Raw genomic sequence first — 50000 nt, forward strand, 5'->3', positions numbered from 1 at the left:
AAGTGACAGCCGAAGCCGCCTTTCAATTTCGAACCATGCGGTTCAAAATGTTATCCGGTATTAGCCCCGGTTTCCCGGAGTTATCCCAGTCTTATGGGCAGGTTACCCACGTGTTACTCACCCGTCCGCCGCTAACTTCATAAGAGCAAGCTCTTAATCCATTCGCTCGACTTGCATGTATTAGGCACGCCGCCAGCGTTCATCCTGAGCCAGGATCAAACTCTCCAATAAAGTTAGTTTGTCTAGCATCTAAAATAAAAATTGACGTTTCACGTTGTTTGTTTCGTTCAGTTTTCAAAGAACTACTTTGTCGCTCAGAGGCGACTTTATTAATATAACATTTCGTTATATTTTCGTCAACAACTTTTTTCAATAAGTTGTTTTTCGTTTGTTTTGTTTGTTACCTTTCGTGGCAACGAATATAAATATACCAGTTTGATTATTAAAATGCAATAGTTTTTCTAATAAAATTTTTAACTTAGTAAAAAAGTATAAAAACAGCACATTTCTTCTATATAAATATAATTTCTCGCACTATCAAGATTTACTATACCCACGCAACTCATGCTCAAATAAAAAAAGCTTTGGAGAAATCTCCAAAGCTTAGTCTTGTTTATGGCGCATAGCAGGGAATAATAATACATCACGAATAGATGGTGCATTTGTTAATAACATAACTAGACGATCAATACCGATTCCTAATCCACCCGTAGGAGGCATACCGTACTCAAGAGCTTCAATATAATCGTCATCCATCATGTGAGCTTCGTCATTACCTTGTTCGCGCTCTTTTAATTGCGCTTCAAAACGTTCTTTTTGATCGATTGGATCATTTAACTCAGTGAATGCATTTGCATGTTCACGCGCAACGATAAATAATTCGAAACGATCTGTAAATCTTGGATCTTCATCATTCTTTTTCGCAAGCGGCGAGATTTCTACCGGATGACCGTAAATAAATGTTGGTTGGATTAATTTATCTTCTACTTTTTGTTCGAAGAATTCATTTATAATATGACCAACTTCCATTGTATCTTTAATTTCTACATTATGTTCTTTTGCAAGTTCACGCGCTTCTTCTACACTCATCGGATTCCAGAAATCAGCTCCAGAGTATTGCTTAATCGCATCTACCATATGAAGACGTGTCCATTCTGGTTCTAGATTAATTTCATAATCACCATACTGGATTGTTGTTGTACCCAGTACTTTTTTCGCGATATGAGCAACCATATCTTCTGTTAACTTCATAATATCTTTATAATCAGCGTATGCTTCATATAATTCAATCATCGTAAACTCAGGGTTATGACGAGTTGATACACCCTCATTACGGAATACACGGCCGATCTCATATACTTTTTCTAAACCACCCACAATAAGACGCTTTAAATGTAGCTCAATTGCGATACGCATATATAATTCCATATCTAACGCATTATGGTGTGTAGTGAAAGGACGCGCAGAAGCTCCACCTGCAATTGCATGCATCATAGGTGTTTCCACTTCAAGATAACCGTTGTCATCTAGGTATCTTCTCATCTCACGAATGATTTTACTACGAGTAACGAACGTTTCACGACTTTCCATACTTGTAATTAAGTCTAAGTAACGTTGACGGTAGCGTTGTTCAACATCTTTTAATCCATGGTATTTATCTGGTAATGGACGAAGAGATTTCGTTAATAGCGTAAAGCCTGTTGCTTTTACTGAAAGTTCTCCAACGTTTGTTTTGAACACTTTACCTTCAATACCTACTAAATCACCTAAATCTGCTGTTTTAAATAATTCGTACTCGTCATCTCCAACAGCATCTTTACGAACATAAATTTGAACTTGTCCATGTAAATCTTGAACATGTGCAAATCCAGCTTTCCCTTTTCCGCGTTTTGTCATAATACGACCAGCGATAGAAACAGCGATTTCCTTCTCCTCTAATTCCTCTTTAGAGAACTCTCCATATAGACTCACTAAGTCAGTTGTTGAATTTGTGCGTTCAAATCTTTTACCGAACGGGTCAATTCCTTGTTCACGTAAATTATGTAGCTTTTCACGACGAACAATCAATTGGTCGTTTAATTCTTCGTGGTTCATGTTATCCATGATATTGATATCACTCCAGCTCTATTTAATTTTACAATATATACAGTATAGCATTTTCTACTCAACTAGAAAAACTGCCAGCAACTAACTGGCAGCTCTTCTTTCTTTCACGTAATTATAGGAAGTGTATAGAAGAATGTCAATCTCCTATGTCCATTATTAACCAACGTAAATTGTTTGTTGTTTCGCTTCCACTTCTTCTACAAATGTACCTAACACATTCGCAAGGTCTTCCCGTGTGTTACAAGCATTAATACCATTACGTACACTCGCATTACCACGAACACCTTTTAAATACCAAGCTGCATGTTTTCTCATCTCTCTTACAGCGACACTTTCATTCTTTAAGTCGATAAGACGATCTAGATGCAACATACATACATCAATTTTCTCGCGCACTGTTGGTTCCGGCATTAATTCACCTGTCTCCAAATACTTTACCGTACGATAAATCATCCACGGATCTCCAAGAGCAGCACGACCAATCATAACACCATCTACACCAATTTCATCAAGCATACGCTTTGCATCTTGCGGCGTTGCGACATCACCATTTCCGATAACCGGGATATTTACAGATTGTTTTACTTGTTTAATAATATCCCAATCCGCTTTTCCTTCATACATTTGCACTCGTGTACGTCCGTGAACCGCCACAGCTTGGCCACCAGCACGCTCAACAGCCCTAGCATTTTCTATTGCGAAAATATGTTCTTCATCCCAACCGATACGCATTTTAACTGTAACCGGCTTTTCAACAGCATCTACAACCGCTGCTACCATTTCATATATTTTATTCGGGTCTAAAAGCCACCTTGCTCCAGCATCACATTTAACGATTTTCGGCACTGGACAACCCATATTAATATCAATTATGTCTGCTGTCGTATATTTATCTACATATTTCGCAGCATCTACAAGAGTTTCTTTCTCTCCACCAAAAATTTGTAAACTTAATGGCTTTTCTCTCTCGTCGATATATAACATATCTAATGTTCTTTTATTATTAAGTAATATTGCCTTATCACTTACCATTTCAGCACAAACTAATCCGGCACCAAATTCTTTTACTGTTAAACGGAATGCAGAGTTACACACTCCCGCCATCGGTGCTAGTACAACCGGATTTTTCATCTCGATATTTGCAATCTTTAACAATCAATCTACTCCTTCCTGTACAATCACTTTGGCATTAATTCCTCTATCGAAACATTTAATGCCTTAGCAACTTCTACTACAAAATCTTGAGAAGGCGATCTATTCCCTCTCTCAACCTCACCTAAAACAGATACAGATACCCCTAGTGCTTTAGCAAAACCTTCTTGTGTGTAACCTTTTAGCTTTCGAAAAGCACGAATGCGTCTTCCCCATTTTTCTGCTTCCATACCGTTACTCCCTCTCGCCTTTTCATTTCTTCTACTTGTGAACATGAAATGTTTTGTTTTATGTCTTGATTAATTTCTAACAACGGAACGATAACAAAAGCTCTTTCAAACATCCGCGGATGCGGAACAATAAGATTCTCTGCTTCAATATTCTCTTGATTATAAAGTAAAATGTCAAGGTCGATAGTCCTCGGCCCCCACCTAATTTCCCTTTTTCTTCCTAGGTCATTTTCTACTTTTTGTGTTACTTTCAATAATTCTTGTGGTGATAAATTGGTAGAAATTTTTATAACTAAATTTAAAAAGCAACTTTGGTCAGTATAGCCAACTGGCTCAGTTTCATATACAGATGAAATATCATCAACCTGAATATAAGGATTTTTATTTAAAAACTGAATCGCTTCGGTTAGATACGTATAACGCTCTCCAATATTTGACCCTAATGCAATGTAAGCTATATTGTTCATGGACGTTCTCTCGTAATTTCTACTGCTACAGCACGATAATGACCCGGTATCGGTGGATCCGGCTTAATTACCTTAATTGTACAGCGCGAAATACTTTCATATTGTTTTAATATATCTGCAGCAATATTTTCCGCGATACTCTCCACAAGCTTATACTTTCTATCCTCAACAACTTTTCTACATAATTCGAAAAGCTCTCCATAATTGACCGAATGCTCTAAGTCATCACTTTCCCCTGCACGCTTTAAATCCAACTCCACCGTTAAGTCAACTTTAAATCTCTGACCTAATTTATTCTCCTCTGGGAACACGCCATGATAACCATAAAACTCCATATCATGGATATAAATTTTATCCAATTACCTTACCCCCTTACCAATCATCGCATCCATCATTTTAGCCATACGCGCCATTTCTTTCACATCATGGACACGAACAAACTCACAGCCCTTTTCAATACCAAGACAAACAGTAGCTCCCGTTCCCTCAAGGCGTTCCTCTACTGGCAAATCTAATACGTGCCCAATAAAGGACTTTCTCGAAGTACCTAAGAGAACCGGATAACCTAGCACATTTAACTGTTCTAAATTACGCATCGCCTCTAAGTTCTGCTCAGGTGTTTTAGCAAAACCGATACCTGGATCTAAAATAATATTCTCATCTCGCACACCAGCATTTTTAGCAATTTTAATACTGTCATACAAATCAGCAATCATATCCGCCATTAAATTACGATAATTCATGTTATCGCGGTTATGCATTAAAATGATGGGTACATCGTAATGAGCTGCGACTTCAGCAATTTTCGGCTCCGCCTTCGCTCCCCAAATATCATTAATAATATGAGCACCAGCCTCAATTGCTTGCTTTGCAACTTCAGCTTTATATGTATCGATAGATATAGGCAATTTTACTTCTTTTGAAACTGCTTGAATCATCGGGACAACTCGCTTTATTTCTTCTTCTACTGATACTTTAGCAAAACCCGGGCGAGTAGATTCGCCACCAATATCAATAATATGAGCACCTTCACCTTGCATTTCTTTTGCGTGACGTACCGCAGCATCTACCTCGTTGTAACTCCCACCATCAGAAAACGAATCTGGTGTTACATTTAAAATCCCCATAATTAATGTCTTTTCATTTAAATTCAATGTATATTCGCCGCAGCGTAAATCATAATCCCACTTCAAACTACACATCTCCTCTTCGTAATTCATTTCTGCTCCATAATTTCTCTCTTTGCATTCCATAAAGGTACATTAAACTTTTTGTAACCACTCCTACTTTACCCGGGAAATCCTGCGCTTCTATACGATAAAGCGGAACAATTTCTTGAATGGAGTTTGTTACGAAGACTTCATCCGCTGAAAGTAGCTCATCTTTTGTAAAGAAACCTTCCTTTACTTCTATATTTAATTCTTCAGCACTCTTTATAATAAACGCACGAGTGATACCATTTAAAATCCCTGTCTCTAACGAAGGTGTATATAAAACATCACCTTTCACAAAAAACAGATTGGAAACAATACCCTCTGCAACATAACCTGCTTCAGTAAGAAAAATACCTTCCTTACTCACAACATTTCCAATTTCACGCTTCCCTAAAATATTATTTAAATAATGATGAGACTTCAGACGAAATGTTCCTTCCGGTGTATTTCGCACTTGTTTTAGAATAACACCTTCTTTTTCCACTACATCTCCTGGAGCTGTTAAAGGTTTTATAAAAACAATAACCGAAGGCTCTTCATACATTTCCGTTTGTAATCCTATTTCATCTATACCCGCTGATACATTAAAACGTACATATGCATGCTTCAATTCATTCTTAGCGAGTAAATCTTTCAAAATAAGCATCACGTCATTTTTTGTCATTGTCCATTTAATTTGCAATGTATCCAGCGCTTCTATTAAACGGTCATAATGATCATCCAATAAGAAAGGATGACCATTATAAATACGAAACGTTTCAAAAACTCCAAGACCATATAAATAACCATGATCATAAGGAGAAATTTTCGCTTCACTTGCTTCTACATACTGACCATTTACGTAAATTAACATAACGTTGCACTTGGACTGTATTTACAAATGAAATTCTGTAACAACTCTTTCCCATGAGAAGTCATAATAGATTCCGGATGGAATTGCACACCCTCTATCGGCAATGTCTTATGACGAAGTGCCATAATTTCTCCTTCCTCTGTCCAAGATGTTACCTCTAAGCAATCGGGTAACGTCTCTTTCTTAACAATAAGGGAATGATAGCGCGTCGCAGTAAACGGATTAGGAATATCCGAAAAAATCGTCTTTCCATCATGATGCATAAGCGACGTTTTCCCATGCATTAATCGTTCTGCACGGACAACCTCTCCACCAAACACTTGTGCAATGGATTGATGCCCTAGACAAACTCCAAAAATCGGAATCTTTCCAGCAAAGTATTTAATAACTTCCATACTAATCCCCGCTTCATTAGGACTACATGGACCTGGAGAAATCATTAGAAAATCTGGTTTCATATTCTCAATATCTGAAATGGTCACTTCATCGTTACGTTTAACAACGAGCTCTTGTCCAAGTTCTCCAAGAAACTGCACTAAATTAAATGTAAAAGAATCATAATTATCAATCATTAATATCATTTCTCTCACCTAACCGTTTCTTCGCTACGTTCTTTTGCACGCCATAAAGCAATCGCCTTTTTTAACGACTCTTTATATTCATTTTCTGGATTTGAATCAATTACAATTCCCGCCCCTGCTTGTACATGAGCTTTTCCATCTTTAGCAAGAAGTGTTCTAATTACAATATTCAATTCTGTATCTCCAGAATAACCAATCCAACCGATTGAACCTGTATAAATCCCTCTTCGAACAGGTTCTAATTCCTCAATAATTTCCATCGTACGTATTTTCGGGGCACCAGTAATTGTTCCCCCAGGGAATACAGCCTTCACTAAATCAAAAGCATCTTTATCTTCTTCCACCTCACCACGCACATTAGAAACAATATGCATAACATGTGAGTATTTCTCAATTACCATAAATTCATCTACTTCTACAGTGCCATATTTACAAACACGTCCTAAATCATTTCTTTCTAAATCCACAAGCATTACATGCTCTGCTCTTTCTTTTTCGTTCTCAATTAATTCTCTTGCTAATTCTTCATCCTCTTGCTCATCCGCGCCTCTAGATCTCGTTCCAGCAATTGGTCTTGTACTTACTTCAGTTCCTTGTTTCTTAATTAACAACTCTGGCGATCCACTAACAATTTGAAAATCCCCAAGCTCCAGGTAACCCATATATGGAGATGGATTAATTTCACGAAGACTTGTATAAATTTCTAGTGGGTGTGTCTGTAACGTTCTTTCTTGTCTCGTCGACAAGTTTACTTGGAACACATCACCCGCCCCAATATATTCTTGAATACATTCAACTGCCTTCATAAAGCCGGCTTCAGTAAAAGCAACTGCTTCACTTTTCTTTTCAGGACTTTCAAAGGGCACAGTCACTTCAGTCGCTTCTGTCATCCAAAGACTCTTCCACTCATTTAGCCGTTCTTTTGCCTCTTCATATTTATCTACATAATGCGTAATAACCCATAACACTTGTTCTTTTTGATCATAGACAAATACGTCATCAAATAATAAAAAGAAGATGTCAGGTATATTAATATCATCTTCCGCAAGAGAAGGCAGCTTTTCAATATAACGGATACAGTCATAACTGAAATAGCCAATTGCACCACCTTGAAAAGGCGGATACTCTGGGTTATAGTCCGTCTTCCATTGTTCCATATATTCTTGCATTAAATCTAACGGATTCCCTCGTTTTATTGTTTCCTTACCACTTTCACTTATATGTAACGTTTCATCCTTCCCTCGGATTACCGCTACTGGGTTCAGCCCTACAATGTTATAACGACCGCCACGGCCACTTTCTAACAAAATATGTTGCGATTTACCCTGAGAAAGAAATTTATATTGCTTAAAGAAATCTAACTGATATGGAATAGAAAGCGCTAAAGATTTTCTTCGTTGCATATCAACACCCCGTCTTCTTTTATCCCACCCTCTTAGATTAACCAGCTCAAACTACATAAGTTATTTATATAGAGATTGATTATACTCGAAGGCTAGTGAAAATAATTTAATTATACTACCTCTTATTTTACATGAAGTTTTCTAGTCATTCACTCTTTTCCTATTTCCAATCCCAAAAGAAAAAGCACCCTTTTTCAAGGATGCTTTTTCAATCGCGTTTAATTATGATTCAAATTGATAAAGTGGTGTACTTAAATAACGTTCACCGTTACTCGGGATAATAACAAGTACCTTTTTCCCTTTACCTAACTTTTTCGCAACTTCTGTTGCTGCATAAATAACTGCGCCTGAAGAGATACCAACTAAAATACCTTCCTCTTTAGCCACTCTTCTCGCATATTCAAATGCTTGCTCTGTTTTCACTTGAATAATTTCATCATATACTTCTACATCCAACGTCTCCGGAACAAATCCCGCCCCAATTCCTTGGATTTTATGTGGACCTGGTTTCCCACCAGATAATACTGGTGAATCTGCAGGTTCTACTGCATAAATTTTAATATCTTTATACGCTTCCTTCAGTACTTCACCAGCACCAGTAATCGTTCCACCTGTACCAATACCTGCAATAAACGCATCTAATTGGTCACCCATTTGTTCAATAATTTCTGGACCTGTTGTTAAACGGTGAATTTCTGGATTCGATTGGTTTTTGAACTGTTGTGGTATAAAGTAGCCATGCTCTTTTGCTAATTCAGTCGCTTTACGAATTGCTCCACCCATTCCTTCAGGCCCTGGAGTCAATACTAATTCCGCACCGTAAGCACGTAATAAATTACGACGCTCAATACTCATTGTTTCTGGCATTACTAAGATTGCATTATATCCTTTAGCAGCCGCTACCATCGCTAAACCAATTCCTGTGTTACCACTTGTCGGCTCAATGATTGTATCGCCCTCTTTTAATAATCCATTTTTTTCAGCATCTTCAATCATAGCTAATGCGATACGATCTTTAACGCTACTCCCCGGATTCATAAATTCTAATTTTAAGTATATATCTGCGCTGTCTGATTCTACGATGCGGTTCAACTTAACGATCGGCGTTTTCCCGATTAATTCTGAAACTGATTGTGCCACTCGCATTCCTGTCACTCCTAACACCGAGTATTTTTATTGGTTTTATCTATATTTAGATTTTGTCAGAAAATTCCCTGTTTGTCAATTCATTTGGAGGATTGCTCCTCTTAATTCCCTTATTACAAATTCTCGATTAAATTTGTAATATCTTCTTTAGAGAACTTGTATCGTTCATTACAGAAATGACAGTGAACTTCTGTCTCTTCCTCTTCTTCACGAACTTGCTCTAACTCTGTTTTACCTAAACTAATTAATACACTCTCAATACGCTCGCGTGAGCATGTGCAATTAAATTGAACATCCATTGTTTCTAATACTTTTACTTTATCTTCTCCAAGAACTGCATATAGTAGCTCTTCCGGAGAAAGTCCTTGTTCAATCAACGTTGATACAGGTGGAATCTTTTGTAAACGGTCTTCAATAAATGAAATCGTTTCATCTTGCGCACCCGGCATAATTTGAAGGATGAATCCACCTGCCGCTAATATGCTATCATCTCCATTTACAAGAACACCAACACCTACAGAAGAAGGCGTTTGTTCAGAAACTGCAAAATAATACGTAAAGTCTTCTCCTAATTCTCCTGAAACGATTGGAGATTGACCAATAAACGGCTCACGCATTCCAATATCTTTAATTACAGTTACAAACCCCTCTGTACCTACCGCTTGATATACACGTAACTTCCCTTGTTCTGTTCCTTCAAAATCAACATGCGGATTCGTTACATAACCACGTACATCTCCATTTGCATGAGCATCTACTAAGATAGGACCAATCGGACCGTTACCTTCTACCTTAATCGTTAACTTTTGCTCACCTTTTAACATTGCGCCCATCATTGTACCCGCAGTTAAAGAACGCCCTAGTGCCGCTGAAGCTGTTCTCCATGTATCATGACGTCTTTGCGCCTCACTTACTGTATTTGTTGTACGTACACTATACGCACGCACTTCTCCATCAAACGCTAACGCTTTTACTAAATAATCTTTCATACGTATTTATTCACCTTTCTCATGCTGTAAATTTGCATTACGTTCATATAACATGTATAAACCTTTTAACGTTAAAAATGGATCTACAATATCAATTACATTCGATTCTTCGGAAATTAATTTTGCTAATCCACCTGTTGCAATAACTTTAGGTTCTTGTCTAGCTTCTTCTTTCATACGCTTAACAATACCTTCCACTTGTCCAACATAACCATAAAGAATACCCGATTGCATCGCACTTACTGTATTTTTCCCAACTACACTGCTTGGTTTTGTAATTTCGATACGAGGAAGTTTTGCTGCTCTGCTATATAAAGCCTCTGCTGAAATCATAATTCCTGGCGTAATAACTCCACCCATATAATGCTTTTCTTCGTTAATATAACAATATGTAGTAGCCGTACCAAAATCAACAATAATAAGCGGACTTCCATATAAGTGGATTCCTGCTACTGCATTTACAATTCGGTCTGCGCCTACTTCACGCGGATTTTCATATTTAATATTTAGCCCTGTTTTTATCCCAGGCCCTACTACAAGCGGTTTAATTTTAAAATATTTTTCACACATGCGCTCTAAAGCAAACATAATTGGTGGTACGACTGAAGACACAATAATACCTTTCACATCTTCAAACGAAAGACCTTCATGCTCAAGCAATTGCTTTACAAGCATTCCATATTCATCTTCTGTCTTATGACGATCTGTTTCCATGCGCCAATGCTGACGAAGTTCCCCCTCTTCAAACACACCTAGTACAGCATTTGTGTTCCCTACATCCAATACAAAAATCATATTCTCACCACTTATCTTATTTAATCTATATTTGTGCAGTATGTATAAAACTTATAAAAACATCATATCACACATACTTATATAATCAGCTTTCCTATCCTCATCATTTTACAAAAAGATTGCTCTCTATTTCAATTTTTAATACTAGTTTTACTTAAATTACTTTATCCACTAAGTTCTCAATAGTAATTAACAAAGGTTTTAACAAACAAAAAAGGAGTGACGATAGTCACTCCTTCGTTTCTTACTTATCTTCTTTATCTTCATCGTCTTTCTTCATGTTGATGTTTACTTTCACATCATCTGAAGATGTTGGACGTTCTGGCAATCTGCCGTAATCACATAAATGATTGATTTGCTCAGCATCTAACGTTTCTACTTCAAGTAACGTTTTTGCAATAAGATCTAGCTTATCACGATTTTCAGTAAGAATGTCTTTTGCACGAGCATAACATTCTTTCATAATCGTTTGCATTTCTACATCGATATCGTGTGCAATTGCATCACTGTAGTTTTGCTCTGAATGGAAGTCTCTTCCTAAGAACACTTGACCACCTTGCGAACTACCAAATTGCATTGGTCCAAGCTTATCACTCATACCGAATTCTGTAACCATACGTCTTGCAATGCCCGTCGCACGTTGGAAGTCGTTGTGAGCACCTGTACTCACTTCACCAAATACAATCTCCTCAGCTACTCGACCACCAAGTAAACCAGTGATTTTATCAAGTAACTCTGGCTTTGTCATGAAGTAACGATCTTCTTTCGGAAGCATTACTGCATATCCACCAGCTTGACCACGAGGGACAATTGTTACTTTATGAACGACATCAGCTTCATCAAGAACAACACCAATTACAGTATGACCCGCTTCATGGAAAGCAACGATATTACGTTCTTTTTCAGAGATAACACGACTTTTCTTAGCCGGACCTGCAATAACGCGATCCGTTGCTTCATCAATGTCACTCATATCAATTTTCTTCTTATCTTGACGCGCAGCTACTAAAGCAGCTTCGTTTAATAAGTTTTCAAGATCAGCACCAGAGAATCCTGGCGTACGAGTTGCAATTGCTCTTAAGTTGATATTCTCATCAAGCGGTTTATTACGAGCATGCACCTTCAGTACAGCTTCACGGCCATTTACATCTGGACGATCTACTGTAATTTGACGGTCAAAACGACCTGGACGTAATAATGCTGGATCAAGAATATCAGGACGGTTTGTCGCAGCGATGATAATAATACCTTCGTTTGCACCGAATCCATCCATTTCAACAAGTAATTGGTTCAACGTTTGCTCACGCTCATCATGGCCACCACCAAGACCCGCGCCACGTTGACGCCCTACTGCATCAATTTCATCAATGAAAATGATACAAGGAGCATTTTTCTTTGCATTTTCAAATAAATCACGTACACGTGATGCACCGACACCCACAAACATCTCTACGAAGTCAGAACCACTGATAGAGAAGAATGGAACGCCAGCCTCACCTGCAACAGCACGTGCTAATAAAGTTTTACCTGTACCTGGAGGTCCAACTAATAGGACACCCTTTGGAATACGAGCACCAACTTCAGAGAACTTACGAGGGTCTTTCAAGAATTCAACTACCTCAACAAGTTCTTGTTTCTCTTCATCCGCACCAGCAACATCTCTGAAACGAACTTTTTTCTTTTCATCATTATATAACTTCGCCTTACTTTTCCCGAAGTTCATAACACGGCTACCGCCGCCTTGAGCTTGGTTTAATAAGAAGAAGAATAAAATGAAGATGATGACAAATGGAATGATTGAAGTAAAGAATGTTACCCAGGCACTTGTTTCTTCTGCTGGTTGATACTTAACTTCGGCACCTTTCGCTTTATCATTAATTTTCTTTTGTAATTCCTCAGTATTTGGTGCATAAGTAACAAATTGTTCTCCTTGGCTAGAGTTATTAAATTGTCCTTTTACCTCAAATACACCATTTTTCGGTTGAAGTTGCACATTACGCACTTCACCGCTTTCTAGTTTAGTAATGAATTTGTCGTAGCTAACTGATGTCGTTTTTTGTGTCGAACCATTAAAATAGCTCACGATTCCAATTACTACTAAGAATATCAGTAAATAAAAGATGGTATTACGGAAGATACGATTCATTCCTAACCTCCTCTCACGGCATAAACACTATAGTAAATCGTAACATAGAAAAACTTTCCTATACAATTGTGAAGCCTATATTTAATTAATTTGAGTAAACGCTTGGTTTTAATACGCCTACATAAGGAAGATTACGGTACTGCTCTTTATAATCTAATCCATATCCTACTACAAATTCATGTGGAACAGTAAATCCAACATAATCCGCTTTCAGATCAACCTTACGGCCTGTTGGCTTATCTAATAATGTAACAATTTTTACAGACTTCGCTTTACGATATTTGAATAAGTCTACTAAGTAGCTTAGTGTAAGACCACTATCAATAATATCTTCGACGATTAAAATATCGCGACCTTCTACAGAAGTATCAAGATCTTTTAAAATTTTCACTTCGCCTGTTGAAACTGTAGAGTGACCGTAACTAGATACAGCCATAAAATCCATTTCAAGATATGTATCTGTTCTCTTTAATAAATCTGCCATGAATGGCATTGCGCCTTTTAATACACCAATTGCAAGAGGTACTGTGTTTTTATAATCCTCTGCAACAATTGCACCTAGTTCGCGCACCTTTTCTTGTATTTGCTCTTCAGAAATTAATACTTTTTCGATATCTTGATTCATCATTTCATTATCCTCCCGGAAGACTCCTTGCTTTTGTAGTGAATAATCATATATTTATCCTTCTTTGCCATCTCTTTCGAAATTGCAAATGCAGATCGCTTCAACAAGGGTACCCAAATAATGGTCCCACTTGCATCACAAACGACCGGCCATTCTTCTCTTTTTTCTTTCGGTACTTTTGCTTCGATAAAAATAGCTTTTATCTTTTTCGTGCCATTCATACCTTGTATTGACATGCGATCTCCATTTTCCCTAGAACGAATACGAAGTGGATATGATATATCATTATACTTAGCAACAAATACTGTTTCATTCATGTTACTTGGTATATCTTCGCTCACCTCTGTTACAAATTCATCCCCGTTCAATAGCGTAATGGTCCCGGGTACTGATAAATCTTGTAAAAAAGGAGAAACAATTTCTTGTTTAAATCTAAAGCTACACTCCTCGTATGTACGAACAATTTTCAAATCACCTGGAAAATCAAGTGAACCTGAAGGTTGTGTCCGCTTAAAAAACTCAATCACCTTGTCAATATGTATGGAAGAAAGAGAAGATGGAATCTTATATTCATAAAGATAGTTTAATATTAGTTGAATCCCTCTTCTTTGTAAAGGCATAGACATGGATTCAAAGGCAGGAATTGATAAGCTAATTTGTTTATCACTTTTTTTTGTAATTACTTTATTCATTTTCTCAAAAGCTAATTCCTGCAAATAAGCCTCATCCTCTTGCATCTGCACGCTAAATTTTTGGAATTTCTCATGCACTTGTGGATTTTCTTCTTTCAAATGAGGAAGGACATATTTACGTAATCGATTCCTTGTATATACTTCCTTTTTATTACTCGGATCTATACGTGGCATTAAATTTAGCTTATTACAGTAATCAACAATTTCTTCCTTCGTTACCCCAAGTAACGGCCTAATTAAATACCCATTATGAAAAGGACGCTTCACTGCAATTCCTGCATATCCTTTCGGAGTACTCCCTCTTACAAGACGCATTAAAATTGTCTCGACTTGATCATCTCCATGATGTCCAAGAGCAACATATCTTGCATCATATTTCTTCATTATTCTTTCCAAAAATGCATATCTGCATTCTCTAGCAGCAACCTGTGCATTCATTCCGTATTGCTGTTGATATTGTGATACATTAATCCTTATCGTTTCACAAATAATTCCCAGTTCTTCACAAAGGCCCTGCACAAACCGTAAATCCTCATGAGATTCATCACCTCTAAACATATGATCCACATGAGCTACTACAATTTTCAACTGTTTTTCCGCTCTTTTTTCTAATAAATAATATAAAAGCGCTAACGAGTCAGGACCACCAGAAACTCCCACAACAATTGTTGAATCATTCTTTAATACATCATGCTGCTTTACAAAGTCATCTACTTTTTCAACAAATGTATCTTTCAACTTCGTAATCACCTTTCATTAAACAAGAACAGCAACGTTAGTTGCCTTGTCTACAATGGTACAACTTTTACAAACATTGTGCAAAAAAAAGATATACAAAAATTACATTTTTATCTTACATCCTCCGTGTATATTCACAAAATTAATAACATTACCTTTTTCCACAAAAAAACCTAGGTATTCACCTAGGTTTTTAAAATCAAATTATAGATAAACATTCCACTTACATTTTACTGCGCCTGCATTCCTACAATCGGAATCGTAGCCCACTTCGGCATATTTTTCTTCACTTTTGCCACTACAATAGTCATATCATCATTTATATAACCATCACAAGAGCGAATCACTTCTTCCATAATGATATCAGCAATTTCTTGCGGGTCTTCGGTTTGCAATTCTTTAATTTTTCGTTTCATCCACAATTCATGATTCTCCACATGCTGTGCTCCTTCAAAAATCCCATCGCTCATCATAATAAGAATATCGCCCGTTTTTAATTGTTCACCCACCACATCAACTTCAACATCTTCAATGATTCCCATCGGCAAATTACTTGCTTCAATTTTCAAAATATTATTTGCGCGTTTAACAAAACTCGGCGTCGATCCAATCTTTAAAAACCTTGCACTCGCATCCCGCAAATCTACCATAGCTAAATCTAACGTCGTAAACATCTCTTCTGTCGTTCTCAAAGAAAGAATTGAATTGATAGACTTAATTGCTATTTCTTCATCAATGCCCGATTGGAGTATTTTTTGTAATAATTTCACCGTTTCCTTACTTTCCATATGAGCCCTTTGCCCATTCCCCATACCATCACTAATTGCAAGTGCATATTTACCAACACTTAAATCCATCATCGCATAAGAGTCACCCGAAACAAATCCACCGCCTTTTGCAGCTGTAGCCAATCCTGTATCAAGAGAATACGTCTTCGCCGAACCAAATGATATTAAACTATGGCCATTTGGATAAGAAGACTTTTCTTCATGTTTAACGACAATATTTTCTTTAAGGATATCCGAAAGCATCGGTGCAACTAACTTTTCACATTCACCATGTTCATTAGATGCAACTGGAATTAACATTTCAATATCAATACTTCCTCTATCTAAACAATAAATATCAACATGCTCTACTTCGACACCAAAATCACGGAATGCTTGCATAATCTGTTCTTCCTGCACTTGATGATTTTCACGCTCTCGTTGTATCTCCTTAGCAAAATCCTCCATAACCTTTGATACACCTAATAGTTGCTCCGCTACTATTCTACGATTTTCCTTCATTTGTTTTCGTAATTTTTGTCCCTCATAGAAGTGATCTAATTCACCCGCTACTAAATCCGTCACTTTTTTCCCTCTCACACAATGCTTGTCCCACTCACGAACTAATTTACGATTATGTTGCAGGGTTCCTTCTTCCGTTTCATTCATTATTTGTTTCATATAATCGTACGTTTTATCAAAATTCACTACCCAGCATTGATCCTTTTTAAAGCATGTTTGACATGTTTTCGCAGTAATTGTACTCAAAAACAAATCTGCTTCTGTCTCTTTATCTTCTTCCTCTACATACCCATATACAGAAAAGCTATTAGATAAAGCAGCAAATACATTTGCAAATTGGTTGATTTTATTTGCTGTAACATCACGCATCCTTCTTAAATATTGTTGTTGGTCTTGCGAATGCTCTTGTGTACCTGGCATAAATTTAGCAATACGATCCAAAACAAGCTTCGGTGTTAATAAGAAGATAACAATCGCTACACCTGACTCAATTAAAGTTGTTACAATATTTGTCTGTTTGTCCACATATAATGTAATTAAGCTTGTCCCAATTAATAAACCTAAACTAACACCTAAACGCTTCCCTTCTTTTAACAATCCACCAAGCAATCCAGAGAAAGCAAGAAGGCTAAGCTGAGACAAGCTAGACACATTTGCTAAACTTAATATTAGTCCTGTTACAACCCCTACTGTGGATCCTGTGGCAGCACCTGCAATAAATGCAAATACTAGCACTAAATACCTTGTAAAAATATGTTGAATAGAAGCATCATATACAAACCAATCTGTTGTACCCGTTAAAACAGATGCTAGTAATATAATCAAACAAACAATTTCTTCCGTCTCTAATGCCTGTTGTTTTCCTTTCCTTTCCACTAAAAGCGGGACGCTTTGTAAAAATATCATAGTTAATACGAAACTAAGCCCAGCCTCAATGGTACTAACGAGTAAATCGTACATGGTGACAGTTTGTTGCGCAAAATATACAACAACTAAGTGTGCGGTTAATGCGGAGATAAATACTTGAAATGGAACAAGTCCAACAGTTTTACGTGTAAATCGACTAAAGAAGATATTATAAATGAAGAAGGTAAAGATAGATGCAAAGGTAAAAAACAAATTATCTATCGATACCGAAAGAGCTCCTCCCATTAGAGCTAAAAATGCTAGCGGCATCTTATCCCGCTTCATAACATAAACAGCAGCAAAAAATGGCAGTGCAAACGGTAAAATATTTGTTAATATATATGCTCGTCCCAAAAGAAAACCAATAACAACAATAATAAATCCCCATCTAAAGAAAACTTGCTCAAATTTCATTCGCAACTTACTCGTCCACTTTATTCCTCCAAGCTGACTCTCATTCATTGCCAATGCACTTGTATTCATAGTATTCCTTCCTGCTTTAGGCATATTTTTAACACCACCTGCATAGTTTAATTACTGTCATTATAAAAGATGATTGTTGGTTTTTTTGTCAAAACAACAGTTTTCACTTTTATAATCGTTCGACTTTTTATTCGAAATAACTCTACAGATATACACGGTATGTAAGTTATTTTTGAGATTTTAATTAAATATTCAGAAAATATAGGGTGATTTTGTAGAAGTGTTGTATATCTTAATTTATTTAACAAAAAAAGATCATGCAAATTTGCATGATCTTTTTAGATGACCCGTACGGGATTCGAACCCGTGTTACCGCCGTGAAAGGGCGGTGTCTTAACCACTTGACCAACGGGCCGTTAAATTAAATATAGCGGCGGAGGGGATCGAACCCCCGACCTCACGGGTATGAACCGTACGCTCTAGCCAGCTGAGCTACACCGCCATGTCGTCTTATTTAACGGACAATTAGTATCTTACATCAGATACTAATTAAAGTCAACACATCTCAAAAACTTTTTTAAAAATATTTTTAACATATAAAAAAGCACCCTGAGCCATCACTCTGGGTACCTCTCTATATGTTAAAAACTAAACGTCCTTATTATCCGCGACGCGCGCCACGGCCACCACGTTTAGACTCTGTGTTACGCTTTAAAGAAGTTAAACGATCTTCGCTATCTTTTAAGAAGCGTGCCATCTTTTGCTCAAATGTTTCTTTCGGAGCTCGGTCGTTACCGCCACCGCGATTATCTCTGTTGAAAGAGCGATTATTACGTTGTGGACGTCCAGAACGTTGTTGATCACCACCGCGTTGGTATTCACCGCGTGGACGATCTCCTTCTGTTTTTTCACGTTCTTTCGCTTTTTTGATAGATAAACCAATCTTTCCATCTTTTTCAACATTAATAACTTTTACTTCTACTTGGTCGCCCACTTTTAAGTGATCGTTAATATCTTTTACATAGTTATCAGCAACTTCACTAATATGAACAAGACCCGTTAAGCCCTCTGGCAGCTCCACAAAAGCCCCAAAATTTGTAATACCTGTTACTTTACCCTGTAACTTGCTGCCTACCTCGATTGACATAAAAAAAATGCTCCTCCTTAGTGGTTAAAAAGTCAAATTTTACTTTATTATATATAATCCTAAAATATAGTGTCAATAAGACATACTCTACTTAGAAACAGGAAAAATTATCTCCCCTTTACCAGAGAAGAAATAATCCCTTCTAGCAATCTTTAATACGTACTCTTCATCATTTAACTTTTGAACTTCGTCTTTTAGACTTTTTTCTTTATTCGTTAATGAATCCAGTTCTTTTTTCATGTCCTTAACTTTTGCTTCTTTTGCTTTAATGGAACTGTTTTGTTGATAAAACGTTACACTAATACTCGCAATAATTGTAAAAGTAAAGACAAGAAAAACCGCTAAACGGCGATAAAGTCGCTTCCTGTTCTCATCCGTTTGTATTATATGCTCTTTAACAGGATTTGGACTCTGTTTTTCGATTGTTCTTTGTCTCAGTTCCCTCATTTCCGAGGTCCCCCTAACTTCTTTTTTATATGCTCCCATAATTGGAAGATATGTCCCTTCAATTTTGCTATATATTGCAGGAACCCTATATGTTTCACTATAAAAAGTTTAACACGATTAGGGAGAAGTTTCCATATGAGCGAAGCAATAAATCGAACAGGCCAGAAAAAAACTTTCCATATGAAAAGTAATATCCAAATCACCATTTTCCATAACACATGTCCAATTGAAAGCAGTATACGAAATAAGAATAATATAAATGCAATAAATAGCTGCGCTATAATAATAACAGGTTTTATCATGAGTAGCTGTATAATTCGAACAAAAAAATATGTTGTTTGCATAAAAATATAGATGAGAAAATTTAACAGCTTCATGTATAGTGCCTTCAGTAAGCTTTGATATGCCGCAAAACCACATAATAATGCCAAAAACACATATATACGTAGCTCAGCTTCATTTACGAGAAGCAATACATAAAAGACGGATAATGCTTGGACAATCCAAAATAATATATCATGTATAAATACAAGCCAACGTTTACGTTCTTGGCGCTTTAAAAAACGTTGATATGTATCTAAAGACGCTCCAATCCAAGCACCCATTCCAATCATTGAAAGCATTGTATACAACTGAATTGTTAAGCTCATTTAAACAACTTACTAAAGAAACCTTTAGTTTTTTCCCCTTGATTTTCATCAATATACAGCATCTCATTAACTTTCCCTTTAATCGACACAATACCTTTTTCCACATCTAAATTTTTCATTTGTAAATTTTGACCACGAATTGTTAAAAAACCCATTACGGTCTCTAGTAAAAACTCTTCGCTATCAAAACTCTCTACCTGCTTCACACCGGTAATATCAATTATACGCCTGCCACGCATAATAATGTCATGCTCTACAGAAACATTTTGTTGATTAGAAGACGTAGGTGAGTAACCATTATTCACGTAAATCCCCCCATAGGTTTTTACTAGCTAATAGTAATGTATGAGGGGATAAATGATTTTAGAACAAGCCTTCTTCCGCTTTTACTTTTTCTTCACGAACTAAGCTATACATATTTGCTGCATCTTCTTTTTTAGTTGTTTCTTTTAATTCATTTATTTTCACAGTCACTATTTTTTGACCAAAACGAATTGTTAATTCGTCAGCTACTTTCACATCAGAACTTGCTTTTGCCACTTGACCATTAATAGATATTCTTCCTTGATCAGCTACTTCTTTCGCTAATGTTCTTCTTTTAATTAAACGTGATACTTTTAAAAACTTATCTAGACGCATATCAAATCCCCCTATTAACGCTCTGTCTGTTTCGCTTCTTCCCATAAAACATCTAACTGTTCTAATGATAAATCTTTCATCTCTTTATTCATTTCAGCTACTTTTGCCTCCATGTATAAAAAACGACCAGTAAATTTCTCATTAGTTGAACGTAACGCCTCTTCTGGATCTATTTTGTAATGACGAGCTATATTAACAAATGCAAATAGTAAATCACCAAACTCACCCAGCATCTTTTTCTCATCCATATTTGTAACCTCTTGTTGGAACTCTTGCCATTCTTCCAAAGCTTTCTCTATCATCAGTTGCACATCAACCCAATCAAATCCAACCTTACCAGCTTTCTTCTGAATTTCATAGGCGCGTAGTAACTGCGGCAAACTTTTGGGAACGCCATTTAAAACAGATTCTTTCACGAATCCTTTTTCTTGTTTTTTAATTTCTTCCCAATTTGCAATCACTTCATCAGCGCTGTTTACATCCGTATTTCCAAACACATGCGGATGGCGACGAACCATTTTCTCAGATAGAGTTCGAATGATATCATCTATAGAGAACCAACCTTCATCTTCTCCGATTTGAGCATGAAGCATAACTTGTAATAATATATCACCTAATTCTTCTACTAAGTGATCATCATCCTCTTCATCGATTGCTTCCAACACTTCATAAGCTTCCTCAATTAAATATCTCTTTAATGATTGATGTGTTTGCTTTTTATCCCACGGACAACCATTTGGACCACGAAGTTCCGCAATAATTTCTCTAAGAACATCAAACTGTTGATACAAGGACGCACGCTCCTGAACTGGCGGCACGTACACACTCGTTAAATTATTCAATTCCGTTTCATGATCTAACATGTACAACGGTACCTTCTTTACTTGTTCAAATGAAGTTCCTGCAGCTGTTACGATATACACTTCATAATCATCTGGTAACATCTCCATTAATGTTAATTTCACATCAGATGCAACGAATGCATCATATACTTGGCAAAAGATTAAATGTTGACGCAGTTCTAATTGCCCTCTTTCAAATGATGTAGCATCAAGTAATTGGAATCCTTCAATCGGATCAATCTTTAGACTTGCAAACATAGGATCAAGGAAACTTTGTCCACCCTCAATTCGCACTTCAATATTTGAAACTTCTCCTTTTTCCAACAGTAGCTGAACTGTTCTTTCTGCTACAAGTGGATGCCCGGGAACAGCATAGATAATTTCTGTACCTTCAGCTTGTTCTAGCAATTTATTCGCAATTGTTTCATATACAATTTCAAACGTATCATGTGCTTCATATACAGCATCAAAAGACGTATATTGTACGCCTTCTTTCTCCAATTCTTCTATAACTGGATGTTCTTTCGTTCTAACAAACAGATGGTCTGCTTCTTTTATTTTTCGATATACACCCATCGTTAGCTGATCTAATTCACCAGCTCCTAAACCTAAAATAGTAATGATTCCACTCACAACCAGTCACCTCTATCCACTCTTCTTCAATGAACCTTCTTTTTTCTCTTGTTTCATAACGGTTCCTAATTCTTTTTTTGTAAATACACGTAATTTCAAAATAAAAAACATATATGTCAATCCGCCAATGGCTACACCTAACAACGCTTCAAGTGTCGCGCTTCCTCTATGTTCCGTATCAATTACTAATCCAGACATCTGTAACACACGTGTGAACATCATTAATACAAATCCCATACACATACCACTAATTACTATCCCTAACATATTTCGCTTATTGATAAGTGACCCTGATACAGCTCTCGTAAGCAACAAAGTATTTAGTCCAGAGATTATACTTAACGCACATAAAGTCGCAAAGGCTGCACCTTTCACACCAAAATAAGGCATGAATATATAATTTAACGCTAACTTTAAGCAACCTCCAAATACAACAAATAATGCTGGCTTAAACGTTTGTCCCAATCCTTGTAAAATAGAAGCTGTCGTAATTGACAATGAACTAAATAAAATAGATAACGATAAAATAGATAAAACATCTGATCCATCACTGTTTTCAAACAACATAATATTCGTAGGTTGAATAATACAAGTTAGTCCAATAGCTGCTGCAAGTCCAATAACACATGTTATTTTCACTGCTAACTTTACCTTTTCTTGAATAAAGGAAAGATCTCCTCTTTCCTTCGCCGCTGTAATAATCGGAATAAGTGACAACGAGAAAGAAGTCGTCACAACAGTACCTAATTGCATTAGCGGAATACTTCTATCATAAACACCCTTTAATACCTTTGCATTTTCAGCCTGTTCTCCCGCACCAATAAGTAAGCTGTAAAAGGACACTGAATCAGCCATCTGTATAAAAATAAGCACTAAATTACTAACACAAATCGCTAACCCCTGCCAAAAAAGGATTTTAACTATCTTCCTTTTACCCTTAATTCTCGCTGCACTTTTGAAGAATATAGAACGAAAATCTTGACGCATATACAATATAAGTACAATAATCCCAATAAGACCACCCGCAATTGAGCCTAACATAGCTCCTGCACCAACTGTATATAAATCAAATCCGTGAGCAATTAGGAATAGCGATAAAAATACAATAATAGAAACTCGAATTGTTTGTTCTATTACTTGCGAAACAGCCGTTGGCATCATATTATTAAATCCTTGAAAATACCCTCTTGCTACAGACAAAAATGGCATCAATAAGAATGAAAATGAAATAACACGTAGTAACTTATCTAAGTGTATATCGCCCATAGCTACCGCAATTGTTTCGGCCCCAAAAAACAATGTAAAGAAGCCTATAAAACCAATTCCTAATAAGAACCAAAAAGATACACAAATAATTTCTTCTGCTTCTTTTTGTTTTCCCCGCTCTAATCGTTCTGCAACCATTTTCGAAATGATAACAGGAAATCCATAAGTAGCTAAAATTAAACAAAATCCATAAAACGGGTAAATTTGTTGGTAAATATAAAATCCAATATCCCCCGCTATATTTTGATATGGAATACGGTAAAAAGCGCTTAATACTTTTGTAACGAAACTTGCAATCGTTAATATAATAGCCCCACGCCAAAAGGCTTGATACTTCTTCGCTTCCATACAAGAAAACTCCTTTTTCTATTCTCACCTCTCGTATTATATCATAAAGAAAAGAACAAACTCCCTTCCCAACACGGGTAATAATGAGTTCCTACACGTTAAAAATATTCAACGAAAAAAGGTAGCAAAGTGCTACCTTCATTCAATATACATATATCTCCAAATAATTGATTTCTCAAAAAGAAAGATCATAATTAGGAAAGATTGCTACTTCTAAAATCAATATACCCTTACTGTTCCATTTGTTTCGCTAAGAAACTGGCAGCAGTATTAACCGCTTTATGCTCGATCTCGCTTATAATAGCTTCTTTTGAAAAAATAATGACGGCTCCAATCGGATCTCCGTTTGCAACAATTGGTCCAACTGTATAAGAATGAACCTTTTCTGTTACACCATCAATAATGGAAATATCACTTTCATCCGTCATAATAACAGACTTTCGTTCTTCCATCGTTTTTTCAATTAAATCGCCAACACTTTTATTTAAGTATTCTTTTTTCGATACGCCTGATACTGCGATGATAGAATCTCGATCACACACAAGCACATTATGTCCTAAGCTGTCATATAAAGCATCAGCATATTCTTTTGCAAAATCACCTAGCTCACTAATTGGAGAATACTTCTTTAAAATTACCTCTCCATCGCGATCAACAAATATTTCTAGTGGGTCTCCTTCTCGAATACGTAAAGTTCTACGAATTTCCTTCGGGATTACGACCCTGCCTAAATCATCAATTCGACGTACGATTCCAGTTGCTTTCATTCTAATGCTGCCTCACTTTCTACTGATGATCAAAGTGGTGAATTTACCTGTTCATGTAAAAATCACCAACTGTTAGATATAGTATTTTACACATTAGTTCTTCTATGCACGTCGAATTGTATTTTTTTATCTTATTTTAGGCATTTATTACTTCTTTTTTTACATCTGGTAAGCCTTTTAATAAATTTTCAGCAATCGTTAACCACTTCGATGTCTCTAAGCCATTTGTTTTCATAACAATTTTCAATTGTGATCCTTCCATTCCTAAACCAATCATACGTCCAAAACTATTTCCGAGCATGAATAATTTTCCACCATCAATATTTTGACTTGCTTGTTCAGAAAACAGGAATGTTACTTCAAATTTATTCTGCTTAATTAATTCAATTTGTTCTTTCATTGCCAACACTTTAATATTTGCAATTTGTAATAAATAACCAACTTCTTGTGGATAATCGCCAAATCTATCGATCATTTCTTCCTGCAATTCTTCAATATCCTCAATTGCAGAAACACCTCTAAATTGTTTATACATCATAATTTTTTGCTTACTATCTGAAATATAAGCATCTGGTAAGTATGCATCTACCTCTAAGTCAATTTCAACATTAACTATATTTTCAGCCCCATCTGTTCCTCTACGCTGTTCAATTGCATCTTTTAACATTTGAGAATATAGATCAAATCCGACAGAATCAATAAATCCATGCTGTTCTGCCCCTAACAAATTACCTGCTCCACGAATAGATAAATCTCTCATCGCAATTTTGAAACCAGATCCAAGTTCCGTGAACTCTTTAATTGCTTGTAGACGCTTCTCTGCAACCTCTGACAGCACTTTGTCACGTTTATATGCAAAGTATGCATATGCAACACGATTAGAACGTCCAACACGCCCACGAAGCTGATACAACTGTGATAATCCCATACGATCTGCATCAAATACAATTAACGTATTTACATTCGGAATATCTACACCCGTCTCAATAATTGTTGTACTTACAAGAACATCATGCTGTCCTTCTAAAAATGATAGCATAACAGACTCTAATTCGCTTTCGTTCATTTTCCCATGTGCGTACGTTACGCGGGCATCTGGAACTAACATCGAAATTTCATCTGCTTTTCTTTCAATATCCTCTACACGGTTATATAGGAAGTAAACTTGACCACCTCTTGCAAGCTCTCGCTCTATCGCCTCTCGCATTAACGCTGGATTATACTCGACTACATACGTTTGGACTGGGAAACGATTTTCTGGTGGTGTCTCAATAACAGATAAGTCGCGCACACCAAGCATAGACATATGAAGCGTCCGCGGAATCGGAGTTGCCGTTAATGTTAATACGTCAACATTCGCCTTCAATTGTTTAATTTTTTCTTTATGTGTCACACCAAATCTTTGTTCTTCATCAATAATAAGAAGCCCTAAATCTTTATAAGTAACATCTTTAGATAAAATACGATGTGTTCCGATTACAATATCTACTGTTCCATCCTTTAAGCCCTTAATTGTTTCATTTTGTTGTTTCCTCGTACGGAATCTACTTAATAAGCCTATATTGATTGGATAATCTTGAAAACGCTCTCGAATTGTTTCATAGTGTTGCTGCGCAAGAATCGTTGTCGGTACTAAAATTGCAACTTGTTTTTCATCCATAATCGCTTTAAATGCCGCACGAATAGCCACTTCAGTCTTTCCATACCCTACATCACCACAAAGGAGCCTATCCATCGGGCGTCCGCGTTCCATATCTTTTTTAATCTCGTCAATAGAACGTAACTGATCCTCTGTCTCTTGGTATGGGAAAGATGATTCGAACTCTTGTTGTTCTGCCGTATCTGGCGTATATGCATAGCCTTTTGAAGCTTCGCGCTCAGCATATAGTTTAATTAGGTCATCCGCAATGTCTTGTACAGATTTTTCAACTTTCGTTTTAACCTTTTTCCAATCATTCCCACCTAATTTGTAAACTTTCGGATCCTTACCTTCAGATCCTACATATTTTTGAACTTGATCAATTTGTTCAATTGGAACGTATAGCTTATCATTACCTTGATATTTAATATTTAAATAATCTTTATGAACACCATTAATCTCTAATGTCTCAATACCTAAAAATTTACCTATACCATGATTTACATGAACTACATAATCTCCAACTTTTAATTCCGAATAACTTTTAATACGTTCAGCATTCGATAGCTTTTGTTTACGTTGAGATTTTTTAACTTTCTTATGAAAAAGCTCCTTTTCAGTAATGACAACAAGCTTTTGCATCGGCATTTCAAATCCTGCATGTAAATCACCTACAGCAATTTGTAACCTTCCAGGCAATAAAATATCTGTACCTTCTACAATATCTGCCTCAATATCATAATCACTTAAAATATGTTGTAATTTTTTCACACGTTCATCATCTGTTCCGAGTACAACAGTCGTAAAATGCCCTTCATTCCATCTATCAATTTCTGTTTTTAACAAATTCATCTGTCCATGGAAATCTTGCATTGTTTTACATGTTACATTAACAATATTTTGCGGATGTGTGTGTGCGATATGACGCAAGAATAACGTTAAATATACAAAACTTCTTTTTTTATGATGAAGAAACCCCTCGAATGGGTGAGAGAAAGATAAATCTTGAATAATTGTTCCTTCACCAAGAAGTGATATATACCATTCCGCCTCTTCTGTTTCAAGATGTGATGCTGTTTCTTGAATACGGGAAATCTCATCTAAAATTACAACACCATCTTCTGGTAAATAATCTATCAGACTAGCAGGTTCTTTATAGAAAATAGATAAGTATTTAAACATCTGTTCTATACTTTGCCCGTTTTTCAACATCTCAATTTCATGACTTACCGTCTCAAGCACTTTAGTCTTTAGTTTATCATCAGAAAGTTTTTGCATCGTCTTAGTCAAGCCTTCTTCAAGATGCTGAATTCCTGATTTTAATTCTTCCTGTGAAAATAAAAACTCTGTTGCCGGACCAAACCTAACGTTTTCTTTTTTACCTTGAGAACGCTGTTCATCCACATCAAATAATCGAATAGAATCGACTTCTGTATCAAAGAATTCAATACGAAATGGTAGTTCTTCAGTTAAAGGATAAATATCTAATATTCCCCCACGCAAACTGAACTCCCCTGGAGCTTCTACCATCGACTTACGTTCATAGCCAATATGATGTAAAGTATGCAAGAGCGCATCTAAATCAATCTCTTGCCCTAGATTGATTTCAACTTGCTTTTGCTTCCACAATTCTTTTATTGGTAAAAATCTACGCAATCCTGCCACTGGCGCTACAATGATTCCATTCTCTCCCGCAGCCAAGCGATTTAACACTTCTATACGTTGCGCCTTCAATTCTGGACTTGCAACTCCAATTTCCGATGCTATCAGTTCATTCACTGGATATAACCACACATCTTTTTCACCAAGTAACGCCACTAAATCTTCATGTACTTTTTGTGCTTGGTATAAGTTATGTGTCACGATTAATTGTGATTTTTTTGTTTTTTTATATAAAGCCGCCATTAATAATGAACGAGAAGACGTTGCCATCCCTGATATAAGTTGTTCTTTTAACCCATCTTCTAACCCATTAATAACCGATTGTATCTCTTCATTTTTATAAAATTGCTCTAATAAACCTATCATTTTTAAAACTCCTCTCAACATAAAGAGCAAGTCATTCTATTTTATGCAAATATTTTGGAAAAGGAAAACAGAAAAATGCTTTGGACATGCCAAAGCGACAACATTTTATTGCAGAAATTTTTCATACTCATAATACTCAGGATAAGATGCGAGCGTTTCTTGACACGATTCACAAATCGTTTTTATATATATATTTCCATTCTCATGAAAATGAATCATTTCTACTACTTCTTGCTCCGTTAGTTGAAATAAAACGTCGCTATATACTTTTTCTGCGTTAATGGAGCCTACATTACCTCCGCAGTGTCTGCAATAATAATACCCTTCCATACTAGCCTCCTAAAAATTCAATTACTACTAGTATGGGTAAAACAAAAGAGAAATATTCCCAATCTCATTTTTAACTATTGAAAGTATTCATGATTTGAAGAAAAGGCTTATTTAGCCACTCTTCACATGCATCCGCTGCTTTTTCAATAGAATGGTTAACATCCGGAATCTCTTCAGATGTAAAGCGTCCTAATACATAATCGACTACCTTCATTCCATTTTTCGGGCGATCAATTCCCATACGGATACGTTGAAATTCTTGTGTTCCTAAGTGCGAAATCGTTGACTTTACACCATTATGTCCACCAGCACTACCTTTCATGCGAAGACGCAATTTACCTACAGGAATGTCTAAATCGTCGTACATAACAACGAAGTCCTCAACATCAATTTTATAATAATCCATAAGTGGACGAATACTTTCCCCAGATAAATTCATGTATGTTAGCGGCTTTAATAAGATTACCTTTTCTCCATTAACAAACCCTGCACCAAATACACCTTTAAATTTTTGTTCATTCAAAGAAATGTTCCAACGCTTCGCAAGTTCATCAATGGCCATAAATCCAATATTATGCCTTGTTAATTCATATTCTCTACCTGGGTTCCCAAGTCCTACTATCAATTTCATTCTTGTACCACTACTTTCTTTTTTCGATACGAAAAGACGTAACCAATTTTGGTTACGTCTCATTCTATCCAATTAATTGAATAATACACTCACAGATTCTTCTTCGTATACACGAATGATTGCTTCTCCGATTAATGGAGCAACTGAAAGTTCATGTACTTTGTCGATTTTCTTCTCTTCTGGTAATACGATAGAGTTCGTTACAACTAACTCTTTAATGTTTGAATTTTGAATACGCTCAATTGCTGGACCAGATAATACTGGGTGTGTACAGCAAGCATATACTTCAGAAGCACCGTTCTCAACAAGAGCGTTTGCTGCTAATGTAATTGTACCAGCTGTATCAATGATGTCATCAATTAAAATCGCTGTTTTGCCTTCAATATTACCGATAATGTTCATTACCTCTGAAACGTTCGGGCGAGGACGACGCTTATCAATAATAGCGATTGGCGCTTTTAGACGATCTGCCATTTTTCTCGCACGAGTTACACCACCATGATCAGGAGACACGATTACGATATCTTTAAGACCTTTTGTTTCAAAGTAATCAGAAAGAATCGGTACACCCATTAAGTGGTCGATTGGGATATCAAAGAACCCTTGAATTTGTGGAGCATGTAAATCTAGAGTGATTACACGAGTTGCACCTGCTGTTTCAAGCAAGTTTGCTACAAGTTTCGATGTAATTGGTTCACGAGAACGCGCTTTACGGTCTTGACGCGCATAACCATAGTAAGGAATAACAATATTAATTGTTTTCGCAGATGCACGTTTTAATGCATCGATCATAATAAGTAATTCCATGATATGTTCGTTTACTGGGAAGCTTGTAGATTGAATAATGAATACATCGCAACCACGGATACTTTCTTCAATGTTAATTTGAACTTCTCCATCACTAAAACGATCAACAGAACATTTTCCTAGTCCTACTCCAATATGCTTTGCAATCTGCTCAGCAAGTTCCTTATTAGAGTTTAAAGAGAATACTTTCAAATTAGAATTTAGATATTGAGTCGACATCTAGATTAACCCTCCACATTATTATGATTTTTTCTTATTCAGCAATTGATCAACATAGTCTTCTTTGTTAACTTGACGTGCACGTGCTACCGATAATGCTTTTGATGGAACATTCTCTGTAATTGTAGAGCCTGCCGCCACATAAGCACCATCTTCAACTGTTACTGGAGCAACAAGGTTTGAATTACATCCAATAAATACCCCATTACCAATCACAGTTTTGAATTTATTCTTACCGTCATAGTTCACCGTAATTGAACCACAACCAAGATTCACGTCTTCTCCAACTTGTGCATCCCCGATATAACTCAAGTGTGAAGCTTTACTTCTATTACCAAAGACAGTTTTTTTGATTTCCACGAAGTTTCCAACGCGTACTTCGTCTCCAATAACTGAATCTGGGCGAATATGTGCAAATGGACCAACCGATACTTCTGTACCAAGCTTACTATCATGTACAGTAGATTGTCGAATTGTCGTACGATCTCCAATTTCACTATCGCGAATTACTGTATGCGGTCCAATTTCACAATCAGAACCAATTACAGTGTTCCCCTCAATAATTGTTCCTGGATGAAGAACTGTATCGCTACCGATAATTGCATCAGCAGAAATATAAGTGTTACTTGGATCAATAATTGTAACACCATTTACCATGTTCTTTCGGTTGATACGGTTTTTCATAATAATTTCCGCTTGCGATAGAGCGACTCTGTCGTTAACACCTAACGTTTCATCGAACTGCTCTGTTTGATAAGCTGATACGATATGACCTTCATTTTTTAAAATCTCAATAACATCTGGAAGGTAATATTCACCTTGCACGTTATCATTTGAAACTTTAGAAAGTGAAGCAAATAAAGCCTTATTATCAAAACAATACGTACCTGTATTGATTTCTTTAATAGCTAATTCTTTCTCATTTGCATCTTTATGCTCAACAATCTTTTCAACATGACCATTCTCATTACGAACAATACGGCCATATCCAGCAGGCTCTTCTATGTATGCTGTTAGCACCGTCGCCATTGCTCCTGCTTCTTTATGTTGCTGAAGTAATGCTTCCATTGTTTCAGCAGTTATTAGAGGCGTATCACCACAAATAACTAAAGTTGTTCCTTCTTCATTTGCAAGTACACTTGCAGCTTGATCTACAGCATGTGCTGTACCAAGTTGTTCTGCTTGTAATGCAAATTCACTTACGTTCCCTAGCTGTTCTTGTACCATTTCAGCACCATGTCCAACAACCGTTACAAGTTTCTGCAATCCTAATTGAGATACTTGATCGACTACGTGTTGTACCATAGGTTTTCCACATACAGGATGCAGCACTTTGTATAGCTTAGACTTCATACGTGTGCCTTTACCTGCAGCTAGAATCACTGCAAATCTGTTTGACATATAGACCCTCCATCGCAACCTATTTATCCATTAAAGATATTATCCTAAATCATCATATATTTCAAGAAACACATTTTAACTATTAAATTTTACCATAATTCTTATAAGATGTTTTACTCTTTAGTATCTTTTTTAAGAAATAAGCTATACTATTTAAAATGATTTTGAAAAAATTAGTAGTTTCTTCTTTTTATGTTAATAAATTATACAGTTTCCAAATATAAAGCAAAAAAAACAAACCCCTGTAAATGCTTACAGGAGTTTGTTACAAAATTATAAGGCTTTTTGTCAAAAGCCCTTTTCATTCGAATTTTACGAAGCACCTGCTTCTTCAAACTCAACCTCTTCTAACTCGCCTAAACGATGATACTCTGTTAAAACCGCATCTTGAATTTTAGAGCGTGTACCAGAATTAATTGGATGTGCAATGTCACGGAACTCTCCATCTGGAGTACGTTTACTTGGCATTGCTACAAATAATCCATTATTACCATCAATTACACGAATATCATGAACAACAAATTCATGGTCTAGAGTAATAGAGGCAATTGCTCTCATGCGGCCTTCTGTGTTTACGCGGCGTAATCTTACGTCAGTCACTTCCATCTTGTGTTCACCACCCTTTTCTAAATAAGCGATATATTTGTATAAATTCCACAAATTTTCTATTTTCCCTTTAATTTTTTAAAAATTTTTAAGATAAAAATTTTTAAAGTAGTTGAATATAGAGATTAGTGGAGGTTATCGCTTACAAAAGGTTACTTAACTAGGGCGATTACTTCAATTTCAACGGAAACATCTTTCGGTAATTTTGCTACTTGCACACAAGATCGAGCTGGTTTATGAGTAGAGAAATAAGAGCTATACACTTCATTCACAGCATTAAAATCATCCATGTCCTTTAAAAATACTGTTGTTTTTACGACTGTATCAAATGAAGCACCTGCTTCCTCTAATACCGCTTGTAAATTTTGAAATACTTGTTCTGTTTGTACTGTTACATCTCCTGTTACAAGCTCCCCATTTGCCATCAATGGAATTTGTCCTGAGCTATAGAACATGTTATTTACAATAATCCCCTGTGAATAAGGTCCAATTGCTTGTGGTGCCTTGCTTGTTTGAACAACTTTCATACTTTTCACCCTTTTATTATTTATTTTACTCTTTAAAAATAGTGTACGAAAGGCAGTTTGTCCATCTATTTTATAATCTATAAATAAAATAAAAAAGATAGAGCTATCTGCTCTATCTTTTATTCCGCCTCTACAAGCCCTTCATCAAATGGTGCAAGAGAATAATTCCCTTTTTCCACTTGAATCGTTTTTTCTTTCACATCAACTTCCGATAGACGAATTAATGATACAAAATTATTAATTAGTCGTTCTTCAATATCTGTGGATTCTACTAATACACCAATACCAACAACATTAGCCTTGAATTCTTCTAGCATACTCATCATACCTTGAATTGTTCCGCCAGCTTTCATGAAGTCATCAATAATTAAAACATTCGACCCTTCTGGAAGACTGCGTTTTGCTAACGTCATTGTTTGAATTCGTTTAGAAGAACCCGACACATAGTTAATACTAACAGTCGGACCTTCTGTTACCTTATTATCTTTCCTTGCAATTACAACTGGTACATCTAAGTAATTTGCCACTGCATAAGCAAGTGGAATCCCCTTCGTTGCCACCGTCATAACTGCATCAATTGGTTGCCTAGCAAAAACAGAAGCAAACAAACGACCTGCGCCATTAATATGGCGAGGATTACTCAATAAATCTGTCATGTATAAGTAACCGCCAGGCAAAATACGATCTGGGTTTTCAAATAAGCCACAAAGCTCATCAATAATTAGATCTGCCTCTTCTTCACTTATATACGGTATATATTTCACTCCTCCTGCTGCTCCTGGTATCGTTTGCAATGTGCCGACCCCTTGTTGTTCAAACGTTTGCTTAATAATAACTAAATCTTCACTAATGGAAGACTTAGCCGATTGATACCTTTCAGCAAAAAAAGTGAGAGATACTAGCTGACGAGGGTTTTGTAGCAAGTAATAAGTCATATCGACTAATCTTGTACTTCTTCTAATTTTCATACTCTCACCTCAAATCACGAATATTCTAAACAAATCATAACGTATTATACGTCTTTATTCAAGCGTTTCTCGCTCTCCTAATAAACGTACCGCATAGACTTGTTCACAAAATCCTTTTAATCCGTTATAAATGCGATGCATTCGTGAATCATGGTGTACAAGTCCAAATACAGTTGGACCACTTCCACTCATTAATACAGCATCCGCTCCAAATCGCTTCATCTGTGATTTAATACGGGCAACTTCAGGATGCATTCCAAATGTTACATCTTCTAAAACGTTACCAACAGTATCACAAATTCCTTTATAATCACCAGAATTTATGACATCAACCATTTTATCTACATTTGGATGTGTAACTCGATTTAACTTTAAATTTCCATACACATCAGCAGTAGATACACCTATATGTGGTTTCGCTAAAATAACCCAACAAGAAGGCGGAGTCTTTATATGCTCAATTTTCTCTCCTCTTCCAGTGGCAATTGCTGTGCCTCCGTATACACAGAACGATACATCTGATCCAATTTCTGCACCAAGCTCTGCTAACTCATCAATTGTAAGCCCTAAATTCCATAATTTATTAAGACCACGTAATGTCGCTGCTGCATCACTACTTCCACCTGCTAATCCAGCTGCTACTGGAATCGTTTTTTCAATAGTAATAGATACACCTTTTTTTACATTAAACTTCTCTTTTAATAATTTCGCTGCCTGATAAGCTAAATTTCGTTGGTCGTCTGGGACATACCGATTATGGGATAAAATTTCAATACGGTCTTCTGCTAATTCCGTTAGTTCTAGACGATCTGCTAAATCAATGGTTGTCATAATCATTTTCACTTCATGATATCCGTCTTGTCTTTTTCCCAGTACATCTAACGACAGATTAATCTTTGCTGGTGCTTTCACTAGTAGCTTCAATCTATTCACCCACTCTATGTACTCAATCTTTTATCGTTTATTTTACCATAAATTTATAGTAAGACGATGACACTTCCCTAATTATAACGAAAAGCATTCAGAATGAAACTACTTATGTAAAATGATGGCACCTTTTAGAGTACAAAAAGCCGAGGAATGTCTCCTCGGCTACCGTAGCACAGAAAGTATCTTACAACTACTGGTTTCGTTTCATTAATTGCTGTTCTGCAATTTCTATAGCACGTTTCACCATGTTACCAGCATCTTTCGCACGAATTCCGCCCCATCCTTCTTTCTGAACAACATCATAAAAGCCAAGCTCTTTTGCTAGCTCTTCTTTAAATTGGTTTGACATGACACCTCTTCGTCTACTCAATGCAGAGTCCCTCCTTATTTTGCTACGGTATAGTTAGTATGCAAAATAATATAGCTTTTCATTTATGGGAATATATGTAATGATATATGGATTATAAAATGACCTCATTATGAGGGTCTCCATAAAATGTTAACTCTACTGTCTCTGTTAAAACATCTGCATAACTATAAGATACACGTTGCAACGCATCTTCTTGTTGATCCAATTGTACAACAAAAACGGAACGGTATGTTTCTGCTAGTACACCTGATTGCTCCACAGTTTTTCTTCTTCCACTATTTGCTTTTAACATAAGTCGCTGTCCAAGATGGTGATCTAATTCGCTTTTAATTTCATCTAAACGTTTTGACATATACTTCGCTACACCTCGCTGTAATTTAGATTGAACACTTAAAGCACGATATATCTATCCTAATTATTAACCGCGATTCACAGCTAATATCATCCTGCGTTTGAATAGATAGAAGAAATACTATATTGTAAAAGTATCATTACGTAGTCTTTACGTTCTTACCTCTTTTTATCCAAATTCATTTAAATCCTTCCATACAAAAAGCAAGATACATATGTATCCTGCTTACTCTTCGTAATGTTGAAAAGGTAATCCCGTTCGTAAAATCCCTCTCGTTTCAATTCCACCTAGTCCCTTTTCACCAGTAATTGTATTACGTACGACATCCCATACATTGACTCTCTCCATAAATGAAGTAAAACTAATTTTACCAACTACATATACAGGATCTAGTGCATGAATATTAATTCTAGATGGTGAACTAGCGAAATTGGCCCCTGCACGAATTAGTGCCTCAAAATGTGATTGACATGCCCCAGCAAAAATAACAAGTTGATCCAATGATGGATATTTTTTTCGCACTTCACGAACAGCCTGTACAAAATGCCTTGAATGCCTATATGCCGCTAAATCTCCCTTCACTCCTTTTGATTTTGTATATGCATCATGTCCTGTAATAACGAGAATGTCTGGGCGAAAGTGATCTATTAAGTCTACTACTTTTTCATGCATCTCCGTTTCTTTACAATGAATACCTTGAACAGGAACGCCAATTTTATTATATAAATCTAAGCACTTGCGCAAATATAAAGGGTCTCCATCTATATGCAATACACGTCCCGGCATTTGAAAATAATTTACCTCACTTGTGTATCCACCAGTTGAAGTATGTTCATGCCTTTGTTTCATCAGTACATAATCTTGTTGAAACAAACGATACGTGCGCTCCATTGTTTCTTTCTCACGCTTCACCCTTTTTTTATGTTCTCTTTGATCTATACTAATTAAATCTTCAAGTGGCGCATCCGCCACCAGTCTAATTTCCTCTCCAAACAATATAGCTATCTCGCCTTTTATTTCTATAATACGAAAAAGAATATCCCTCTTATGAGAATATCGTTCCACTAATTCTCCAACATGTAAAACCATTCTCCTACCTCCAAACTCATTAGGCCATCTTACCTGTTTTTAAAGTATGAATTTAGAGAGCGAAAGGTGACAAAAGGGACAGTTCAACTTGAACTGTCCCTTTCATATTCTTATGATAATTTATGAAGAACTAATGCATTACTTAATGTTGCAAACTCTTCAATAGATAGCGTTTCGCCTCTTCGCTTTGGATCAATTCCTACTTCTGTTAAAATTCGATCCAATAACTCCTTATCTTTCGGGAAACCATTTAAATTATTTGATAAATTATTCATTAAAGTTTTACGGCGCTGTGCGAAACTTGCTCGTACTACTTCAAAGAAAAACGTTTCATCTGTCACCTCTACAACCGGTTTAGGACGCTTTAGAAGGCGGATAATTGCAGAATCAACGTTTGGCTGTGGTACAAACACTGTACGCGGTACAGTCATAACTGTTTCAACCTCTGTATAGTACTGAATGGCAATCGATAAAGAACCATACTCTTTCGTTCCAGGTTTAGCAGCTAAACGATCTCCAACTTCTTTTTGCATCATAACAACAAATCCACGAACTGGTAACTTTTCTTCAAGCAATTTAAATAAAATTGGCGTTGTAATATAGTACGGTAAGTTAGCTACTACCATTACATCTTGCCCTTCTTCAAATTGCTCATTAAATACTTCATGTACATCTGCTTTTAGTACGTCTTTATTAATAACTGTAACATTACCATATGGCGCTAACGTCTCATCTAAAATTGGTAATAGTCTTTGATCAATTTCAAAAGCCACTACTTTTTTAGCACGCTTCGCTAATTGCTCTGTTAATGCACCAATACCTGGTCCAATTTCAATTGCACCACTTTCTGAACCAATTTCTGCATGATCGACAATACGATTTAATACATTTGTATCAATTAAAAAGTTTTGTCCTAAACTTTTTTTGAATGAAAATCCATACTTTTCAACAATGTCTTTTGTACGATTTGGCGTTGCGATATCCTTCATTTTTTTTCCTCCTGTATTACTTGCTTATAAGCTTCTGCAAATGATTCCTTTGAAACTTGAAACATCTGTAATCGTTTATGTAACTGTTTTGCATTTGTATAACCAATCTTTAATAGCTTACCCATTCTTTCTCTGCGGCTCTTTGCCATTTCTCCGCCCACTAAGCCTGCATCGACTAAATCACTCCAACTAATTTCACTTGTGTAAGCTTCCATTTCTTCATGTATATTCTCTAGAGCACGGCGAATCGACTCATTAGAAGCATGTTCAATCCCAACACCCTTTTTCCTTTTAGCAAGCGCTTCTTCCTTCGGTAAAAAAGCATGCTTACAGCCAGGAACCTTGTCAGAAATAATTTTTCGAATACGCTCTCCAGGATAATCCGGATCTGTGAAAATAATAACGCCCCTTTTTTGCTGCGCTAATTTAACTTGCTCAATAACATGATCACCGATTGCTGAACCGTTCGTTTCAATTGTATCCGCATCAACAGCACGCTTAATCGCAACTGTATCATCTTTACCTTCTACAACGATAATCTCTTTTATTTTCATGCTTGCCTCCACACTCATTTCGTCTCTACTTAGTAAAACAAAAAAATGACGACTTTTCCATTATTATTTTCCCCATTCTTATATTTTAAAAAATAGAATAGAAAAATCTTTGTTCTCTGTCCTTATTGTAACACTTCATCATTCACATTTATTTTCTTGATTACTTCTACTAGTTTTTCTCAAAATAAAAAAGAACAGGTTTCACCCGTTCTTTTTATTCAACACCAAATAAAACTTTTGCATTTTTAGTTGTCATTTCTGCTACTTCCTCATAAGAAATTCCTTTTAAATTCGCAATTTCTTCTGCTACGAGTTTTACATAACTCGGTTCATTTCGTTTCCCGCGAAATGGATGCGGCGTTAAATAGGGACAATCCGTCTCTATTAACAATTTCTCTAATGGAATCTCCGTAGCAACTTCTTTCGGTTTCTTAGCGTTTTTAAATGTAACTGGTCCACCTAACGAAATTAAAAAGTTCATATCAACACATCGCTCTGCTACTTCTACGCTACCGCTAAAGCAATGCATAATGCCTCCTACTTCAGCTGCATTCTCTTCTTCTAGAATATCGACAATATCTTGAGTTGCATCGCGGTTATGTATAATAATCGGCAAATTTACTTTTTTCGCTAATGCAATTTGTTTACGAAATACTTCTTTCTGTATTTCTTTTGGAGACTTATCCCAGTGATAATCTAAGCCCATTTCTCCAAGTGCAACGACTTTAGGATGAGAAGCAAGTTCTTCTAACCAAGCTAAATGTTCTTCTGTCATGTCGATTGCATCAACTGGATGCCAGCCAACCGCAGCGTAAATAAAATCATAGGCTTCAGCTAATTCCATCGCCTTTTTTATCGTTACTTCATCAAAACCAACAACAACTGTATAAGTAACTCCCGCTTCTTTCATTCGGGCAATAACCTCTTGCAAATCTTCTTCGAATTGCTCTGCATTCAAATGTGAATGTGTATCAAACAACATAATACATAACTCCTTTTATATTGAAATCAAGTTTATTCTACAAAAATAAGTTCTTTAATAACTTAACGATAACAATACTACAATCTTAATGCAAAAATAGAGAGTGTAAAAAGAAAAAAGACGCTTCACACATGTTACACGTGAAACATCTCTTTTCTTGTCTTAATTACTTGATTTTTGTACCATTTGGTAGATTTTGGTCAATTGATGCTAATGACAATACGCCATTCTCTTCACCCGCTAAAATCATACCTTGCGATAATTCACCGCGTAATTTTACAGGTTTTAAGTTTGTTACACAAATAACCTTTTTACCTTTTAAGTCTTCCGGCGAATAGAATTTTGCAATTCCAGAAACAACTTGACGCTTTTCTGTGCCTAAGTCTAGTTGAATTTTTAACAACTTGTCTGCTTTTTTCACAGGTTCAGCAGATAGTACTTCAGCTACGCGTAATTCTACTTTAAAGAAATCATCAATTGTAATTTCTTCTGCCTTCGGTTCTTCTTCTTTTTTCTCTTCTACTTTAGGAGCAGAGCTTTTCATTTGTTCTTTAATGTACTCTACTTCCACTTCCATTTCTAAACGAGGGAAAATTGGGTTTCCTTTTTCTACTTTTGTTCCAGCTGGAATGCAGCCAATTGTAGATAGACTTTCCCAAGATTTATGAGCTTCATCAGTAAGGCCAAGCTGAGCAAACATCTTGCTTGGTGCTACTGTTAAGAATGGCATAAGCATAATACCTGTTTGACGAAGTACTTCTGCTAAATGAGCCATTACAGAAGCTAACTTTTCACGATCATTCTCATCTTTTGCTAATACCCATGGTTGTGTTTCATCAATATATTTATTCGTACGACTAACTAGTTGCCAAATAGATCCTAACGCTACAGAGAACTCCATATTCTCCATTGCTTCTTCTACTTTTTTCAAAGTATCTTGTGCAAACGCTACTAACGTTTCATCAAATTCCGTCACATTTTCTTTAAATGCAGGGATTTCTCCGTTAAAATACTTATCAATCATAGCTACTGTACGATTTAATAAATTACCTAAGTCATTTGCTAAGTCGAAATTAATACGCTCCACAAATCCTTCTGGTGTGAATACACCATCAGATCCAAATGGAACTTCACGAAGTAGGTAATAACGTAATGCATCTAATCCGTAACGATCGATTAATGTAACTGGATCTACTACGTTTCCTTTTGACTTACTCATCTTTCCATCCTTCATTAAAATCCAGCCATGAGCAAAGACTTTCTTCGGAAGAGGTAAATCTAATGCCATTAAAATTATCGGCCAATAAATTGTATGGAAACGAACAATTTCTTTCCCAACTAAATGCACATCTGCAGGCCAGAATTTTTTATATTTCTCTTCATTTGCTGTTCCATAACCTAACGCCGTAATATAATTAGATAATGCGTCAACCCATACGTAAATAACATGTTTTGGGTTACCAGGAACACGAACTCCCCAGTCAAATGAAGTACGAGAAACCGCTAAATCTTCTAATCCTGGTTTAATAAAATTATTAATCATTTCATTTTTACGAGACTCCGGCTGAATGAAATGTGGATTATCTTCATAGAACTTTAATAGTCTGTCGACATATTTACCCATTCTAAAGAAATAAGATTCTTCACGAACAAGTTCTACATCATGACCACTATCTGGGCTTTTTCCTCCAACTACTTTGTCGCCTTCCATAATTGGATCTACTAATTGATGCTCTGTATAGAACGTCTCATCTTGTACAGAATACCAACCTTCATATTCATCAAGATAAATGTCACCTTGATCTACTAATTGCTTAAAGATTTTTTCGACAACATCTTTATGACGATCTTCAGTTGTACGAATAAAATCATCATAAGAAATATCCATCTTCTCCCAAAGCTCTTTAATTCCTGCAACAATGTTATCAACATATGCCTGTGGCGTAATATTTAACTCTTCTGCTTTCTTTTGGATCTTCTGTCCATGCTCATCAGTTCCTGTTAAATAATGCACACTATAACCTTGCATACGCTTATATCGTGCCATCGCATCTCCTGCTACTGTCGTATAAGCATGTCCAATGTGTAATTTTCCACTTGGATAATAAATTGGGGTAGTAATATAAAAGGACTTATTTTCCTCTGTCATTGTTTTGGACCTCCCGAATAACCTCATATGTATTTATAAACAGTATATCAAAAACTCATATATAAAGTGAAACTTTAATCAGTAGGGTTTTTGTTCCTCCCCACTAATTATTAGCCCACATTAATTGGGCTTTTACGAGCAGCCCAAATCTAACTTATCTTCTTTATGCCAACCTAATTTTAAATTTAGGTCTTAATGCTCGATATCTTTATCATCTATTGCTCATATTTCACAAAAATATACAATCTCCACTTTTAATTTATTATTTTTTCAGAAAATAATGTAAATAATTGTGGAATTTCCTCTCAATCTATTATATATAAGAAATAAGAAATCTATAAATCTTTTTAAAAAATATAGAATTTAAGAATTGACGGAAATGTAAATGATTGGTATCATATGTCCATAGGGTATTTTGTCGAAAAATGACGAATCTAAAAATAGACTCGAAACTTATAAACTATTTATTTAGGAGGAAAAAAATTATGAAATCTACTGGTATTGTTCGTAAAGTTGATGAATTAGGTCGTGTAGTAATTCCAATCGAATTACGCCGTACTTTAGGTATTGCAGAAAAGGACGCTCTTGAAATCTATGTTGATGACGAAAAAATCATCTTAAAGAAATATAAACCAAACATGACTTGCCAAGTAACTGGTGAAGTATCTGACGGTAACCTTTCTTTAGCTGAAGGTAAAATCATCTTAAGCAAAGAAGGCGCTGAGCAAATCTTAAACGAACTTCAAGATTATATCGAAACAGCAAAATAAGCTTCTCAATTATGAGAAGCTTATTTTTTATCGACATGATAGATTTGATATACATCTCTTTTCGACAAATCTCGATCTTTAGCGACTGTTTTAATCGCTTCTTTTGAATTCATACTTTTTTCATTTATATAATATTCAATATGATCATATACCGAAAGAGATTCCCACCATTGTTCTTCTGGAGCAGGTTCTTCTGTTGAACCAGCTACTAAAATACAAAACTCACCACGTACTTCATTTTGCTTCGTCCACTCAATTGCTTCTTCGATTGTCCCTCGAATAAATTCCTCAAATTTTTTAGTTAACTCTCGACATAATACAATCTCTCTATTTCCCAACACTTCCTGCATCGAAATTAAAGTATCGTCTAAACGATGAGGCGCTTCATAAAACATCATTGTAGTTTGTACATAACGAAGCTTTTCTAACTCCATCTTTCGTTCCTTTTTGTTTCTCTGCAAGAAACCATAGAAATAAAACTGCTTTGTTTCAAGACCGGATGCAATTAATGCTGTAAGGGCTGCATTTGCTCCAGGAAGCGGAATTACATGATATTGCTCAGCTACTGCCTCAACGACAATATCGTAACCTGGATCAGAAATACACGGCATACCAGCGTCGCTAACAAGTGCTACATTCTTTCCATCCTCTAATTTCTCTAATAGTTTCTTCCCACTTACTTCTTTATTGTGCTCATGATAACTCGTAACAGGTGTTTCAATTTCAAAATAATTACAAAGTTTTTTCGTTTGTCTCGTATCTTCAGCAGCAATTAAATCAACTTCTTTTAAAATTCGGATTGCACGAAATGTCATATCTTCTAGATTTCCAATAGGAGTTGGTACTAAATATAAAACTCCCTTTTCATTTTGTTGAAAGCTTTTTTGTTGCCACATAGCGTTCTCCTTTTTGCATATATGCCTCTTTTTGTTTTCTCGTTAATTGCTTAAAGTAATACTCCGCTTGCATAGCTGTACGCTTATCATCGTGGGTCTCTACATATTTTAAAACAACAGGAAGCCTGACGCGTGTATACTTAGCCCCTTTGCCGCTATTATGAGTCTGTATTCTCTTTTCTATATGGTTTGTATATCCAGCATAATAACTTCCATCAGAGCACTCTACCACATAAAAAAAGTGCTTATTCTTCTCCATATAAAATCGAACGTAGCTCCTTTGTATATTCGTTATTGTTCTCATATACAACGAGAGGCGGTAAAATTTTCAAATCTGCATTTCCATCCTTAATTCCTTCAATTAACAATGTATTTGCTTCTTTTCCAACCTTAGGATAAACAAATTGCACACGCTTTGGTTCAATTTTATATTTACGCATTAATGTGACAATGTCTAGTAATCGCCCTGGACGATGTACAAACGCTACTTTCCCACCTTGTTTTACTAACTGACTACTTACAGATACAACATCTTCTAATGTACACATAATTTCATGACGAGCTATCGCTAAATGTTCATTCATATTTTTCTCTGAAGTTTGAGGTGTTTGAAAATATGGTGGATTACATGTAACAACATCATATTGATGACGCCCAAGTTTCTCTGGCATATCTTTCAAATCTCCATGTATGAGGTGAATTCTTTCCTCCAACCCATTGTATTGAACACTTCTTACTCCCATATCATATAAGCGTTCTTGAATTTCCACCCCAGTAATATTTCCTTTTGTTCTTGTACTTAATAGAAGGGGAACAACCGCGTTACCTGTACACAAATCAAGTAAATTCCCCTTTTGAATTGGTACCCATGCAAAATCTGCAAGTAAAACGGCATCTAAAGAAAAATTAAATACTGATGGGCTTTGTATAATCTTCATGTCTTGTGCTAATAAGTAATCTAAACGTTCATCTTCATATAAATTCATATACTGCTCCTTTTCTTACCCTTAACCTACCCTATTTCATGTATAAAAAATTACCTTTCCAATTATAATTGGAAAGGTAATTTCACTTTTTATTTAAGAATGACAGACAGAATAAACAATCTCCCTCTTTACGTACACTTCCATAATGTAGATTGCAAATATGAAAACCTTCTTGATACAGTCTCGCTAAATTGTCATAGCCTTCACCAATATCTGTTTTCGGCTTCACTTCTTTACGTTTTTGAGTTTTTTGTTTTTCTTTATTCTGCACTTCTTCAAAACGGTGTCGCAAATTGTTATTTTCCATTTTTATATGCTGGTTTTCTTCCAACAACTCTGCAAGATGCTGTTTTAACTCTCCCAACTGTTTATATAAATGTCCAATTTGCTCTTCCATACTAGAAACCGATTCAAAAATATCTTTTTTCTCCACAAGCACCCACCTCATTAATCTGTGGTTTGACTCGAAACGACCCCTTTATTCACTAACTCATCTAACGTATATTCTACTATCCGTTCCTTGTCTACTAGTTCCACTTGAATTAATCTTTCTAAAATATTTAATCCGATAACACGGCCAGTACCATGCGGGGTTTGTATACGTTGATCTAAATCAGGAAGTTGTTCCTTTGCTGCCTCATATTCATCATTCTCATATTTTAAGCAACACATTAAGCGACCACATAAACCAGAGATTTTTGCAGGATTTAATGATAAATTTTGATCCTTTGCCATTTTAATGGATACAGGTTCAAAATCCCCTAAAAAAGTAGAACAACAAAGCATACGACCACATGGACCAATACCACCTAGCATCTTCGCTTCATCACGAACACCAATTTGTCTTAGTTCAATTCTTGTTCTAAAAATTGCGGCTAAGTCCTTCACTAGTTCGCGGAAATCGATCCGACCATCCGCAGTAAAATAGAAAATAATCTTATTACGATCGAATGTATACTCTACATCTACAAGTTTCATATCAAGATTATGCTCTACTACCTTTTGTTGACAGACTTGATATGCTTCTTTGGCAGCATGTTTGTTCTCTTCAACAATGGTACGATCATTTTCATTTGCAATACGAATAACCTTTTTTAGCGGTAATACAACGTCGTTTTCATCAACTTGTTTTTTGGTAATAACTACTTTTCCGTATTCAATACCTCTTACCGTTTCTACAATGACAAACTCATTTTCAGAGATATCGAACTGGTTTGGATCAAAGTAATATACCTTTCCGGCCTTCTTAAAGCGAACACCTACTACATCATACAAAACGGTCATCCCTCCTGCAACCGCAACACTAACTGTTCGAACACAAGCTGCGCATTTACATTAGCGTTGATTCTATTTTTTGCCTCTAATATATTAAAGAGAGCTGATACAATGCGCTTCTGAGCATAGGAAAACGATTCAAACATCTCTTTCTGATCATGAAAAACAAGACGATCTTCTTCTCCAAGTTGAACATATAATAAATCCTTATAAATAAGGAGTAACATATCTAAACCTTGCTGTAATTGTTCTTTCTCTCCAAAGTGTTTTCCCCATTTTTCTTGTACAAAAAAAATAGAGGTTTTATCTTTTTCGAGCGCTTCACATAATTTTATCACTAAAGCTCGTGCTTGTGCAAACCATTCATCACTACATAAAGCTAAAGCTTCATCAAAACTATTTGTAAGTTGAGCAGCAAGTGTCGATAAAGATGCTGTAATCCCTTCATCCTGTAATCTTCTAATTAAAGATTCCGTAGGTAACGGTCTAAACGTAACAACTTGGCAACGAGATAAAATCGTATTTAAAATTTGATGACTTTGTTCAGTAAGTAAAATAGCAGTTGTATCACTACTTGGTTCTTCTAAAAATTTCAAAAGTGTATTTGCCGCATTTGCTGTCATACGATCTGCGTGCTCAATAATATATAATTTTTTATTTGCCTCTAATCCTGTTTTTGAAAACTCTTCTTGTAAATCATGAATTTGCTGCTTTTTAATAGATAATCCGTCTGGTTTTACAATATGTAAGTTAGGGTGGTTACCTGAATCAATTCGCTTACAGTTTGTACATACATGGCAGGGCTCTACCCCATTCCGCTCAGAACAGAGGAAACTCTTTGCCATTTGAATTGCTGTCGCAAACTTTCCTGTCCCTTTCCCTCCCTCTAACAAGTAAGCGTGGGATATACGCTCTTTTGCAATGCTATTCATCAACATTTTTACACCGATGGGTTGTATAGCAGAAAGCTGCTCCCACGTCTTCGTCATAATGCATACCTCACTTATTTCATTCTTTCCTTCTATTATAACAATTTATCTTCTATAATCTGAACAACTTCTTCTATAAGTTTTTCCATCGGCTGATCAGCATTTACCAATACAATACGATCCGAGAAACGTTCTACAACTTGTAAATACCCTTCGCGCACACGTTTATGGAAAGAGATATCTTCCATATCTAGTCGATTTACTTCACGTCCTGCATCTTTTTCAATCCGAGCCAAACCAACCTCAGGCTCAATGTCTAGATAAATTGTTAAACTAGGCATACAGTCCTCTGTTGCGAAACGATTTATTTCAAATACCTTATCCATACCCAATCCTCTTGCATAGCCTTGGTATGCTAAAGAGCTATCTATAAAACGATCACATAACACGAGGTAGTTCTCATTAAGTGCTGGCATAACTTTTTCTACTAAATGTTGTCTGCGCGCAGCAGCATAAAGAAGCGCTTCTGTACGTGCTTCCATCATCGTATATTCTTGTTTATGTAAAATCGTCCTAATGTCCTCAGAAATTGCAATACCGCCTGGTTCCCTTGTCGCCATTACCTTTTGTGCTTTTTTTTCAAAATATGGCAATAAGCTTTTAATTAACGTTGTTTTACCTGAACCTTCTGGGCCCTCAATTGTTACAAATAATCCCTTCATCCTAAAACCTACTTTCTATATCATACACGTTCATATATTTCGTATTACCTTGAAAACGAGCTCCTGCTCTCTCTAAATACATAATTTGCTCTTTATGCTCTGAAGTAATTCTCTCTCCATACATAATCAATGGAATTCCAGGTGGATACGGAATCACCATTTCCGCCGCTATCATTCCAACAGCCTCTTCTATAGATACTATCTTTGTTTCATATCCGTCTAGTTGTTTATACGTATACGGTAAAAGAGAGAATTCACCTTTATAAGTATAACGAATAGATTCCCTCTTGTCTTTCACCTCATAATGTTGCAATGCTACTCGGATCATCTCTATAACCTTCATATATCCCTCATTTACTTGTAAGGGTAAAATAAATAGGACATTGTACGGATCAGCCATCTCTGTATATATACCGACCTTTTCAAATACAGACTGTAATTCGTACCCTGATAACTGACAACGAGTTTGTACGGTGACCTTTAACTCATCTTGCAACGGATATTCTAAAATGGCGATTTGGGGAATAGAACGTAATTGTTCCTTAAATCTTCGTAAAAACTCAACAATTTCACTGTGACCTTCTTCTTTTATACGCGCCATTGTAAAGCGTGCTATATCCAAGGAAGCCATAATTGGATACGATGGACTACTAGATTGTAGCATACTTAAATAAGTAGTAACCTTCTCTTCGTCTACTAAGTGACTATTTATATGTAAATAGGAACCCATTGTCATTGCGGGTAATGTTTTATGTGCAGAATGAACTACAATATCTGCACCATATGTTAATGCTGACTTTGGGAATGGTTCTCCCAAGCACAGATGTGCCCCATGTGCCTCATCTACCAAAACAGGGATTTTATGTGCATGTGCAAAAGCGATGCTTGCCTCTAGATCCATACCCATACCATAATAATTAGGATGCGTTAAAATGAGTGCTTTCGCATTTGGATACTTTTCAATTGCTTTCTTAATAATTTCGTTACGAACTCCCACCGGTACGTTATAAGCTTCATCAATCCATGGATCTAAAAAAATGGGATTTGCTCCCGCAAGTTTTAAAGCATTAATAATTGATTTATGGCAATTTCTTTGTACAAGAACAATATCATGTTCCCCACAACAAGACAAAATCATTGCTAAGTTCCCGACTGTTGAACCATTAATTAAAAAATAGCTCCTCTTTGTATTATAAACTTCAGCCAATAATTGTTGTGCCTCATCTATACATTCAAACGGACTATGCAAATCATCTAGTCCTGCTAACTCAGTTACATCAATAGATAGAATATCTTTAAACTCTCTTATTGCCTCCTGAGGGAAGTTTAAACCATTCTTATGACCTGGAACATGAAAGGATAACGGCCCTCTTTCTTTAAACTCTATTAACGCCTCATATAAAGGCATACGATTTTGATTCATCTACATCTCTTCCTTATTATTCATTCTCTATCTATTATACAGAACAAAAAAAATAATAGGCATATGCCTATTTAAAAATATGATACTTCTAATTTTCGAAGCTGCTTTAAATAATGTATATATTTCGGATCATCTGTCTCTGTATTCACCATATCCTTTTCACATTCATAGCATATTAAATTATTATAAACATATATACCTTCTTTTCTTTTTGTCTCACAAACAATACAAACTTCACTTTGTAATTTCATAGCCTTCCCTCCCTATTTTAGTGAACCTATTTTATACTTCTAATCCTTAACAATTTACAGAAAAATATACACCCATCTCTTATATAATATGATTAACTCTTGGGCAACGTGTTTGTATCACCCTTACTTCTTTCCCGTTCTTTTTAACAATACAAAAAAACACAAGTCAAATGACTTGTGTTTTTAGTTGCTTGGCGACGTCCTACTCTCACAGGGACAAGGTCCCAACTACCATCGGCGCTAGAGAGCTTAACTTCCGTGTTCGGTATGGGAACGGGTGTGACCTCTCTGCCATCATCACCAAACTATGAAGGCATATTCCTTCAAAACTAGATAACATTTGCTACATATTATATGGTTAAGTCCTCGATCTATTAGTATTCGTCAGCTCCACATGTCACCATGCTTCCACCTCGAACCTATCAACCTGATCATCTTTCAGGGATCTTACTAGCTTACGCTATGGGAAATCTCATCTTGAGGGGGGCTTCATGCTTAGATGCTTTCAGCACTTATCCCTTCCGCACATAGCTACCCAGCTATGCCCTTGGCAGAACAACTGGTACACCAGCGGTGCGTCCATCCCGGTCCTCTCGTACTAAGGACAGCTCCTCTCAAATTTCCTACGCCCACGACGGATAGGGACCGAACTGTCTCACGACGTTCTGAACCCAGCTCGCGTACCGCTTTAATGGGCGAACAGCCCAACCCTTGGGACCGACTACAGCCCCAGGATGCGATGAGCCGACATCGAGGTGCCAAACCTCCCCGTCGATGTGGACTCTTGGGGGAGATAAGCCTGTTATCCCCGGGGTAGCTTTTATCCGTTGAGCGATGGCCCTTCCATGCGGAACCACCGGATCACTAAGCCCGACTTTCGTCCCTGCTCGACTTGTAGGTCTCGCAGTCAAGCTCCCTTATGCCTTTGCACTCTACGAATGATTTCCAACCATTCTGAGGGAACCTTTGGGCGCCTCCGTTACACTTTAGGAGGCGACCGCCCCAGTCAAACTGCCCACCTGACACTGTCTCCCGGGTCGATAAGACCCGTAGGTTAGAATTTCAATACAGTCAGGGCGGTATCCCACCAGCGCCTCCACCGAAGCTAGCGCTCCGGTTTCAATGGCTCCCGCCTATCCTGTACAAACTGTACCAAAATTCAATATCAGGCTACAGTAAAGCTCCACGGGGTCTTTCCGTCCTGTCGCGGGTAACCTGCATCTTCACAGGTACTATAATTTCACCGAGTCTCTGGTTGAGACAGTGCCCAAATCGTTACACCTTTCGTGCGGGTCGGAACTTACCCGACAAGGAATTTCGCTACCTTAGGACCGTTATAGTTACGGCCGCCGTTTACTGGGGCTTCAGTTCAGAGCTTCGCTTACGCTAACCCCTCTCCTTAACCTTCCAGCACCGGGCAGGTGTCACCCCCTATACTTCGCCTTACGGCTTCGCAGAGAGCTGTGTTTTTGCTAAACAGTCGCTTGGGCCTATTCACTGCGGCTTTCCGTTAAGAAAGCACCCCTTCTCCCGAAGTTACGGGGTCATTTTGCCGAGTTCCTTAACCAGAGTTCTCTCGCACACCTTAGGATTCTCTCCTCGCCTACCTGTGTCGGTTTGCGGTACAGGCACCTTTTATCTCGCTAGAAGCTTTTCTTGGCAGCGGGGAATCAAAGACTTCGC

At 36.5% G+C, this 50000-nt stretch carries 50 protein-coding genes, 2 tRNA genes and 3 rRNA genes (2 of these 55 only partly in view); 1 reads left to right on the forward strand and 54 read right to left on the reverse strand.

Going from position 1 to position 50000, the window contains the following annotated elements; translation table 11 throughout:
• The 43 genes from B9A45_RS01285 to metG all read right to left on the reverse strand — a co-directional run.
• Window positions 1-231 (reverse strand): 16S ribosomal RNA (locus B9A45_RS01285) (it extends 1321 nt beyond the left edge of the window).
• A gap of 372 nt (window positions 232-603) precedes the next feature.
• Window positions 604-2103, reverse strand: coding sequence for a lysine--tRNA ligase (lysS, locus tag B9A45_RS01290; RefSeq protein ID WP_000369668.1), 1500 nt, complete (start codon window positions 2101-2103; stop codon window positions 604-606).
• 159 nt (window positions 2104-2262) lie between these two features.
• Window positions 2263-3261 (reverse strand): tRNA dihydrouridine synthase DusB, encoded by a 999-nt coding sequence (gene dusB, locus B9A45_RS01295; protein WP_000912251.1) that lies wholly within the window; start codon window positions 3259-3261, stop codon window positions 2263-2265.
• A gap of 23 nt (window positions 3262-3284) precedes the next feature.
• Window positions 3285-3488, reverse strand: a complete 204-nt coding sequence (locus B9A45_RS01300) for a helix-turn-helix domain-containing protein (RefSeq protein WP_000387024.1) — start codon at window positions 3486-3488, stop codon at window positions 3285-3287.
• Window positions 3440-3955 (reverse strand): 2-amino-4-hydroxy-6-hydroxymethyldihydropteridine diphosphokinase, encoded by a 516-nt coding sequence (folK, locus tag B9A45_RS01305; protein WP_001059447.1) that lies wholly within the window; start codon window positions 3953-3955, stop codon window positions 3440-3442. Before folK ends, B9A45_RS01300 begins: the two co-directional genes overlap by 49 nt.
• Window positions 3952-4314: a dihydroneopterin aldolase gene (folB, locus tag B9A45_RS01310; protein WP_000358062.1), complete on the reverse strand. Its 363-nt coding sequence runs from the start codon at window positions 4312-4314 to the stop codon at window positions 3952-3954. Before folB ends, folK begins: the two co-directional genes overlap by 4 nt.
• Entirely contained in the window at window positions 4315-5175 is an 861-nt protein-coding gene (gene folP / locus B9A45_RS01315) for a dihydropteroate synthase (RefSeq protein WP_002103948.1), read from the reverse strand. It lies immediately after the preceding gene.
• Entirely contained in the window at window positions 5150-6022 is an 873-nt protein-coding gene (pabC, locus tag B9A45_RS01320; RefSeq protein WP_000909873.1) for an aminodeoxychorismate lyase, read from the reverse strand. The genes folP and pabC overlap by 26 nt, the downstream gene beginning before the upstream one ends.
• A complete protein-coding gene (gene pabA / locus B9A45_RS01325) occupies window positions 6016-6603 on the reverse strand; it encodes an aminodeoxychorismate/anthranilate synthase component II (RefSeq protein WP_000602296.1) in 588 nt (195 codons plus the stop codon). The genes pabC and pabA overlap by 7 nt, the downstream gene beginning before the upstream one ends.
• A 5-nt stretch (window positions 6604-6608) precedes the next feature.
• A complete protein-coding gene (pabB, locus tag B9A45_RS01330; protein ID WP_084063812.1) occupies window positions 6609-8006 on the reverse strand; it encodes an aminodeoxychorismate synthase component I in 1398 nt (465 codons plus the stop codon).
• A gap of 222 nt (window positions 8007-8228) precedes the next feature.
• Entirely contained in the window at window positions 8229-9152 is a 924-nt protein-coding gene (gene cysK, locus B9A45_RS01335; RefSeq protein ID WP_001261719.1) for a cysteine synthase A, read from the reverse strand.
• A gap of 113 nt (window positions 9153-9265) precedes the next feature.
• Complete coding sequence (gene hslO, locus B9A45_RS01340; protein ID WP_000656372.1) at window positions 9266-10141, reverse strand: redox-regulated molecular chaperone HslO; 876 nt, start codon at window positions 10139-10141, stop codon at window positions 9266-9268.
• Between the two features lie 6 nt (window positions 10142-10147).
• Window positions 10148-10936 carry a type III pantothenate kinase gene (locus B9A45_RS01345; protein ID WP_000578368.1) on the reverse strand — a complete coding sequence of 263 codons (789 nt, stop codon included), beginning with the start codon at window positions 10934-10936 and terminating at the stop codon, window positions 10148-10150.
• 244 nt (window positions 10937-11180) lie between these two features.
• Window positions 11181-13082, reverse strand: coding sequence for an ATP-dependent zinc metalloprotease FtsH (ftsH, locus tag B9A45_RS01350; RefSeq protein WP_001079672.1), 1902 nt, complete (start codon window positions 13080-13082; stop codon window positions 11181-11183).
• 85 nt (window positions 13083-13167) lie between these two features.
• Window positions 13168-13710: a hypoxanthine phosphoribosyltransferase gene (hpt, locus tag B9A45_RS01355; protein WP_000981844.1), complete on the reverse strand. Its 543-nt coding sequence runs from the start codon at window positions 13708-13710 to the stop codon at window positions 13168-13170.
• Window positions 13707-15137 (reverse strand): tRNA lysidine(34) synthetase TilS, encoded by a 1431-nt coding sequence (gene tilS, locus B9A45_RS01360; RefSeq protein ID WP_000655467.1) that lies wholly within the window; start codon window positions 15135-15137, stop codon window positions 13707-13709. Before tilS ends, hpt begins: the two co-directional genes overlap by 4 nt.
• Window positions 15138-15367: 230 nt before the next feature.
• Entirely contained in the window at window positions 15368-17839 is a 2472-nt protein-coding gene (spoIIE, locus tag B9A45_RS01365; protein ID WP_001123552.1) for a stage II sporulation protein E, read from the reverse strand.
• A 259-nt stretch (window positions 17840-18098) separates the two neighbouring features.
• Window positions 18099-18170: transfer RNA gene (locus B9A45_RS01370), tRNA-Glu, on the reverse strand.
• A gap of 13 nt (window positions 18171-18183) precedes the next feature.
• Window positions 18184-18257, reverse strand: a tRNA-Met gene (locus tag B9A45_RS01375).
• Window positions 18258-18416: 159 nt separating this feature from the next.
• Complete coding sequence (locus tag B9A45_RS01380) at window positions 18417-18902, reverse strand: S1 domain-containing RNA-binding protein (protein WP_000021451.1); 486 nt, start codon at window positions 18900-18902, stop codon at window positions 18417-18419.
• A gap of 87 nt (window positions 18903-18989) precedes the next feature.
• A complete protein-coding gene (divIC, locus tag B9A45_RS01385; RefSeq protein ID WP_001208739.1) occupies window positions 18990-19349 on the reverse strand; it encodes a cell division protein DivIC in 360 nt (119 codons plus the stop codon).
• On the reverse strand, window positions 19346-19999 hold the full coding sequence (gene yabQ, locus B9A45_RS01390; RefSeq protein ID WP_000059777.1) for a spore cortex biosynthesis protein YabQ: 654 nt from the start codon (window positions 19997-19999) through the stop codon (window positions 19346-19348). The genes divIC and yabQ overlap by 4 nt, the downstream gene beginning before the upstream one ends.
• Window positions 19996-20304: a sporulation protein YabP gene (yabP, locus tag B9A45_RS01395; RefSeq protein WP_001059104.1), complete on the reverse strand. Its 309-nt coding sequence runs from the start codon at window positions 20302-20304 to the stop codon at window positions 19996-19998. The genes yabQ and yabP overlap by 4 nt, the downstream gene beginning before the upstream one ends.
• A gap of 58 nt (window positions 20305-20362) precedes the next feature.
• Entirely contained in the window at window positions 20363-20638 is a 276-nt protein-coding gene (locus B9A45_RS01400) for an RNA-binding S4 domain-containing protein (RefSeq protein WP_001234876.1), read from the reverse strand.
• 14 nt (window positions 20639-20652) lie between these two features.
• Window positions 20653-22113 carry a bifunctional methyltransferase/pyrophosphohydrolase YabN gene (mazG, locus tag B9A45_RS01405; protein ID WP_084063813.1) on the reverse strand — a complete coding sequence of 487 codons (1461 nt, stop codon included), beginning with the start codon at window positions 22111-22113 and terminating at the stop codon, window positions 20653-20655.
• 12 nt (window positions 22114-22125) lie between these two features.
• Window positions 22126-23727, reverse strand: a complete 1602-nt coding sequence (locus B9A45_RS01410; RefSeq protein WP_016111073.1) for a putative polysaccharide biosynthesis protein — start codon at window positions 23725-23727, stop codon at window positions 22126-22128.
• Window positions 23728-23957: 230 nt separating this feature from the next.
• Window positions 23958-24494 carry a stage V sporulation protein T gene (gene spoVT / locus B9A45_RS01415; protein ID WP_000648302.1) on the reverse strand — a complete coding sequence of 179 codons (537 nt, stop codon included), beginning with the start codon at window positions 24492-24494 and terminating at the stop codon, window positions 23958-23960.
• 136 nt (window positions 24495-24630) lie between these two features.
• A complete protein-coding gene (mfd, locus tag B9A45_RS01420) occupies window positions 24631-28161 on the reverse strand; it encodes a transcription-repair coupling factor (RefSeq protein WP_000579678.1) in 3531 nt (1176 codons plus the stop codon).
• Between the two features lie 105 nt (window positions 28162-28266).
• Window positions 28267-28491 (reverse strand): anti-sigma-F factor Fin family protein, encoded by a 225-nt coding sequence (locus tag B9A45_RS01425; RefSeq protein ID WP_000399438.1) that lies wholly within the window; start codon window positions 28489-28491, stop codon window positions 28267-28269.
• A gap of 70 nt (window positions 28492-28561) precedes the next feature.
• A complete protein-coding gene (pth, locus tag B9A45_RS01430) occupies window positions 28562-29122 on the reverse strand; it encodes an aminoacyl-tRNA hydrolase (RefSeq protein ID WP_000767702.1) in 561 nt (186 codons plus the stop codon).
• Between the two features lie 72 nt (window positions 29123-29194).
• On the reverse strand, window positions 29195-30148 hold the full coding sequence (locus tag B9A45_RS01435) for a ribose-phosphate diphosphokinase (RefSeq protein WP_000107420.1): 954 nt from the start codon (window positions 30146-30148) through the stop codon (window positions 29195-29197).
• A 21-nt stretch (window positions 30149-30169) separates the two neighbouring features.
• Window positions 30170-31549, reverse strand: a complete 1380-nt coding sequence (glmU, locus tag B9A45_RS01440) for a bifunctional UDP-N-acetylglucosamine diphosphorylase/glucosamine-1-phosphate N-acetyltransferase GlmU (RefSeq protein ID WP_000071039.1) — start codon at window positions 31547-31549, stop codon at window positions 30170-30172.
• 312 nt (window positions 31550-31861) lie between these two features.
• Window positions 31862-32155 (reverse strand): septation regulator SpoVG, encoded by a 294-nt coding sequence (gene spoVG, locus B9A45_RS01445; protein ID WP_000454041.1) that lies wholly within the window; start codon window positions 32153-32155, stop codon window positions 31862-31864.
• 152 nt (window positions 32156-32307) lie between these two features.
• Window positions 32308-32682 (reverse strand): RidA family protein, encoded by a 375-nt coding sequence (locus B9A45_RS01450; RefSeq protein ID WP_000869811.1) that lies wholly within the window; start codon window positions 32680-32682, stop codon window positions 32308-32310.
• A gap of 119 nt (window positions 32683-32801) precedes the next feature.
• Complete coding sequence (gene purR / locus B9A45_RS01455) at window positions 32802-33650, reverse strand: pur operon repressor (RefSeq protein ID WP_000702466.1); 849 nt, start codon at window positions 33648-33650, stop codon at window positions 32802-32804.
• A gap of 54 nt (window positions 33651-33704) precedes the next feature.
• The gene (gene ispE / locus B9A45_RS01460; RefSeq protein WP_000772104.1) at window positions 33705-34574 is read right to left on the reverse strand and encodes a 4-(cytidine 5'-diphospho)-2-C-methyl-D-erythritol kinase; all 870 of its coding nucleotides are present in this window, start codon (window positions 34572-34574) and stop codon (window positions 33705-33707) included.
• A gap of 196 nt (window positions 34575-34770) precedes the next feature.
• Window positions 34771-34929: a small, acid-soluble spore protein, alpha/beta type gene (locus tag B9A45_RS01465; protein WP_000070633.1), complete on the reverse strand. Its 159-nt coding sequence runs from the start codon at window positions 34927-34929 to the stop codon at window positions 34771-34773.
• Window positions 34930-35041: 112 nt separating this feature from the next.
• Entirely contained in the window at window positions 35042-35302 is a 261-nt protein-coding gene (locus B9A45_RS01470; protein WP_000044347.1) for a biofilm formation stimulator Veg, read from the reverse strand.
• A gap of 225 nt (window positions 35303-35527) precedes the next feature.
• Window positions 35528-36391 carry a sporulation peptidase YabG gene (gene yabG / locus B9A45_RS01475; protein WP_000242868.1) on the reverse strand — a complete coding sequence of 288 codons (864 nt, stop codon included), beginning with the start codon at window positions 36389-36391 and terminating at the stop codon, window positions 35528-35530.
• Window positions 36392-36501: 110 nt separating this feature from the next.
• Window positions 36502-37380, reverse strand: a complete 879-nt coding sequence (gene rsmA, locus B9A45_RS01480) for a 16S rRNA (adenine(1518)-N(6)/adenine(1519)-N(6))-dimethyltransferase RsmA (RefSeq protein WP_000651548.1) — start codon at window positions 37378-37380, stop codon at window positions 36502-36504.
• On the reverse strand, window positions 37377-37934 hold the full coding sequence (gene rnmV, locus B9A45_RS01485) for a ribonuclease M5 (protein WP_000692835.1): 558 nt from the start codon (window positions 37932-37934) through the stop codon (window positions 37377-37379). Before rnmV ends, rsmA begins: the two co-directional genes overlap by 4 nt.
• Window positions 37935-38148: 214 nt before the next feature.
• On the reverse strand, window positions 38149-38916 hold the full coding sequence (locus B9A45_RS01490; RefSeq protein WP_000895843.1) for a TatD family hydrolase: 768 nt from the start codon (window positions 38914-38916) through the stop codon (window positions 38149-38151).
• Between the two features lie 166 nt (window positions 38917-39082).
• The gene (metG, locus tag B9A45_RS01495) at window positions 39083-41092 is read right to left on the reverse strand and encodes a methionine--tRNA ligase (protein WP_084063814.1); all 2010 of its coding nucleotides are present in this window, start codon (window positions 41090-41092) and stop codon (window positions 39083-39085) included.
• 458 nt (window positions 41093-41550) lie between these two features.
• On the opposite strand from metG, the gene B9A45_RS01500 reads away from it, so the two are divergent.
• The gene (locus tag B9A45_RS01500) at window positions 41551-41835 is read left to right on the forward strand and encodes an AbrB/MazE/SpoVT family DNA-binding domain-containing protein (RefSeq protein WP_000843036.1); all 285 of its coding nucleotides are present in this window, start codon (window positions 41551-41553) and stop codon (window positions 41833-41835) included.
• Window positions 41836-41855: 20 nt separating this feature from the next.
• Here the strand turns inward: B9A45_RS01500 and rsmI are convergent, their stop codons facing one another.
• The 11 genes from rsmI to B9A45_RS01555 all read right to left on the reverse strand — a co-directional run.
• On the reverse strand, window positions 41856-42731 hold the full coding sequence (rsmI, locus tag B9A45_RS01505) for a 16S rRNA (cytidine(1402)-2'-O)-methyltransferase (protein WP_000267821.1): 876 nt from the start codon (window positions 42729-42731) through the stop codon (window positions 41856-41858).
• Window positions 42700-42990, reverse strand: a complete 291-nt coding sequence (locus B9A45_RS01510; RefSeq protein ID WP_000414350.1) for a GIY-YIG nuclease family protein — start codon at window positions 42988-42990, stop codon at window positions 42700-42702. The genes rsmI and B9A45_RS01510 overlap by 32 nt, the downstream gene beginning before the upstream one ends.
• Window positions 42977-43717, reverse strand: a complete 741-nt coding sequence (locus B9A45_RS01515; RefSeq protein WP_001055367.1) for a tRNA1(Val) (adenine(37)-N6)-methyltransferase — start codon at window positions 43715-43717, stop codon at window positions 42977-42979. The genes B9A45_RS01510 and B9A45_RS01515 overlap by 14 nt, the downstream gene beginning before the upstream one ends.
• Window positions 43718-43799: 82 nt before the next feature.
• Entirely contained in the window at window positions 43800-44150 is a 351-nt protein-coding gene (gene yabA / locus B9A45_RS01520) for a DNA replication initiation control protein YabA (RefSeq protein WP_000412063.1), read from the reverse strand.
• Between the two features lie 14 nt (window positions 44151-44164).
• The gene (locus B9A45_RS01525) at window positions 44165-44992 is read right to left on the reverse strand and encodes a PSP1 domain-containing protein (protein ID WP_000272429.1); all 828 of its coding nucleotides are present in this window, start codon (window positions 44990-44992) and stop codon (window positions 44165-44167) included.
• A gap of 5 nt (window positions 44993-44997) precedes the next feature.
• Window positions 44998-45981, reverse strand: a complete 984-nt coding sequence (holB, locus tag B9A45_RS01530) for a DNA polymerase III subunit delta' (protein ID WP_000169563.1) — start codon at window positions 45979-45981, stop codon at window positions 44998-45000.
• Window positions 45982-46016: 35 nt separating this feature from the next.
• Window positions 46017-46643, reverse strand: coding sequence for a dTMP kinase (gene tmk, locus B9A45_RS01535; RefSeq protein ID WP_000677214.1), 627 nt, complete (start codon window positions 46641-46643; stop codon window positions 46017-46019).
• A gap of 1 nt (window position 46644) precedes the next feature.
• Complete coding sequence (locus B9A45_RS01540) at window positions 46645-48066, reverse strand: aminotransferase class I/II-fold pyridoxal phosphate-dependent enzyme (RefSeq protein ID WP_084063815.1); 1422 nt, start codon at window positions 48064-48066, stop codon at window positions 46645-46647.
• Between the two features lie 71 nt (window positions 48067-48137).
• A complete protein-coding gene (locus tag B9A45_RS01545) occupies window positions 48138-48317 on the reverse strand; it encodes a sigma factor G inhibitor Gin (protein ID WP_000776279.1) in 180 nt (59 codons plus the stop codon).
• A 189-nt stretch (window positions 48318-48506) separates the two neighbouring features.
• Window positions 48507-48622: ribosomal RNA gene (rrf, locus tag B9A45_RS01550) — 5S ribosomal RNA — on the reverse strand.
• Between the two features lie 49 nt (window positions 48623-48671).
• A 23S ribosomal RNA gene (locus B9A45_RS01555) occupies window positions 48672-50000 on the reverse strand; it runs 1593 nt beyond the window's last position.

The sequence above is a fragment of the Bacillus sp. JKS001846 genome, from assembly GCF_900176455.1.
Taxonomy (GTDB): domain Bacteria; phylum Bacillota; class Bacilli; order Bacillales; family Bacillaceae_G; genus Bacillus_A; species Bacillus_A cereus.

Excerpts from the sequence above, each read along its gene's own strand:
- lysS (WP_000369668.1), bottom strand. The coding sequence starts at position 2,103 with ATGGATAACATGAACCACGAAGAATTAAACGACCAATTGATTGTTCGT.
- B9A45_RS01300 (WP_000387024.1), bottom strand. The coding sequence starts at position 3,488 with ATGGAAGCAGAAAAATGGGGAAGACGCATTCGTGCTTTTCGAAAGCTA.
- folK (WP_001059447.1), bottom strand. The coding sequence starts at position 3,955 with ATGAACAATATAGCTTACATTGCATTAGGGTCAAATATTGGAGAGCGT.
- folP (WP_002103948.1), bottom strand. The coding sequence starts at position 5,175 with ATGAATTACGAAGAGGAGATGTGTAGTTTGAAGTGGGATTATGATTTA.
- pabC (WP_000909873.1), bottom strand. The coding sequence starts at position 6,022 with ATGTTAATTTACGTAAATGGTCAGTATGTAGAAGCAAGTGAAGCGAAA.
- pabA (WP_000602296.1), bottom strand. The coding sequence starts at position 6,603 with ATGATATTAATGATTGATAATTATGATTCTTTTACATTTAATTTAGTG.
- pabB (WP_084063812.1), bottom strand. The coding sequence starts at position 8,006 with ATGCAACGAAGAAAATCTTTAGCGCTTTCTATTCCATATCAGTTAGAT.
- cysK (WP_001261719.1), bottom strand. The coding sequence starts at position 9,152 with ATGCGAGTGGCACAATCAGTTTCAGAATTAATCGGGAAAACGCCGATC.
- hslO (WP_000656372.1), bottom strand. The coding sequence starts at position 10,141 with ATGAAAGATTATTTAGTAAAAGCGTTAGCGTTTGATGGAGAAGTGCGT.
- B9A45_RS01345 (WP_000578368.1), bottom strand. The coding sequence starts at position 10,936 with ATGATTTTTGTATTGGATGTAGGGAACACAAATGCTGTACTAGGTGTG.
- ftsH (WP_001079672.1), bottom strand. The coding sequence starts at position 13,082 with ATGAATCGTATCTTCCGTAATACCATCTTTTATTTACTGATATTCTTA.
- hpt (WP_000981844.1), bottom strand. The coding sequence starts at position 13,710 with ATGATGAATCAAGATATCGAAAAAGTATTAATTTCTGAAGAGCAAATA.
- spoIIE (WP_001123552.1), bottom strand. The coding sequence starts at position 17,839 with ATGCCTAAAGCAGGAAGGAATACTATGAATACAAGTGCATTGGCAATG.
- B9A45_RS01380 (WP_000021451.1), bottom strand. The coding sequence starts at position 18,902 with ATGTCAATCGAGGTAGGCAGCAAGTTACAGGGTAAAGTAACAGGTATT.
- divIC (WP_001208739.1), bottom strand. The coding sequence starts at position 19,349 with ATGAGGGAACTGAGACAAAGAACAATCGAAAAACAGAGTCCAAATCCT.
- yabQ (WP_000059777.1), bottom strand. The coding sequence starts at position 19,999 with ATGAGCTTAACAATTCAGTTGTATACAATGCTTTCAATGATTGGAATG.
- B9A45_RS01400 (WP_001234876.1), bottom strand. The coding sequence starts at position 20,638 with ATGCGTCTAGATAAGTTTTTAAAAGTATCACGTTTAATTAAAAGAAGA.
- B9A45_RS01410 (WP_016111073.1), bottom strand. The coding sequence starts at position 23,727 with ATGGAAGCGAAGAAGTATCAAGCCTTTTGGCGTGGGGCTATTATATTA.
- spoVT (WP_000648302.1), bottom strand. The coding sequence starts at position 24,494 with ATGAAAGCAACTGGAATCGTACGTCGAATTGATGATTTAGGCAGGGTC.
- mfd (WP_000579678.1), bottom strand. The coding sequence starts at position 28,161 with ATGATAGGTTTATTAGAGCAATTTTATAAAAATGAAGAGATACAATCG.
- B9A45_RS01425 (WP_000399438.1), bottom strand. The coding sequence starts at position 28,491 with ATGGAAGGGTATTATTATTGCAGACACTGCGGAGGTAATGTAGGCTCC.
- pth (WP_000767702.1), bottom strand. The coding sequence starts at position 29,122 with ATGAAATTGATAGTAGGACTTGGGAACCCAGGTAGAGAATATGAATTA.
- B9A45_RS01435 (WP_000107420.1), bottom strand. The coding sequence starts at position 30,148 with ATGTCGACTCAATATCTAAATTCTAATTTGAAAGTATTCTCTTTAAAC.
- glmU (WP_000071039.1), bottom strand. The coding sequence starts at position 31,549 with ATGTCAAACAGATTTGCAGTGATTCTAGCTGCAGGTAAAGGCACACGT.
- spoVG (WP_000454041.1), bottom strand. The coding sequence starts at position 32,155 with ATGGAAGTGACTGACGTAAGATTACGCCGCGTAAACACAGAAGGCCGC.
- B9A45_RS01450 (WP_000869811.1), bottom strand. The coding sequence starts at position 32,682 with ATGAAAGTTGTTCAAACAAGCAAGGCACCACAAGCAATTGGACCTTAT.
- purR (WP_000702466.1), bottom strand. The coding sequence starts at position 33,650 with ATGAAAATTAGAAGAAGTACAAGATTAGTCGATATGACTTATTACTTG.
- B9A45_RS01465 (WP_000070633.1), bottom strand. The coding sequence starts at position 34,929 with ATGTCAAACCAATTTAAAGAAGAGCTAGCAAAAGAGCTTGGCTTTTAT.
- B9A45_RS01470 (WP_000044347.1), bottom strand. The coding sequence starts at position 35,302 with ATGTCAAAACGTTTAGATGAAATTAAAAGCGAATTAGATCACCATCTT.
- yabG (WP_000242868.1), bottom strand. The coding sequence starts at position 36,391 with ATGGTTTTACATGTTGGAGAATTAGTGGAACGATATTCTCATAAGAGG.
- rsmA (WP_000651548.1), bottom strand. The coding sequence starts at position 37,380 with ATGAAGGATATCGCAACGCCAAATCGTACAAAAGACATTGTTGAAAAG.
- rnmV (WP_000692835.1), bottom strand. The coding sequence starts at position 37,934 with ATGAAAATAAAAGAGATTATCGTTGTAGAAGGTAAAGATGATACAGTT.
- B9A45_RS01490 (WP_000895843.1), bottom strand. The coding sequence starts at position 38,916 with ATGTTGTTTGATACACATTCACATTTGAATGCAGAGCAATTCGAAGAA.
- metG (WP_084063814.1), bottom strand. The coding sequence starts at position 41,092 with ATGAGGTTATTCGGGAGGTCCAAAACAATGACAGAGGAAAATAAGTCC.
- B9A45_RS01500 (WP_000843036.1), top strand. The coding sequence starts at position 41,551 with ATGAAATCTACTGGTATTGTTCGTAAAGTTGATGAATTAGGTCGTGTA.
- rsmI (WP_000267821.1), bottom strand. The coding sequence starts at position 42,731 with ATGTGGCAACAAAAAAGCTTTCAACAAAATGAAAAGGGAGTTTTATAT.
- B9A45_RS01510 (WP_000414350.1), bottom strand. The coding sequence starts at position 42,990 with ATGGAGAAGAATAAGCACTTTTTTTATGTGGTAGAGTGCTCTGATGGA.
- B9A45_RS01515 (WP_001055367.1), bottom strand. The coding sequence starts at position 43,717 with ATGAATTTATATGAAGATGAACGTTTAGATTACTTATTAGCACAAGAC.
- holB (WP_000169563.1), bottom strand. The coding sequence starts at position 45,981 with ATGACGAAGACGTGGGAGCAGCTTTCTGCTATACAACCCATCGGTGTA.
- tmk (WP_000677214.1), bottom strand. The coding sequence starts at position 46,643 with ATGAAGGGATTATTTGTAACAATTGAGGGCCCAGAAGGTTCAGGTAAA.
- B9A45_RS01540 (WP_084063815.1), bottom strand. The coding sequence starts at position 48,066 with ATGAATCAAAATCGTATGCCTTTATATGAGGCGTTAATAGAGTTTAAA.
- B9A45_RS01545 (WP_000776279.1), bottom strand. The coding sequence starts at position 48,317 with ATGAAATTACAAAGTGAAGTTTGTATTGTTTGTGAGACAAAAAGAAAA.